Annotated in this window: 50 protein-coding genes, 4 tRNA genes, 1 rRNA gene and 1 pseudogene; 15 read left to right on the top strand and 41 right to left on the bottom strand. The window is 42.9% G+C overall.

The features are described 5' to 3' along the window. Window positions 1-63: 63 nt before the first annotated feature. Window positions 64-1281: a glycosyltransferase family 9 protein gene (locus COU90_03180; GenBank protein ID PJE64424.1), complete on the bottom strand. Its 1218-nt coding sequence runs from the start codon at window positions 1279-1281 to the stop codon at window positions 64-66. Between the two features lie 18 nt (window positions 1282-1299). On the opposite strand from COU90_03180, the gene COU90_03175 reads away from it, so the two are divergent. Together COU90_03175 and COU90_03170 are read left to right on the top strand one after the other, a co-directional pair. Continuing rightward, window positions 1300-3030: a hypothetical protein gene (locus COU90_03175; GenBank protein ID PJE64423.1), complete on the top strand. Its 1731-nt coding sequence runs from the start codon at window positions 1300-1302 to the stop codon at window positions 3028-3030. Window positions 3031-3194: 164 nt separating this feature from the next. Beyond that, on the top strand, window positions 3195-3416 hold the full coding sequence (locus COU90_03170) for a hypothetical protein (protein PJE64422.1): 222 nt from the start codon (window positions 3195-3197) through the stop codon (window positions 3414-3416). A 33-nt stretch (window positions 3417-3449) separates the two neighbouring features. On the opposite strand, the gene COU90_03165 is transcribed toward COU90_03170, so the two are convergent. The 7 genes from COU90_03165 to rpsB form a co-directional block, all read right to left on the bottom strand. Next, window positions 3450-4247 (bottom strand): UDP-diphosphatase, encoded by a 798-nt coding sequence (locus tag COU90_03165; protein ID PJE64421.1) that lies wholly within the window; start codon window positions 4245-4247, stop codon window positions 3450-3452. Window positions 4248-4275: 28 nt separating this feature from the next. Further along, window positions 4276-4749 (bottom strand): YbhB/YbcL family Raf kinase inhibitor-like protein, encoded by a 474-nt coding sequence (locus tag COU90_03160; protein ID PJE64420.1) that lies wholly within the window; start codon window positions 4747-4749, stop codon window positions 4276-4278. Between the two features lie 40 nt (window positions 4750-4789). Continuing rightward, on the bottom strand, window positions 4790-6193 hold the full coding sequence (locus COU90_03155) for a leucyl aminopeptidase (protein ID PJE64419.1): 1404 nt from the start codon (window positions 6191-6193) through the stop codon (window positions 4790-4792). Between the two features lie 293 nt (window positions 6194-6486). After that, window positions 6487-6561 (bottom strand) — tRNA-Thr (locus tag COU90_03150). Continuing rightward, window positions 6562-7026 carry a hypothetical protein gene (locus tag COU90_03145; GenBank protein PJE64418.1) on the bottom strand — a complete coding sequence of 155 codons (465 nt, stop codon included), beginning with the start codon at window positions 7024-7026 and terminating at the stop codon, window positions 6562-6564. It abuts the tRNA gene before it with no gap. Between the two features lie 63 nt (window positions 7027-7089). Beyond that, window positions 7090-7539, bottom strand: a complete 450-nt coding sequence (gene tsf, locus COU90_03140; protein ID PJE64417.1) for a translation elongation factor Ts — start codon at window positions 7537-7539, stop codon at window positions 7090-7092. A 37-nt stretch (window positions 7540-7576) separates the two neighbouring features. Then, window positions 7577-8452 carry a 30S ribosomal protein S2 gene (rpsB, locus tag COU90_03135; GenBank protein PJE64416.1) on the bottom strand — a complete coding sequence of 292 codons (876 nt, stop codon included), beginning with the start codon at window positions 8450-8452 and terminating at the stop codon, window positions 7577-7579. A 41-nt stretch (window positions 8453-8493) separates the two neighbouring features. Between rpsB and COU90_03130 the strand changes: the two genes are divergently transcribed. Next, the gene (locus COU90_03130; GenBank protein PJE64415.1) at window positions 8494-8742 is read left to right on the top strand and encodes a 50S ribosomal protein L31; all 249 of its coding nucleotides are present in this window, start codon (window positions 8494-8496) and stop codon (window positions 8740-8742) included. Between the two features lie 50 nt (window positions 8743-8792). Continuing rightward, entirely contained in the window at window positions 8793-9530 is a 738-nt protein-coding gene (locus tag COU90_03125; protein PJE64414.1) for a peptide chain release factor 1, read from the top strand. Window positions 9531-9759: 229 nt separating this feature from the next. Here the strand turns inward: COU90_03125 and COU90_03120 are convergent, their stop codons facing one another. Together COU90_03120 and COU90_03115 are read right to left on the bottom strand one after the other, a co-directional pair. After that, on the bottom strand, window positions 9760-10095 hold the full coding sequence (locus COU90_03120; GenBank protein PJE64413.1) for a hypothetical protein: 336 nt from the start codon (window positions 10093-10095) through the stop codon (window positions 9760-9762). Next, window positions 10071-10391: a hypothetical protein gene (locus COU90_03115; GenBank protein ID PJE64412.1), complete on the bottom strand. Its 321-nt coding sequence runs from the start codon at window positions 10389-10391 to the stop codon at window positions 10071-10073. The genes COU90_03120 and COU90_03115 overlap by 25 nt, the downstream gene beginning before the upstream one ends. Window positions 10392-10743: 352 nt before the next feature. Between COU90_03115 and COU90_03110 the strand changes: the two genes are divergently transcribed. Genes COU90_03110 through COU90_03100 form a run of 3 tightly spaced genes read left to right on the top strand, consistent with a single transcriptional unit; the run spans window position 10744 to window position 16667 of the window. Then, window positions 10744-13920 carry a DNA polymerase III subunit alpha gene (locus tag COU90_03110; GenBank protein ID PJE64411.1) on the top strand — a complete coding sequence of 1059 codons (3177 nt, stop codon included), beginning with the start codon at window positions 10744-10746 and terminating at the stop codon, window positions 13918-13920. A gap of 56 nt (window positions 13921-13976) precedes the next feature. Next, the gene (locus COU90_03105) at window positions 13977-15722 is read left to right on the top strand and encodes a threonine--tRNA ligase (protein PJE64410.1); all 1746 of its coding nucleotides are present in this window, start codon (window positions 13977-13979) and stop codon (window positions 15720-15722) included. A gap of 6 nt (window positions 15723-15728) precedes the next feature. Further along, a complete protein-coding gene (locus COU90_03100) occupies window positions 15729-16667 on the top strand; it encodes a tRNA (adenosine(37)-N6)-dimethylallyltransferase MiaA (protein ID PJE64409.1) in 939 nt (312 codons plus the stop codon). A 179-nt stretch (window positions 16668-16846) separates the two neighbouring features. Here COU90_03100 and COU90_03095 read toward each other — a convergent pair whose 3' ends face one another. Continuing rightward, window positions 16847-18322: an Asp-tRNA(Asn)/Glu-tRNA(Gln) amidotransferase subunit GatB gene (locus tag COU90_03095; GenBank protein ID PJE64408.1), complete on the bottom strand. Its 1476-nt coding sequence runs from the start codon at window positions 18320-18322 to the stop codon at window positions 16847-16849. A gap of 116 nt (window positions 18323-18438) precedes the next feature. Between COU90_03095 and COU90_03090 the strand changes: the two genes are divergently transcribed. After that, window positions 18439-19002, top strand: coding sequence for an elongation factor P (locus tag COU90_03090; protein ID PJE64407.1), 564 nt, complete (start codon window positions 18439-18441; stop codon window positions 19000-19002). 16 nt (window positions 19003-19018) lie between these two features. Here COU90_03090 and COU90_03085 read toward each other — a convergent pair whose 3' ends face one another. From COU90_03085 to COU90_02985, 21 genes are all read right to left on the bottom strand, one after another. Next, entirely contained in the window at window positions 19019-20782 is a 1764-nt protein-coding gene (locus COU90_03085) for a hypothetical protein (GenBank protein ID PJE64406.1), read from the bottom strand. A gap of 31 nt (window positions 20783-20813) precedes the next feature. Continuing rightward, the gene (locus tag COU90_03080; protein ID PJE64405.1) at window positions 20814-21329 is read right to left on the bottom strand and encodes a hypothetical protein; all 516 of its coding nucleotides are present in this window, start codon (window positions 21327-21329) and stop codon (window positions 20814-20816) included. A 9-nt stretch (window positions 21330-21338) separates the two neighbouring features. Beyond that, window positions 21339-22619 (bottom strand): hypothetical protein, encoded by a 1281-nt coding sequence (locus COU90_03075; protein ID PJE64404.1) that lies wholly within the window; start codon window positions 22617-22619, stop codon window positions 21339-21341. A gap of 97 nt (window positions 22620-22716) precedes the next feature. Beyond that, on the bottom strand, window positions 22717-23742 hold the full coding sequence (locus COU90_03070) for a hypothetical protein (protein ID PJE64403.1): 1026 nt from the start codon (window positions 23740-23742) through the stop codon (window positions 22717-22719). A gap of 63 nt (window positions 23743-23805) precedes the next feature. After that, window positions 23806-26679 carry an excinuclease ABC subunit UvrA gene (locus COU90_03065; GenBank protein PJE64402.1) on the bottom strand — a complete coding sequence of 958 codons (2874 nt, stop codon included), beginning with the start codon at window positions 26677-26679 and terminating at the stop codon, window positions 23806-23808. Between the two features lie 47 nt (window positions 26680-26726). Next, a complete protein-coding gene (locus COU90_03060; protein PJE64401.1) occupies window positions 26727-27743 on the bottom strand; it encodes a patatin in 1017 nt (338 codons plus the stop codon). A gap of 110 nt (window positions 27744-27853) precedes the next feature. Next, entirely contained in the window at window positions 27854-28540 is a 687-nt protein-coding gene (locus tag COU90_03055; protein ID PJE64400.1) for a hypothetical protein, read from the bottom strand. Between the two features lie 170 nt (window positions 28541-28710). Beyond that, the gene (locus tag COU90_03050) at window positions 28711-29235 is read right to left on the bottom strand and encodes an inositol monophosphatase (protein ID PJE64399.1); all 525 of its coding nucleotides are present in this window, start codon (window positions 29233-29235) and stop codon (window positions 28711-28713) included. A 351-nt stretch (window positions 29236-29586) separates the two neighbouring features. Continuing rightward, on the bottom strand, window positions 29587-30750 hold the full coding sequence (locus COU90_03045) for a cell filamentation protein Fic (protein PJE64398.1): 1164 nt from the start codon (window positions 30748-30750) through the stop codon (window positions 29587-29589). A 301-nt stretch (window positions 30751-31051) separates the two neighbouring features. After that, window positions 31052-31252, bottom strand: a complete 201-nt coding sequence (locus COU90_03040; protein ID PJE64397.1) for a hypothetical protein — start codon at window positions 31250-31252, stop codon at window positions 31052-31054. A 98-nt stretch (window positions 31253-31350) separates the two neighbouring features. Next, window positions 31351-31695: a rhodanese-like domain-containing protein gene (locus tag COU90_03035; GenBank protein ID PJE64396.1), complete on the bottom strand. Its 345-nt coding sequence runs from the start codon at window positions 31693-31695 to the stop codon at window positions 31351-31353. A gap of 128 nt (window positions 31696-31823) precedes the next feature. After that, the gene (locus tag COU90_03030) at window positions 31824-35018 is read right to left on the bottom strand and encodes a P-loop ATPase (protein PJE64395.1); all 3195 of its coding nucleotides are present in this window, start codon (window positions 35016-35018) and stop codon (window positions 31824-31826) included. After that, entirely contained in the window at window positions 34942-36045 is a 1104-nt protein-coding gene (locus COU90_03025) for an HNH endonuclease (GenBank protein ID PJE64394.1), read from the bottom strand. The genes COU90_03030 and COU90_03025 overlap by 77 nt, the downstream gene beginning before the upstream one ends. Window positions 36046-36047: 2 nt before the next feature. Then, window positions 36048-37166, bottom strand: a complete 1119-nt coding sequence (locus tag COU90_03020; GenBank protein ID PJE64393.1) for a modification methylase — start codon at window positions 37164-37166, stop codon at window positions 36048-36050. Between the two features lie 2 nt (window positions 37167-37168). Beyond that, the gene (locus COU90_03015) at window positions 37169-37366 is read right to left on the bottom strand and encodes an XRE family transcriptional regulator (GenBank protein ID PJE64392.1); all 198 of its coding nucleotides are present in this window, start codon (window positions 37364-37366) and stop codon (window positions 37169-37171) included. A gap of 187 nt (window positions 37367-37553) precedes the next feature. Further along, a tRNA-Ala gene (locus COU90_03010) sits at window positions 37554-37626 on the bottom strand. Between the two features lie 75 nt (window positions 37627-37701). After that, entirely contained in the window at window positions 37702-38445 is a 744-nt protein-coding gene (locus COU90_03005; protein ID PJE64391.1) for a hypothetical protein, read from the bottom strand. Between the two features lie 28 nt (window positions 38446-38473). After that, the gene (locus tag COU90_03000) at window positions 38474-39481 is read right to left on the bottom strand and encodes a D-alanine--D-alanine ligase (GenBank protein ID PJE64390.1); all 1008 of its coding nucleotides are present in this window, start codon (window positions 39479-39481) and stop codon (window positions 38474-38476) included. Window positions 39482-39619: 138 nt separating this feature from the next. Next, window positions 39620-39693, bottom strand: a tRNA-Ile gene (locus tag COU90_02995). 348 nt (window positions 39694-40041) lie between these two features. Next, window positions 40042-41490, bottom strand: a 16S ribosomal RNA gene (locus tag COU90_02990). 187 nt (window positions 41491-41677) lie between these two features. Further along, window positions 41678-42388 carry a tRNA (guanosine(37)-N1)-methyltransferase TrmD gene (locus COU90_02985; protein PJE64389.1) on the bottom strand — a complete coding sequence of 237 codons (711 nt, stop codon included), beginning with the start codon at window positions 42386-42388 and terminating at the stop codon, window positions 41678-41680. A gap of 110 nt (window positions 42389-42498) precedes the next feature. Here COU90_02985 and COU90_02980 point away from each other — a divergent pair, with 110 nt between their 5' ends. Then, window positions 42499-42732, top strand: coding sequence for a hypothetical protein (locus COU90_02980; GenBank protein PJE64388.1), 234 nt, complete (start codon window positions 42499-42501; stop codon window positions 42730-42732). An 89-nt stretch (window positions 42733-42821) separates the two neighbouring features. On the opposite strand, the gene COU90_02975 is transcribed toward COU90_02980, so the two are convergent. The 7 genes and pseudogenes from COU90_02975 to COU90_02945 form a co-directional block, all read right to left on the bottom strand. After that, on the bottom strand, window positions 42822-43136 hold the full coding sequence (locus tag COU90_02975; protein ID PJE64387.1) for an RNA-binding protein: 315 nt from the start codon (window positions 43134-43136) through the stop codon (window positions 42822-42824). A 152-nt stretch (window positions 43137-43288) separates the two neighbouring features. Next, on the bottom strand, window positions 43289-43714 hold the full coding sequence (locus COU90_02970) for a 30S ribosomal protein S16 (protein PJE64386.1): 426 nt from the start codon (window positions 43712-43714) through the stop codon (window positions 43289-43291). A gap of 69 nt (window positions 43715-43783) precedes the next feature. Continuing rightward, on the bottom strand, window positions 43784-46054 hold the full coding sequence (locus tag COU90_02965; protein ID PJE64385.1) for a hypothetical protein: 2271 nt from the start codon (window positions 46052-46054) through the stop codon (window positions 43784-43786). 3 nt (window positions 46055-46057) lie between these two features. Then, on the bottom strand, window positions 46058-46747 hold the full coding sequence (gene rnc / locus COU90_02960) for a ribonuclease III (GenBank protein PJE64384.1): 690 nt from the start codon (window positions 46745-46747) through the stop codon (window positions 46058-46060). A 530-nt stretch (window positions 46748-47277) separates the two neighbouring features. Continuing rightward, window positions 47278-47724 (bottom strand): annotated as a pseudogene (nusB, locus tag COU90_02955) (transcription antitermination factor NusB). Window positions 47725-47793: 69 nt separating this feature from the next. Further along, window positions 47794-48075: a 50S ribosomal protein L32 gene (locus COU90_02950; protein ID PJE64383.1), complete on the bottom strand. Its 282-nt coding sequence runs from the start codon at window positions 48073-48075 to the stop codon at window positions 47794-47796. Window positions 48076-48151: 76 nt separating this feature from the next. Beyond that, complete coding sequence (locus COU90_02945; protein PJE64382.1) at window positions 48152-48757, bottom strand: ribonuclease HII; 606 nt, start codon at window positions 48755-48757, stop codon at window positions 48152-48154. Between the two features lie 183 nt (window positions 48758-48940). Between COU90_02945 and secG the strand changes: the two genes are divergently transcribed. The 5 genes from secG (at window position 48941) to trpS (ending at window position 54245) form a co-directional block, all read left to right on the top strand. Beyond that, entirely contained in the window at window positions 48941-49294 is a 354-nt protein-coding gene (gene secG, locus COU90_02940; GenBank protein PJE64381.1) for a preprotein translocase subunit SecG, read from the top strand. 102 nt (window positions 49295-49396) lie between these two features. After that, on the top strand, window positions 49397-51139 hold the full coding sequence (locus COU90_02935; protein PJE64380.1) for a hypothetical protein: 1743 nt from the start codon (window positions 49397-49399) through the stop codon (window positions 51137-51139). A 43-nt stretch (window positions 51140-51182) separates the two neighbouring features. Beyond that, window positions 51183-51264 (top strand) — tRNA-Leu (locus tag COU90_02930). A gap of 148 nt (window positions 51265-51412) precedes the next feature. Next, window positions 51413-53227 (top strand): ribonuclease J, encoded by a 1815-nt coding sequence (locus COU90_02925; GenBank protein ID PJE64379.1) that lies wholly within the window; start codon window positions 51413-51415, stop codon window positions 53225-53227. Window positions 53228-53264: 37 nt separating this feature from the next. Then, window positions 53265-54245, top strand: coding sequence for a tryptophan--tRNA ligase (trpS, locus tag COU90_02920; GenBank protein ID PJE64378.1), 981 nt, complete (start codon window positions 53265-53267; stop codon window positions 54243-54245). A gap of 19 nt (window positions 54246-54264) precedes the next feature. On the opposite strand, the gene manB is transcribed toward trpS, so the two are convergent. Further along, window positions 54265-55632, bottom strand: coding sequence for a phosphomannomutase/phosphoglucomutase (gene manB, locus COU90_02915; protein ID PJE64377.1), 1368 nt, complete (start codon window positions 55630-55632; stop codon window positions 54265-54267). Between the two features lie 236 nt (window positions 55633-55868). Here manB and COU90_02910 point away from each other — a divergent pair, with 236 nt between their 5' ends. Continuing rightward, window positions 55869-56327, top strand: a complete 459-nt coding sequence (locus tag COU90_02910) for an NTP pyrophosphohydrolase (protein ID PJE64376.1) — start codon at window positions 55869-55871, stop codon at window positions 56325-56327. A gap of 211 nt (window positions 56328-56538) precedes the next feature. On the opposite strand, the gene COU90_02905 is transcribed toward COU90_02910, so the two are convergent. Next, window positions 56539-57564, bottom strand: a complete 1026-nt coding sequence (locus COU90_02905; GenBank protein ID PJE64375.1) for a cell filamentation protein Fic — start codon at window positions 57562-57564, stop codon at window positions 56539-56541. Between the last annotated feature and the right edge of the window lie 107 nt (window positions 57565-57671).

Genomic DNA, 57671 nt, shown 5'->3' with positions numbered 1-57671 from the left:
GAGCGCCTTATACATATTCAGAAAGTAGTCATTTTACCCCTATAAAATAACGGTTTTTTGGCTCTATATTCCCTCCAATACTTTCCGAAATACCCCCTCTACTTCAATACTTTGAAGACATGCATTAAGTGTGCACGGTGTCCGACGCTGATTTTGCACCGATACGCAGGGACTACAAGCAAACCGTGAATATAGCACGGTACAGTTTTGAGAAAGTGGCCTATAGAGAGCAGGCGTTTCCGGACCAAAAAAGACAAATAAAGGAGTGTCGGTAAGAGATGCAAAATGCGCCGGACCGGAGTCATTTGTAATAAGTGCGTGTGATAGCGAAAAAAGATCGATGAGTTCGGTGAGAGATGTTTTACCGGCAACATTTATGGCGCGCTCCACCCCCACAGCTTTTGCAATATATTCCGCTTCTTCCCGTTCTTCCTCCACGCCGGTTATAACAATAAACACACCATTTTCCGCCGATAATTTTTTTGCCAATGCCGCATAATTCTCAAGCGGCCACTTTCTCATTTTCACCAACTTACTTGCATTTGGATTGATGACAATAAGTCGGTCAGTTTTACTAACACGCGGATTAATCCCCATTAAAATTTCCCATACGCGATCCTTTGCTTTTGTATCGGGGTGTCGTACCGGTAAAGAAATATCATCCTCCGCTATGGAAAATTTACTTAAAGGAATATCGCTCGACGATTCTGTAAGTGCACGTACAAGCGCTATGTACGAATGTGCTGTATGAATGTGATTATTATACGGCACTTTATGTGTTAAAAAATTCCCGATATACATCCCTTCATTAAAATACCGGAAAAATCCAACTCGCTTCCGCGCCCCCGAAAAATATGAAAGAAGGGTACTGTAGCGGACAAACATTTCAAGATTAATAACCGTGTCGATCTTCCGTTTACGGCAAATAATAAGAATACGAAGCGTGTCGCGTATAAAAGAAATTATATCGGAAGCATCTATTATGAGCGTATGTTCCGCGTCTACCACATCCAGTACCTGCATCGTAGCTTTATTCTGCTTAAATAGAAGAAAATAAAATGTTGCATCGGGGTACAACTCCTGCGCCTTTCGCATTGCCGGATATGCGATAATCGTACTTCCCATTTCCGCTAATTCTATGAACAGTATGCGCTTAGGATTATTGTCATACTGCGGATTTTTTAACCCCAAAAACCGAAGGACACGATACCATATCGTTACCAGAAAACAGAGCGGGATCCCCACCCAATAATCAATGCGGCGCATGGTATCAGGTGTCATGTGATTACTTTACCATACATGTTATCGTTGACCATATATATCATGCTAAAAAAATATCACACCCTTATTCTTATAAGTATTCTTCTTTTGGCGGCATTTTTACGCCTTACCGCCATAAGTTCCGGAGACCCTCTTACGGATGAAGTCGGATACGCATTCCGGTCAGTGGGGCTTCTGGATTTTGACGAAGCGGGCGACCAAACAACGCCGCTTGAATGGTTTGATCCGGATATACCTTCCTGGACAAAGCTTTCTTTCCATGATCATCCGCCGCTCGTATTTTGGGTACAGCATGCATTTATAACCGTGTTTGGCGAGCGTAATTTTGCGTTTCGGTTTCCGTCTGCTCTTCTGGGCATAGCATCGGTATACATTCTGTATCTTATCGGGCGACGCCTATACGATGATGATGCAGGTCTTCTTGCGGCCGGCATATTTGCCGTTACGGTAAATCCCGTTACCATATCCCGTCTTGGCTTACAGGAAGCATACGTTATGTTTTTTCTTCTGCTTTCGTACTATGTCTTTATTCGTGCGCGCGAAAATAAATCATATCTTACCGTCTTAGGAGCGATTCTTGGATTAGCTTTTCTTACAAAATATACGCTTTTTGTGCTAATACCTATATTTGGAAGTTATCTCCTTTTGTTTCATCGGGATTATTTATGGTCGCGGCAATTATGGATCGGTGCCGGAATCGGAACTATAATTTTTAGTCCCGTACTTTTATACAATTACCATTTATGGAAGACCGTCGGTCATTTTGACTTTCAGCTCTCATATATATTTGGACAACATCCGGCTGTATGGCAGATCGCACCGGGCAAAGAACAATTTCCAACCATAAATGCGCGCCTTGCGTCATTTGTTCCTAATACTATCGGTTTTAATTCCTGGATTTTTCTCTCTATGTTTGCGGTAAGTATTATGGGATTTCTTTTTACATGTAAAAAGAATTGTGTAGAAATTCTCCGTAAACATACCCTTTTACTTCTTTCATTTGGATGGATTCTCCTTTTAATTATTGGGCTTATCGGCCCCTCCCTTCGCTTCATATCATTTCTTACGCCATTCATGGCGCTTGGCATAGCTTACTTTCTTTCGACAGCAATACGAAAGTCTAACTTCCGCATAGGAATGCGTGTGGGAATTATTAGTGTGTTTTTATTGATTGAATTTCTATATTCAGTAAATACTCAATTAATATCATATCCCTACGGTGCTAAATTATGGACATTCTCGCAAAGCAGATTCGATAACTATGCCTGGGGATACAATGAACTTAATGCGTATATCACAAAAGAACTGGACGGGCGCATGCCGGCATTCGCCTTTGAATCACAGTATGCATTCATCAGCGAAATTCATAAAAAATCTCTTACTGAAGCGGAACGCGCAGGGAAAGAACCTTATCCGCTTCTTATATTATACGACCGAAACATCCAAAGTATGGGACAGTTATGGATACTAGATAGATTGCAGATTTATCATGCATGGCCTGTAATTCCCATTGACCAGTATCTTAGTTTTCTTAGTGAGCAGGGTCCTGATTTATTTGACCGTGTTGGTGTTACAAAAACAATTATTATCATACCGGCAGAAGGCATACCCCTTAAAACGCAAAAATTCCTCACGCCTGTCGGCAGAAATTTTGAGAATCAATTGCATGCGTCCGGCATTATGCCGACGCGCATCATCGCTAACAAACGCGGAAATGAAGCATTTCGCATATATGAATTGACAAATTAAATTAATGATGTATTATAAAAAAAGAAATCCTTGGGAGGTGTAGAATGCCATGCCAAAAAGAGTCCATCTTTACCAACTCCCCCACAGCGATGGAACCCCTCACTTCATTTCCATTTTTCCCATGTTTTGAAAGTCTCTTATCTGACAAAAAATTATCGGGATTCATGACCAATGAGTTGGTGTTTAAATGGTTGGTGTTTACCGACGGAATAGAGAATTTTGTTCTTCCGAATGGTGAGACTGATTTTTGGGAAGAAGAGCGGTGGATACTCTCGAAAGAACGTGAGTGGCCTTTTGCGTTCGAGAGTCTCTGTGAGACATTCGGGCTTCAAACTGAATCATTGCGCAAAACACTTATACACGCCCGCGAAAAAAGAATGTCGTAATATCGTCTTGTTTACACCTCTCCGGAGGTGTTTTTATATAAATGCCGCCAGTAACGCAAGTACGCCAAATCCAAGCGCAAAATAACCGAAGTTTATTTTTTGAGCAAGCTTAAGAAGGCCGTTAATAGTGAGGAATCCAAAGAAAAACGAAACAAAAAAACCTGCCATAAGAGGCGGTGTAATGGCAAATTCTTTACTATTTAAAAGAATATTTCCTCCCAATACTATCGGTAAACTCATTAAAAAACTTACGCGCAAGGCGGATGCTGTGGCGTATGATCGAAATAAAAGCGCCGCTACTGTAATACCGGAACGGGAAAGACCGGGCAGAACAGCGCATCCCTGCACAACACCCAACACTAAAGCATCCTTCATGGTCAAGTCCCTTGTTTCTCGTATGTTACTATGTTCCTTTTTTTGAGTAAGCTGAAGTACGCCCGTTATAATAAGAAACATACCAATAAGTCCCGTAATACCACTCCCGCCCACCTGTAACCAGTCACTTGCTATTTTAATGCCGGAAAATAATATCAATCCCACGCTACCCGAAACACCCGTTGCGATAATAAGAAATCGGACAAGGTGATGTATTTCCTCCGTTTTCTCCCGCCAGAAAAGAGCCAGTATAATGTCTCGCACATCTTTCCAAAAATATACCAAGGCGGCCAAAAAAGTGCCGCCATGTAAAAACAAAGAAAGGCGAATAATTTCCTCAAGAGGTACGGTATTTTTCGTAAGAGCCGTGTACACAAGTGTTGTAATGCCCTCCGAACTAATTGGAAGCCATTCCGTTACGCCTTGTATGGTTCCTAGTATAATGGCTTCAAACATACATGTTTGTTAATGGGTAAGATTGTTCTTACTTGGAATAAGTACCCATAAGAGAAGCATCTCCCAATACGTGCCCCCTCATTGCCTCCTCTATTTGAAAAACACGCGACGTAAGAGGAATATTAAGAGGAATATCGAGTGCATACAGGCGGAATATATACCGGTGAGTCCCGCTCGGCGGACACGGACCGCCGTATCCTTTTGTATTAAAACTTGTCGTCCCCTCAACGGCATGACGCGCTATATTGGACGTGCCGGGAATTGAAGCATTTTTTGGAGAAATACCCGCCGCTATTTCGGATGTATCCGGCGGAATATTCCACATTGTCCAGTGAATCCATATTTCTCCCGGAGCATCGGGGTCACTCATGATAAGTGTAAAACTCTTTGTTCCCGGCGGTGCGGTTTGGATAGAGAGCGGCGGATTTATATTGTTCCCGTCGCATGTATATTCCGGCGGAATAGGTGTTGTGTCTTCAAATGCACTACTGACTAATTTCATAGTACCGACTTGGTTTATTATATTCGACTATACTTCAATACTAATACGTTTCGAGTAATTTAACCAATAACCGCACCGGCGCACCGGCGGCTCCCTTAGCCAGGTAATCCCCTTCAATGGATGTCATGCGGGGAGCTATATCAATATGAGCCCACGGAGAATCGACATCTTTTGCAAATGCATGTAAAAACTTAGCAGCCGTTATAGCGCCTCCATACTTATTTTTTCCGGTATTCGCAATATCCCCGAACGTGCCGGCAATATCTTCATCATACTCATCCCATAACGGAAGCGGCCACACATAATCTCCCGACTCTTCTCCCGCTTTGCGGATCATGTTTTCAGTTTGCGCATCTGTCGTAAATAAAGCACTGCACCGCATACCAAGCGCCACCATAGAAGCTCCGGTAAGCGTGGCTACATCTACCATAAGAGAAGGGTTATATTTTTTTGCATATGTTATGGCGTCCGCCAAAATAATACGCCCTTCGGCATCCGTATTGAGAACCTCAATAGTGCGGCCTGAAAGTGATATAAGTACGTCTCCCGGACGATACCCTGACCCGGACGGCATATTTTCCACCGCAGGAATAAGGGCGATAACATGGCGCTTTAATTTCAGTTTTGCCGCCGCTACGACGGCATGCATAACAGCCGCCCCTCCCGACATATCCATATGCATCTCATACATGCCATCGGCGGGTTTTAAATTAAGTCCTCCCGTATCAAATGTAACGCCCTTACCGATATACACAATAGGATTTCCTTTTGCGTTGGGTGGCGCATACTCCATGATGATAAACCGCGGTACTTCACCCGAACCGCGGGAAACCCCTATTATGCCTCCCATCTTTTTTTGCGCTATCTCTTTTTCATCAAAAACGGTTACGCGTATTGGTGTACCCTTTGCGGCTTTTTTTGCTTCCTCCGCAAGACGTTTCGGTGTCATTTCTCCACCGGGAATATTCGCGAGGTGCCGGCACGCATTAACTTCTTCTCCTATAATACTTCCTTTAACAAACGCCGCCCGGACACTTTTAGAAATATCACCCATAACCACCACACTCAAAACCCACGGCCATCCGTTTTTCGGTTTCGTTTTATAATCCACAAAATCAAAATTTGCCATCTCCATATTAACAGCAATAAGTTCCGCAATCTCTTCTTTTGATATAGTCACCTGCGGAAATAAAAAATCTGAAAAGGAAATGGCGATACGAGAAATAGCCTGAGATTTTGCAAATATAATAATTCTCCGTGCCGCAAGAACAAGGCGTCGCCTCGTTATAACACCTTCCTTCCCTATGCCGATTTCAAGAACGTCATGCGTATCCGGGGATCGTACTAATATATTTTCTTTCTTTTCGGTAATGCGCACACAAACAACCCCCTTTGGTAAAGGGGCATCTTTCCTTGCATAGGCAAATTTAAGAGAAGACATCATGAATGCGGTCGATTTACATTTTTTGCCTTTTTCAGCTTACCATATTCCACCGTTTTTTTATATCGAAAAACGGATGGTGTCCGGTATGCCGTTTTCCCTTTATGTGTTTGTTTCTTAGCGTAATTTTTCATGAGCGTCGTTTCTTTATGACTTTACTCAAACTTACTTTATTAAAAATTCGTAATGATGACCATAGCGCATGCGAAGCGCGTGGAGCGTACACGACAGTTTCAAGCCATCACGCGCTTCGCGCGTCCAACGCCTTGGAATCTTCCTTATCTTTTTCTATAAAATAGAGCCACCTCTCGGATTCGAACCGAGGACCTTCACTTTACAAAAGTGTTGCTCTGCCACTGAGCTAAGGTGGCTTATTTACGGCTTATTTCAACCGGAGCAAAATCATCCGGCGTATATTCACGCACCTCAATTCGTTTTTCACTCATAACATTCTTTTTTCTTTTACTCCATCGCGCCGCTTTATGCCACCCATGCAAATCGCGCCAATAAACCGAAGGCTTTCGCCTAATACTACGTTCCCGTATTGTATGGCCCATACGAAAAAGATTATGTTCAATATGCAAGACAAAAATCCGCACGCGCGAAATTTGCCTCATAATAAATGCAAATAATATATCGCGACAATAACGATACCAGAATATCTGAATACCATGCCGCACCATATATACCATTTGCAAAAAAAGAGGCGGTTCTTTTAAGAGAAGGTACCGCAATTGGGTATCGCTCATATATGACGCACTTCGTATACGCCGCACCAAAAGAGCAATGATACCCACTAAACTTACGCCAAAAATAATAGAAGCCGGAATAATCATATGAAGATCATATCTCTAGAGCGGATTATGATATCAAACATACTCTAAAGCGAGGGTAACGCATTAGGCGTCAAACCGGGTAAATCGCGTGACCTGTATATTTTCTCCAAAACGGGCAATGGTTTCTTTTATCACATCGCCAACCGTTTTCGATTCATCCTTTACAAAGGGTTGCTCGTTCATTTCCTCCGTCGTTGCGGGATTTGCAGCGGCAATATGCATAGCAATATCATGCGCCACCTGCTTGAATGCCGGGTTACGTGCGACGAAATCCGTTTCACTGCGGATTTCAAGAAGAACGCCAATACGTCCGGCACCGTGTATATATGCTTCCACAATACCCGTACCCGTTTCGCGGGTGGATTTTTTGGCAGCCACCTTTACGCCTTCTTCGCTTAAGAGGATAATCGCTTTTTGAATATCTCCCTCTGCTTTTTCAAGCGCTTCTTTGCACCGGTTAATCGGCGCATCGGTGCGATCACGTAGTTCTTTAAGTACTGCTACGTCTACCATAATACCATAATCTTAAAAGGTCTCTTAATAATTTTTATTATGCCGCCGTGTCAATTTTAGGCTTAACATCTTTTCCGCCATTTTTTTCCGCGGAAATAGGAGCCGGAACAACTTCAGGAAGCGGAATCTGTTTCGTAAGTCCGTCCTGATAGGCCTTTTTAAGTGCTTCGCATACAAACTCTATACTGCTTTTAGCATTATCATTCGCCGGAATAACATGAGCAATATGCGTAGGATCCGTATCGCTATTTGAGAGGGCTAAAATGGGGATGCCTTTTTTCTCGGCTTCCCGAACTGCAAGCTCCTCTTCTTTTATATCGATCACAACCATAGCATGCGGAAGACGAGACATTGTTTCAAGCCCGCCAAACATGTATCGAAACTTTTCAATTTGTTGAGAGAGCTTAAGCGCTTCATGTTTTGTATACTTTTTAAATTCTCCTTCCGCCTGTTGGCGCTCCAAATCCTGCCAATACTGCACGCGTTCGAGAATAATTTTAAAGTTGGTAAGCGTTCCTCCCAGCCACCTCTCCACCACATACGGCATACCAAGCTCCATCGCCATTTTGCGAATACAATCTTTTGCCGAAGCTTTAGTTGCTACAAAAAGAATCGTTTTTCGCTCCATAGCAAGCGTACGCATAACATTTTTTGCCTCTTCAAATTTGGGAAGAACTTTTTGCAGATCAAAAACCTCAACATTATTTTTTGTGCCATAAATAAACGGCCGCATTTTTGGATGACGACGTGTTTTTGCATATCCAATATGCATACCTGCCTTGAACATGGCGGAAATCTCAGGACTTACGGCTATTTTCTCTTCCTCGCTTATAGGAGATATCATAAGAAACACATTACCATAGAGCATTGCCACGCGCAAGAGTTTTGTGCTCTGCATAGGCAAATAGACCATTATACTTGCATGAATGAGCCATATGGTGTATTATAGCACTCATGAAAAAGGATATTCATCCACCATATTTTGCCGGTGCAAAAATTTCCTGCGTATGCGGAAATGTTATTTCCGTTGGCTCCACGAAAGAATCCACAAGCGTTGAAATCTGCAGTAATTGTCATCCCTTTTACACCGGAAAAGAAAAATTGGTAGACACGGCGGGCCGCGTTGAAAAATTCCGCACTAAAGTGGAAAAAGCCGCAAAACAAAAAGAAAAGAAAACGACTGCGCGCAAAGTACGCAAATAATTTCTCACTCGACATTAATCCGCCTCTACTCATCTAACCCCTGTCCCCTCATGACACGCAACTCTATTATTATGGAAATTCGTGCCGGCGCCGGCGGAAACGAGGCCGCTCTTTTTGCATACGAATTAGCGCAGATGTACATGCGTCATGCCGAAAAAAAAGGATGGAAACTTACTAAAATTGATGAATCCGGCAATGACCTTGGCGGATACAAAGAAGTGGTGTTCGCTATTCGAGGCGAGAATGTATACGAAGATTTTAAACATGAATCGGGCGTGCACCGAGTACAACGCGTTCCCAAAACGGAAAAATCGGGACGCGTACATACCTCAACCATATCGGTGGCCGTACTCCCCGAAGTGGAACAGGCGGAAATGGATATTAAGCCCGAAGATATTGAGGTCACTTTTTCACGTGCCGGAGGAGCGGGCGGCCAGAATGTAAATAAGGTGGAAACAGCGGTACGTATTTTACATAAACCTACCGGCATTATAGTTCGTTCTCAAGCGGAGCGGTCACAGACCCAAAATCGTGAACGTGCTATGGGCATATTGCGCGCAAAGGTATACGAGGAGGAACAGCGTAAAAATGTTGGTGACGTGGCGCAAAGCCGCAAAGACCAAATAGGTACGGGAGACCGTTCTGAAAAAATCCGCACCTATAACTTTATGCAGGATCGTATAACCGATCACCGCATCAAGAAAAATTGGCACGACATCGAAAATGTCATCGCCGGCGATTTCGAGAAAATTGTAAAAGCGTTCCGAAAGAAACAGGAAGATAAATAATATAAACATGTCTTCTCACATAAACCACCCATAATGCATCTTTTGAGCAGTGAGAGCAAAGACAGGTGTGGATATTGTTGAAAAAAAGAGCCGTATTGCACGGCTCTTTTTTCAGTGTTTTGGGCGATTAGAAATTACACCACTCATTTTGTCGGCAAATTTTAAAAGTTGGTTAAGAAGAAAGTTAGAGATATGATGTCATATTTCATATACAAAAGTATGAGGTTTATTATAGCCCGTATGAATCTTCTGATTTAACAGAACTCCGATTCTTCAAATCTTTCTCTCGCTCCCGGAAATATACATTGGAATAGAAAGGGAATCGGAGAATAAGAATAGTGCTCGCAATTGCATCGAAAACACTTTTGTTCCAAGTTTTTCTTATATCCCTATAATATAGAGATCCAACCACCAACCCTCTAGCCGCCAGAACAAAGATCCCTAAAAAGAATGGGGTCCTCGAAAATTCTTCATTATAAGTAGCGAAAAGCCAAACGACAGATGCAGATACTAGAAGGATCGTTATAATATCAAATATTTTTACAAATATAATCCAAGTGGGCATATATTTATTTTACTTGCATGTTTAATACTCTTATGTTCGGCTTTCATCTGATTGAAACCGTAAGTTCGTTCTAGAATGGCTTCCATATCATGCGTGGTTGGCATAACTGCGACACGTTCGCGTAGGTCTTCAACGGTACTGGTAAGGTGTCCGAGATCGGCGCGTACTTCCGCGATATCAGTTTTCATGGTTTGGCAGTCTGTTGATGCTTCCGTAAAGCCGGTTTGTACCATCTCGGCGGTAGGAAAAACCTCTTTCATCGCGCCTATAAGCTTTTGAATGTCTTGTTCATTCATATGCCTATACTATACGCCCATAGATACCATAGTCAATAAAAATTACCGTATACGATTGTTTATAATAGAAAGATGAAATTCTTTCAAATTTAACTTACAATAAATATATTCGAGTAATCTTATTTTCATTATTGTAAGGATTCGCATGTTTGGATGAAACTCAACCTACCTACCGGATAGACAAGGGCGCGAAGGTAAAATAATCAGAGACCTTAACTAAACTAAGAGATTTCTAGATTTGGATGCGATACAAGGCGCAAGCGAAGCGGCGAGAAAGCCGTATCGGGTATACGGTGTCGAGCCCCTGGAGCTTGCAACGCAGTAGCGCGCCAAATATAGGAATCGAAAAATTATGTCATTTGTACATCTGCATACCCACTCCCACTACAGTCTCCTCGACGGTCTCTCTAAGATCGATGAACTTGTCGCACACGCAAAAGAAAAGAACATGCCGGCACTTGCCCTTACGGATCATGGCAATTTGTACGGCGCCATTGAATTTTATCAGAAAGCAACCAAGGCAGGTATTAAACCCATTATCGGTGTGGAGGCATATATAACGGCGGGCGACATGACGAGTAAGATTGCCGGCATTGATGATAAGCGCTTTCATCTTATCTTGTTGGCAAAAAATCAAACCGGGTACAAAAACCTTCTTAAACTTGTAACGGCATCTAATCTGGAGGGCTATTACTACAAACCCCGCATGGACAAGAATCTTCTTAAGAAACATGCCGACGGCCTTATCGCCCTTTCGGGATGTTTGTCGGGCGAGATTCCGCAAGCCCTTTTAATAAACGATCAAGAAAGAGCTAAAGAGCTTGCCGACGAATATAGAAGTATTTTCGGTGCGGATAATTTTTATATTGAAATCGGCAATCATCCCAATGTACCGAATTACCCAAAAGTAGTGGATGATCTTATCGTATTCGCGCGCGCAAACGCCATACCCCTCGTTGCAACGCAGGATGCGCATTATCTCCATACCGAAGATGCCGCCGCTCATGACGTGCTTCTCGCCATACAAACAAACTCCCACGTGGGTGATCCAAATCGTATGTCTATGAAATCGGATGATTATTCCGTGCGGGCACCGGAAGAAATGAAGGAATTATTTCCTCATATACCGGAGGCTGTTGAAAATACTCTGCGTGTTGCAGAAAAATGCAATCTCAAACTTGAGCTCGGCACCATACAACTTCCCCATTACCCTATCCCCGATGGAAAAACAGATGCCGAATATCTTAAAGAAATGTGTGAAAGTCGTATTAAAAACCGATACCCCGAACCTGCAAAGGAAATTTATGACCGCATGCACTATGAGCTTTCCGTATTTGAGAAAACCGGATTTACCACCTATTTTCTGATGGTGCAGGATTTCGTAAATTGGGCGAAAGATCAAGGTATTGTAGTGGGTCCCGGACGCGGTTCCGCCGCCGGATCCATAGTGGCGTATATTCTCGGCATCACGAACGTTGACCCTATTTATTATAATCTTCTCTTTGAGCGGTTTATGAATCCGGACCGCATCAGTCCACCCGATATTGACCTGGATTTTGCCGATACACGCCGTGATGAAGTTATTGAATATGTTTCCCGAAAATACGGGCGCGACCATGTGGCGCAAATTATCACCTTTGGCACCATGGCGGCACGAGCCGCTATACGGGACACCGGACGCGCTATGGGGCTTCCATATGGATTCTGTGACCGCATTGCAAAACTCATCCCGTTTGGATACGGTCTTGAAAAAGCTCTCGCCGAAGTTGCCGAATTGGAAGAATTATACAAAAAAGATCCGCAAACAAAAGAACTTCTGGATGCCGCTAAAAAACTGGAAGGCGTTGTGCGGCACGCCTCCACGCATGCGTGCGGTGTTGTTATTACCAAAGATTCCCTGACGGACGTTATGCCGCTTCAGTATGCCACCAGCGGCGGCGGAGAAGAATCGGCAAAATCGCTTGTTACGCAGTACGAAATGCATGCCGTGGAAGATTTGGGACTTTTGAAAGTGGATTTTCTCGGTCTTGCCAACTTAAGCATTATTGAAGATGCTCTTTTGCGCATTAAAGAACGCCATGGCGTTACCCTTGTAATTGACGATATCCCTCTGGATGATGAGCGTGTATTTGAACCTTTTAAAAGCGGAGAAACGACGGGATTCTTTCAGTTTGAATCGGCAGGTATGCGCAGATACTTAAAAGAACTTCGTCCGAGTGAATTTGAAGATCTTATTGCCATGGTTTCCTTATATCGTCCCGGCCCGATGGAACTTATTCCATCATACATTAAGCGAAAACACGGAGAGGAAAAAATTACCCATCTGCACCCCAAACTGGAACCCATACTTCGCAGTACCTATGGCATTGGTATCTATCAGGAACAAATGATGCGTATAGCGCGCGACCTTGCCGGCTTCACACTTGCCGAAGCCGATACGCTCCGAAAGGCAATCGGTAAAAAAATTGTGGATCTCCTTGCCGAACAGCAAGAAAAACTTATATCGGGCATGGTGAAAAATGATATTCCGAAAGAAACCGCCGAAGCCATATGGGAATTATTTCCGCCATTCGCCCGATATGGTTTTAACCGCAGTCATGCGGCGTGTTATGCACTTATTGCATACCAAACCGCATATCTTAAAGTACACTATCCGGCAGAATTTATGGCCGCCATTATGAATGCCGATGCTAAAAATGTTGAGCGTATGGCTTTTTTGGTAGGCGAATGCAAAAACATTAATATAACAGTATCCCCACCGAGCATAAATGCCAGCAATAGAGATTTTACCATCGTATCCGAACATGAAATACGCTTCGGATTTGCCGCCATTAAAAATTTAGGCAGTAATACTACGGATGCCATTATAGAAGAACGCAAAGCCGGCGGCGTATTCACTTCGTTTGAAGACTTTCTTAACCGGATGAATGCGGGCACCATCAATAAAAAATCCCTTGAGGCACTCGTAAAATCGGGTACGTTTGATGATCTGGAGGAACGTAATCGCATACTTCTTAATATGGATGCCATTTTGGATTATGTACGTGAAGCCGGCAGGGCAAAAATGCAAAATCAGTCTTCCCTGTTTACCCTTCTTCCCGCCGAACAAACAGCACCTCTTCTCCGCCTTCCGTCCGTAGAAGCCGCGTCTATGACCGAACGCCTTCGCTGGGAAAAGGAACTCTTGGGATTGTATGTATCCGGACATCCGCTTGATCCATTCAAAGAAAAAATTCCGCGATCGAATTCCAGCATAGCGACCGTAAAACAATTCCGCTCCGGTGCCGCCATTACAACGGCGGGGCTTATTTCAAACATGAAAAAAATTCTCACGAAAAAAGGAGACACCATGGCATTCCTTCGCATTGAGGATCTGTCCGATACCATCGAAGCTGTCGTATTCCCCAGTGCGCTTAAAAAATATGGCGAACACTTAAAAGAAGAAAATTGCATATCCATAAAAGGAAAAACAAACGAACGGGAGGGTGAAACTTCCATTATCTGCGACGAAATTATAGTTATGGTATAGCTAAGGATAAAAAATGCCGATATTCCCTTTCTCTCAATTTTTGCTACAATCCACCCATGACTCAAAACAAAAAATCGAACACCAATATAGAGCATATCCGCCACTCACTGGCGCATATTTTGGCCACCGCCGTTTTGGAAAAGTATCCCAAGGCGGAGCTGGGCATTGGACCCGCTATTGATACCGGTTTTTACTACGATATTAAATTTTCCAAACCAATAAGCGAAGATGAGCTTCCTGCCATTGAAAAACGCATGCGAGAAATTATCAATGAAAATCTTCCGTTCTCCAGCGAAAAAATTACTCCCCAAAAAGCGCGTTCTCTTTTTAAAAACCAACCGTTTAAACTTGATTTAATAAAAGAATTCACGAAAGATAAAAAAGATTTAACCGCATATACAACCGGTAATTTTGTGGATCTTTGCAAGGGCGGACATGTTAAAAACACAAAGGAAATCAATCCCGATGCGTTCAAGCTTTTGAAACTCGCAGGGGCATACTGGCGCGGTGATGAAAAAAATCCCCAACTTACCCGCATATACGGCGTGGCATTTTCAACAGTAAAAGAACTGGAAGACCACCTTATGCTTTTGGAAGAGGCCGTACGGCGCGATCATAGAAAACTCGGCCGCGAGCTTGGACTTTTTGTATTTTCGGACATAGTTGGTCCCGGTCTTCCTCTTTACACCCCCAAGGGCGCCGGTATATTGCGTCGCATTAAAAACTTCTCGCATGCGCTTCGTACCGAAATCGGGTATGAAGAAGTGCAAACACCCCAAATAAATAAAGACAAACTTTTCATGAATTCGGGACATTATGAAAAGTTCAAGGATGATATGTTTCATGTATCATCAAACTATTCAAAAGAAGCGTATTTTCTAAAGCCCATGAATTGTCCCCAGCATACGCAAATTTATGCTTCGGAAATACGGAGCTATAAGGATCTGCCCGTTCGTTATGCCGACTTCTCTCTTCTTTATCGGGATGAAAAACCGGGAGAGCTTTCCGGTCTTACTCGCCTTCGATCCTTTTCCCAGGATGACGGACACGCATTTCTACGGGAAGATCAAGTAGAACAAGAATTTAAAAATGTTCTTACCAGCATTAATACTGCCATGAAGCGCTACGGGCTTTCTTATTATATCCGCCTATCCCTTCGTGATGAAAAAAATAAAGAAGGATATCTTGGCACTGATGCCGTATGGAAAAAATCACAGGCAACACTCAAAAAACTTCTTAAAAATAATGCCATAGACTTTGTTACCGCAGAAGGCGAAGCGGCTTTTTACGGCCCTAAAATGGATCTTATTGTGAAAGACGCACTCGCACGGGAATGGCAAATTTCCACCATTCAAATAGATTTCAATCAGCCGGAACGCTTTAATCTCGAATATATCGATGAAAAAGGCAAAAAACGGCGCCCCGTTATGGTGCATAGCGCCATTACCGGATCTCCCGAGCGTTTTTTCGGACTCTTAATTGAGCATTACGCCGGTGCATTTCCATTCTGGCTCGCGCCGGTTCAGGTAAAAGTACTTTCAATAAACGACAAAGTACATGACTATGCCCATACCGTTATGCAAAAACTTGTAGAACATAATATTCGTGTGGAACTTGATACGCGCAATGAATCTATCGGTAAAAAAATCCGCGAGGGCGAAAAAGAAAAGATTCCTTATCTTCTTATTATCGGTGAAAAAGAAAAAGATGCCGAAACGGTGAGCGTACGCGAACATGGCAATAAAGACGGCGGCGTACAAAAAATTGACGCACTGCTTAAAAAATTTGAACATATTTTGTAGATAAAAATGCCGGCACGCTCCCTTATTGCAATCGTAGGACCAACCGCATCCGGAAAATCCGAGTTGGCGGTTTTTTTGGCTAAAAAATATGACGGTGAAATTATATCGGCTGACTCCCGGCAAGTGTATAGAGACCTTGCTATTGGTACGAATAAAATTTCCGGGCAATGGCAAAAAAGAGATGGAATGGAAAAAACGACATTCACCTATAAGAATATTCCCCATTATTGCATTGATTTTATAGATCCAAAAGAAACATATACAGTCGCTGAATTTAAAAACTGTGCCGACAAAGCAATAAAAGACATTCTCTCGCGCGACAAAACACCCTTCCTCGTTGGCGGTACCGGACTCTATATAGATGCCGTTGTATACGGCATCGTACCGCCGAAAGTACCTCCCAATAAAAAACTCCGTGAAGACTTATCCGAAAAAACAACGAAAGAACTTTTTGCACTCCTGCAAAAATGCGATCCGGCGCGTGCGGACGCTATTGATCCTGATAATCCACGGCGCCTTATACGCGCGATAGAAATTACAACGGCACTCGGATCGGTCCCTCTCATAAAAAAGGATCCGCAATATAACACGCTTATGCTCGGTATAAAACGAACCGAAGAAGAAACAAAAAAACGCATTACTCATATGGTGCATGACATGCTGGAAAACGGCCTCATTAATGAAGTGCAGAGTCTTATAAAAAACGGCATACCAAAAGAACGCATCCGCGAACTTGGCTTTGAATATTCTTATGCATTGGAGTATTTAAAAGCTCCCGAGAATGAGGTCTTCGGAAGCTTACAAGAGCTGGAGCATGTTCTCATACAAAAAAACTGGCAATACGCAAAACGCCAAATGACATGGTTTAAGAGAGATAAAAATATTCGATGGATTTCCAGCCAAGAAGAAGCGGAAGATCTTATACAGGTATTTCTTGCATATTAAAAGGCGTTACATACATGCAACACCCCTTCCAGCATACCCAGCAGAGCTTAAACTTATGCAATAAGTAATCTAGACGTAAATGAGGCATGGTTACGATAACCATGCCTCCGCTATAATGGTCGTTCCGCCTACTTTCCTCTTATGATGAGGAGGCGTCGAAGACTCATGCATGCATAATATTACTCCTGTAATAATTGCGTCAATACGTCTCGTACCACCTGCGGATTGGCGGCTCCCTTTGTTTTTGCCATTACTTTTCCGACTAGCGCCTGCAAAGCAGGTTCTTTCCCGTTCTTATAATCTTCCGCCATCTTTACGTTCTCCTCTACAACTTCTTTTGCAACCGTCTCGAGAGCGCCCGCGTCGCTCACCTGCGCAAGCCCTTCTTCGTGTACAATAACGGACGGATCGGACCCATCGGCAAACATGCGCATGAGCACATCTTTTGCTACTCGTGAGGATATTTCATTGGTGAAAATCATTTTTACAAGCTCGGCAAGATTCTCCGGTGTTATGAGAATTTGTGATATGTGTGCACTTTTTTCAATCATCAGAGCCTGAACGTCCGATGTAAGATAATTCGCCAAGAGCGTAATAGCCCTTTCTTCACCTTTCGATTCTTGTTTGCCGTTCAGCCATTCACGAAGTTCCGATGCCGCCTGCTCAAAATAATCCGCATATGCTTTATCGGCGATAAGTGTTTCGCGCTGTTTTTCATTTATAGGGTACTGTTTTGAAAAACGCTCTCGCTTTTCCGCGGGGAGTTCCGGTAATGTATTTCGAATAGCCTCAATGTCCCATCCTTCCTCTTTGGTAAGATGGAGAGGCGGTAAGTCCGGCTCCGGAAAGTAGCGATAATCGGACGACCCTTCCTTCTTACGTTGAGATACCGTTATCCCCTTTACGTCATTCCATCCGCGCGTTTCCTGTGTTATATTCTCTCCCGCATCCAATAATACAGCCTGTCGGTCCATTTCATATTCAATAGCTTTCTCTACCGCACGGAATGAATTAATATTTTTAACTTCCACCTTCGTGCCGAATACTTCTTCTCCTTTGGGACGCAAACTGATATTTGCTTCTATGCGCATTTGCCCCTTTTCCATATCGGCATCCGACGCACCGACATATCGAAGAAGCGCGCGAAGCTCTTCTGCAAAATGTTTTGCATCCGCGGCGGAACGAATATCCGGCTCCGTTACTAGTTCCATAAGAGGCACGCCGGCACGGTTATAGTCCACGAGCGTGTTGTCCGGCATGTGCTGAAGCCGTCCGGCATCTTCCTCCAAGTGAACACGCGTTATATGAACACCGTCTAACATGCCCCCCGTTACGATGGGATATTCAAACTGTGATATCTGATATCCTTTTGGCAAGTCAGGATAAAAGTAATTCTTACGGTCAAATTGTGAAAACGCATTAATTTCTCCTCTCAAAGCAAGTCCAACCCGAATAACCTTCATTACAGCTTCCCTGTTAATAACCGGCAATGTCCCGGGATGCCCCATACATACCGGACAAATATTCATATTGGGATGAGACTCATGCGGATCATTCCGGGATGAACAAAACATCTTCGTGCGCGTATTTAACTCCGCATGCACCTCAATACCAACAACGACTTCATATTCCGTTTTTGTACTTGATTCTGCCATAGGTTGAATTGTAGCTAAAAATGGCGTAAAATCAACCTGCACTCAAAATACACCGTATGCAACATGTAATATATCCCGTTATTTTTGAGATATTGTTATAAACTACACATAACATAATGCTGGACTATAACGAGCTAAAAAAAGGAACTCTTTTCGAATGGAACGGCGAACCCTACGAAGTGGTTGAGTATAATTTTATGCGCATGCAACAGCGCCGTCCCGTGGCACAAACAAAAATACGCAACCTTAAAACGGGATCCGTATCAAGCCAGACATTCAAGCAATCGGACACCTTTAAGGAGTTGTCCATAGAGAAAAAATCCGCTATCTTTGTATTTTGCAATAAAGATACCTGCACATTTTACCCCTCCGGTAAACCCGGCGAGCGCTTTGTTATAGCAATAGATGCGTTGGGAGACAAAATAAAATACTTGAAGCCGCAATCCGAAATACTCGCACGCTACATCAACGATAAGCTCCTGGATATCGTCCTTCCCATAAAAGTGGATATTGCCGTAAAAGAAGCACCACCGGCCGTAAAGGGAAATACAGCACAAGGAGGCGTTAAACAGGTTACTCTCGAAACAGGGGCTGTAATAAATACTCCCATGTTTATTGAGCCCGGAGATATCGTACGCATTAACACAGAAACGGGGGCGTACGTTGAGCGGGTTACATAACGCGTACCTAAGAGTATTACAGCTTTACACTTTGCCCGGGCTCAAGCCGTTCTCCGCGCACTTCTTGCTTTGTTTCTTTTGACGAAGATGTTTGCGTGTTTTCCCGCACAGGAGAATTCTTTTTTTGCAGTGCGCGATGAAGAGCTTCTCTTAAATCTGTCATACCTGCCGGCCTCTTTTTCCGTTCCGGCTTTTTTTCTTCCTTTCGTGATGTGTACTCTTTTCTTATATCAGTAGCGTCATTCTTTTCTTCTTTTTTGGGAAGAAGAGATGCCAGTGAAAGAACTTTTTTGGGCTCTACCGGTTTTGTTGGTTGCGGAACAGGAACATCTTCCTTCTCCTTTTTTACGTGCGATGAAGAATACGACTCATGCTGTTTGGGCGGTTCTCGCCGAGGCACGATAACAGGACGCGCAGGTGCGTGGTCCGACCTTACAGGCGATATCGGCTTATGCGACTTGGACTGGGGTATGGCATCAATTATCTTGCTTAGTGCACGTATTTCCGTTTCTACCTCATCTTTATTACGTGCATAGGTCTTTCGAGAATATTCTATTATTTTTTCCGCTGTACGCTCTTCGGTATCAATAGCTAATGGCGGCAGAGTTGTTGCTGAAAACGGCGCGCACCGCACATTGTTAATCATAAGTTTTAGAAAAATATTATGATTAGGAAGACCGACTAAATCCTGAATGGTTACTTCCGGCGCAAATTCTTTTTCCAAAAACTCCGCATCCGTAGCACCCACGCGAAACGTAACCATTGTGCCCACGTTTCCAAAAACAGCGTCCCGCACTTTGGTGCTTGTTTCGGTAACGAGTTGTCCGATGTATTGATGAGCAATGATAATATTCAGACGATATTTACGCGCCTCGGAAAGAATGGACGCAAATGAATCCGTTGCAAAATTTTGAAACTCATCAACATATAAGTAAAAATCCTTCCGATCATCTTCAGGAATTTGTACACGCTCCATGGCTGCCAACTGAATTTTGGTAATAATCATAGCTCCCAAAAGCTGGGAATTATCTTCCCCGATACGCCCCTTCGATACATTTACCAAAATAATCTTCTCTTGATTCATCGCATCATACAGATTAAGTGATGTTTTTGGCTGTCCTACGATATTACGAATAAGGGGAGAAGATAAAAATTGTCCCACTTTGTTTTGAATGGCCGCTATGGCTTCATTACGAAATCGCGGCTCCCATAAATCGTATTCCTGCGTCCAAAAAGCGCGCACTTGATCGTTTTTCACATGAGAGAGCACTTCTTTGCGGTATTCTTTATCGATAAGAATACGTTGAATACCCAAAAGCGTTGCGCCCGGCATTTCAAGAAGGGCAAGTACGGCGTTATTGAGAATATATTCCATTCGCGATGACCAGACATTCGCCCAAATTTTGGTAAAAATCCCCATAAGACCCGAGGCGGCAATGGTACGGTAATCCGTATTCGTTGTCTGTTCCGGCACTTCGAGGACATTAAAACCTACCGGATTATTACTATCGGCCGGGTTAAAATAAATAACGTCTCGAATGCGCTCCGATGGAATCATTTCGAGAACTTCTTCCACAAATTCTCCGTGCGGATCAACAATACAAATACCATGCCCCGATCGTATATCTTGAAGCGCAATATTTTTAAGAAACGTCGATTTCCCCGTACCGGTCTGTCCGATAACATACATGTGCTGGCGGCGGTCTTTTTTTTGTATACCAAACATCCGCTCTTTATTGCGGAAATTTGTTTTTGCAAAATAGGCTACGCTGTCATCCATTTTTAAAGATTAGTATACATAGTTTTTGTATTTATATTGCCCCCAATTCCCGCAGTATTTTTTCGTATGTTTTAAGAGCACTTTCTCCCCTCTTTGAGGTAATTTCGTACGTAGGATGGTGCGCAACAGTATTGCGCAGTTTATGTATTTGCCATAAATCATCCAGACTTGGCAGTTCATCCTTTTTTATGGATTTCATACGATCTCCCATGGTTTCACCCGAATAATTATACGCTTTTAGTACGGCATCAACCAATGCATCCGCTTCAATAATTGCCGATTTAAAATCTTTTTGTTCTGTTGCATCTATCTTGCCGGTGATACGCGTCCATCCTTCGCGGGCAATTTTTTGGGTACGAATATTATTCTGTAAATCGGGATCTTTTTTTGGTTCCGTATTCTTCGCCAGCATGTCTCCGGGACGAGCTTCCATAAATTCCCGCTTTTTCATAATAGCATAAACAATCATTACCCATGAAAATAACGTAATAAGAAGCGCAAGTGATTTTATGACAGCAAGTATGGTATATGACACCGATCCATCCATATCGTTTCTTTATTTATTCTTAAAACCCTGAATACTATCTCCCGTTTCCTGAAAAATAGGAAGTCCCGCGGGAGGACCCACCTTCTTCGACTCCACGCGCTTCATTGACGGCGCGGTAAGAACAATATCTGTTGGATAATGATACAACGTTGCCAGTTCTTCTGTGTTAAAAATGGGAATATCCGCCGACAGTGTTTGTCCGGTGAATAATTGCTTAAAGAATGGCGCTTCCGGAAATGAACGCTTTATAAATGAATCGTAAATAGACTTTCGTCTTTGTAAAAGCCGCCAGGTGGGGAAAAAATAAGGATGCTTATGCCATATTGTTTGCGTGCGTACACTAAAATCATGCCGAAAGGCATTTAGTGTTTGTGCTTGATACTGATTAAACGCGCTTGGGATACCGGTTCGTGCAAGATCCTTATTGTAGATACTTTTAGGTGCTATATAAACATAGCGAATAACGGTATAATATCCCGGCTTTGAAATATTACGCTCTATTGCTTTTATAATATCTGTTTGTCCGGGTGTTCTATCCACCATGGATACCGTACTCTCTCCTCCTATTATAGTTGTTTTGCTTGACTGAGTACGCAACCCTTCAACCACTTTTTGCCCTTTTGCGCGCCATTCCATACCCGCCGGAACAATAATAAACTGTATCCAAAGCTCCTCTTCCACCTGCAACTTACTCAACATTTCAACGAGCGTGGCAATGGGATCCAACTGAGCATATTCATCCATGGATTCAAACTCCACATATGTACGAATGGGATAAACATCGTCCGTCATCAAGACAAGCTCCGATCCCCACAACTCATAATTATTTTCGGCAAGGTCGGCATACGTACTCGGCATACGCTCGGTGTAATCGGGAACCACGGCAATTTCCAGATCGGCATAACATCCAAACAAATTTGCTTCGAGAATATTTTTAAATTTCTTAGGCGTCTTAATAAAAAAATGTACTTCTCCGCCAATGGAAACAATTTCAAACGACATAGTAAGCGCTATCTCTCCATATAAAAGACCGTCAATAATATGGCTCGGAACCGTAGAGTTAAGAATACTGTAAATAGAGGTAAATAACTGCTCCATTGCCTTGGGTCCGCGCCTAATTTCACGAGGCACGCGTACCTCCAAAAAAACGTACTCAACATCGGCAATAAATATCGTGCGCTTATAATCAAGCCATGTAACCACAAGAACAAGGAACGACAAAACAGGCAACCAAATGAACCATGTAGTTACCGCCGCCTTAAAAAGAGAAATTGTCAATTGAGTTTCCACAATACACGCACATCGTTATCTTATGAGTTTCCCTCCCTGCATGATAAGTATATCATGAAAGGCGCCCGCCAAACCAATAAGATATCGACATTGTTCTTTATGCCACCGCCGTATACCGGCCGTCAGAAAGCTTTTTAAAAAACTTTTTATTTTGCAAATTAATAAGAATGGTATTAGCTTTTACCTGCCGTTTATCAAGCACCTTATCCACAATTTCTTCCTTGGTAAGCGAATCTTTTCGGAGCATGCGCATAATAATATCCCGTACCGTACCCGGTTCGTACCCCCACTCCCGAAGACCATACATACCGCGCCCCACCAACACAAAACGGCTATCTTTAATAAGCTCATTATGCACTGTTTGCGCATGAACACTGCGTTCCGCTACAAGATCACGGATAAGATTTGCCACACTCAAAAAATGAAGAGGCTTCCCTTCCCGCTGAAATACCAAATAAGCCATATCGCGCACGCCGCGCGGACGCACAAGACTCGAACTTGCGTGTCCCCACTGACCAAAGCAATTCTCTCCGATGCATTTTGAAATACCAATGTACCGATCAAGCTCATCGGAGTCTGCCGATACATTATGCGCCTCCATATGGTTTTGCACCTTGCTTACCAATTCATCACGCGAAAGAAGACTTGTGCTTTGCTCGATGTCGGCATGTACGGCATTAAGAGCGTTTTCTACGGCAGTCATTTTTTCAGTATTGGTTATCCACCGACTTGCAAGTTCATCGTTCTCCGGCTTGTGATCTATTGCCGGTGCTAATGTGAGCAAAAAAACGATATGATTTTGCGACTTTCCGTCCGTATCAAACTGGCGTACCAGCTGATCTTCCGCAACAATACCTCCCTTCTGTGTTATATATTCCTCAAATACAAAAAACACCGGCATAACATCCTTATATGCCGCACTCTTTTTAATACGTATTATGCTATCGCGCTCAATCTGGCGTACACGTTCCCGTGTTATGCCATACCCTTTTCCAATAGCTTCAAGCGTTTGACGCTTGCCGGTTTTACCCAAACCAAAACGCTTCTCGAGAACAGCTCCCGATCGTTTAGGTAATTCCGCCGTAAGTATTTCTACCGCCTTTTGTGGATGCATTGATACCATGTGCGCATAATAACATAATCCATAAAAAAGGTCAACTTCCCCCCTTAAAGCACTAAAAGCTCTTTATATAAGCCATTTTTGAGTAGGGGATTTCTTTGTACTTGCGATATCTTTCGGTGTTCCTTCGGCAACAATTATCCCTCCCGCGGATCCTCCTTCGGGACCTAATTCAATAATCCAATCGGCATTTTTAAGAACATCCGTATTATGTTCAATTACAAGAACACTATTTCCCTTTTCCACAAGGGCGCGCAGTACCTCTAAAAGTCGCCTGATATCCTCAAAATGAAGCCCCGTGGTTGGCTCGTCCAAAATATACAACGTTTTTCCCGTTGCCTTTTTTGCAAGCTCCGTTGCCAATTTTACACGCTGTGCCTCCCCGCCGGAAAGAGTGGTTGCCGGCTGTCCCAGGTGCATATACCCCAAACCAACATGAACAAGCGTTTCAAGGCGTGAGGCAATTGCCGGAATATCTTTAAAAAATATATACGCTTCTTCAATGGGCATTTCAAGTACATCCGCTATCGTGCGTTCATTATATAAAATGGAAAGCGCTTCTTGGTTATACCGCTTACCGCGACATTCTTCGCACTCGATATAAATATCGGGGAGAAAATACATTTCTATCTTTCGCACTCCCTGCCCCTCACATACTTCACATCGCCCTCCTTTTACATTAAAGCTGAATCGTCCCGCTTTATATCCCCGCGAGCGTGCCTCTCTTGTACGCGCAAACGCTTCCCTTATGAAAGAAAAAGCTCCCGTGTATGTTGCCGGATTTGATCGCGGCGTACGCCCAATAGGAGACTGATCCACAATAACAACCTTATCGATATGCTCAAGTCCCTCTATACTTTTATGGGGCGACGGTTCCGCCTTTGAACGATAGAAATACTGCATAAGCGCTCTTCCCAGCGTATCATTTACAAGCGTACTTTTACCGGATCCGGAAACGCCCGCAATACACACAAATTCACCCAATGGAATTTTTGTTGTAATGTTTTTTAAATTATTCCCCGAAGCTCCCTTTATGGTGAGATATGTTTTCTTGCTTTTCGGTGGCGTGCTTACCGGTATCGCTATATGTTTTCTATGAGAAAGATAATGCCCGGTAAGCGTTGATGCCTTCAAAAGCTCCTCTGCCGTACCCTCAAAAATTATCATACCCCCATGCTTTCCGGCACCCGGACCCAGATCAATAATCCAATCGGCTTCCTGCATTGTCTCACGATCATGCTCAACCACCAGAATAGTATTTCCTAAATCTCGTAATTTTTTGAGTGTTTCGATAAGACGTCCGTGGTCCCGCGGATGAAGTCCGATAGAGGGCTCATCCAATACATAAGTAACTCCCGTAAGACGGGATCCTATCTGCGTGGCAAGACGCACGCGTTGCGCTTCTCCGCCCGAAAGAGTTGTGGATTCCCTATCAAGGGTAACGTATTCAAGACCAACATCAATAAGAAACGTAAGACGACCCACAATTTCTTTAACAAGAGGACGTGTAATCTTTTTCTGCTCGAAAGATGACTGCTCAAGAATATCTTCAAAAAACGGTGCCGCGGATTGCACGTCCATGCGGCCAATATCTGCAATATTTTTCTTATTAATTTTAACTCCCAACGATTCCGGCTTAAGGCGTGCTCCATTACATGCCGGACATACCTGCGAACGCATATATTTTTCAATTTCGGCACGCGTCCATTCCGAATCTGTTTCTTTCCACCTCCGCTTTAAGTTCGAAATCACACCCTCAAACCCCTGTTTTCCTTCTTTCGAATCGGTGTCGTCGCCATTTAAAATAACATTCACCGCCGACTTTGGGAGATCTTTTATAGGAGTATGCAAAGAAAATTTATGCCGCTCGCTTACATCTTCCAGCATCCACCAATACCATGACTGGCGCCCCACCCTATGCGATGCTTTCGCCCACGGCTGTATTGCACCTTCCGCAAGCGTGAGTGTCTTATTGGGAAATACTAAATCGGCATCAATTTCAAGCGTATGTCCAATGCCGGTACATGCCGGACAAGCACCATACGGACTGTTAAACGAAAAAAGCCGCGGCTCCAATTCCGGCAACGAAACACCGCAATCGGGACATGCAAAATGTTCCGAGAACATAAGTTCCTCTTTTCCGGTATCCACCGCCGCAATACCTTTTCCTATTTTAAGGGCAGTCTCCAATGAATCAGCAAGACGCGGACGATCCAGTCCATCGTCCACCACAATACGATCCACCACAACCTCAATACTATGTTTTCTTTTCGGATCAAGCGCTTTATCCACCGCTTCCTCCGTTCGTATCACGACACCATCAATCCGCACGCGGGCAAATCCTTTCTTTTGTATTTCTTCAAGCACCCCCTTATGCTCTCCTTTGCGGCCGCGCACAATGGGAGCTAATAATATCGCCTGTGTACGGACCGGCATGGAAAGAATACGGGCGATAATTTCATCCACGCTTTGCCGGCGAACGGGTTTTCCGCACTCCGGACAATGCGGAATACCAATACGCGCATATAAGATACGCAGATAATCATAAATCTCCGTGATGGTGCCTACGGTAGAACGCGGATTACGCGAAACACTTTTTTGATCAATGGCAATAGCGGGTGAAAGGCCTTCTATGGAATCCACATCCGGCTTTTCTTTTACACCCAAGAACTGACGCGCATACGCAGAAAGAGATTCAACAAACCGTCGTTCGGCTTCGGCATAAACGGTGTCGAAAGCAAGCGATGATTTCCCTGATCCGGAAAGTCCCGTAATAACAACAAATTTATCACGCGGAATATCAACAGAGACATTTTTCAAATTGTGCGCACGTGCGCCACGCACCTGTATAGCATGGGCATTGCCGAGGGGGGGTAGTTCTGCCTTCGACAATACGCTCTTTTTGCGTGACGTACTCTTTTTTGATGCTTTTTTTGCCATACTGTGGGTACAGTATATACAAAAAGCAGAGATAAATCAATTAATAATCATCCCGCCTCTTCTTTCGATTTCCAAACTTGCTGTCTGCGGCTTTCTCCTTTTCCACGCTTTTGATTGTATTCTTCAAAGTTCCACTTTTGGAAAAATTCCTCTGCGGCCTTTTTTCCGCTTTCATAAAGCTCCTGTTTTTTCTCTATGGTCGTATCAAAATCGGTGGTTTGGACACCCAGCGTTTCTATGGGTATCGTACGCTGGAAATTCGTATCCTTAATATATCTTGCATCATGCGCCTCCATCATGGTCGAAAACAGTGCCGCTAAAAGGCTTACCGGACCGTTGATATTGTGTGGCTTATATTCATCCGGTTCCACCAGTTTATAGCCGAATGTTGGCCAGAGAGGACTCGTATTTCCCACGGGATCAAAAATTCCAACGGGATAATTACTTAAAATTCCTCCGTCTACAATGAATGAAGCGTCCCCTTTTGCATTTTTCATGATAACCGGCTTATAGAAAAAAGGAATGCTCATACTCATTCTAACAGCTCTTGCAACATCAAAATCATTGGGTACAAAACCATATTCGCTCACGTCATGCGGAAGTGTAATAAGTCTTCCGCGCGAAACATCCGACGCTATGACCTGAAGCTTGTATCTGTACGTCGAGTCTTTGATGTTTTCATCAATCAAAAGATCCTTGAAAGTTCTGATATTCTTTTGTAAGAGCAAATCTCTTAACCAGTTTTCAAAATAATCTCCTTCATAAATACCTTTTGTAATAAGCAAACTCGCAAGAGGTCCTACAAGCGGTATACTGTCTCCCAGTCCCTTATCTTTAAACTTCCTATAATCCAATGCAAACATAATTTCTTTCATTTCGCTTGCCGTATAACCGGCCGCTATAAGAGCGGCTATAATAGCACCCGCCGAAGTACCCGCGACACGGTCAAATATATATCCGTGATCCTCCGTTACCTGCACGGCCCCTACAAGTCCCGTCCCTTTTACGCCGCCCCCTTCAAAGACGGCGTGTATATTTTTATCGGTATTTTTTACAGATTCCATATATACGCCATTATAAATTATCAATTTTTCCATAACAACAATAAACCGCCAATAAGGCGGTTTATTCTGCAGTACTTACTCATTCCAAGAAACATGCTTATTTTATTTGTTTAATATTCGATATAATATTTGATGTCCGCACTTGCCGTTACATCAGATACCCATTGCCCTGCTTCCTGCTGAAATTTCTGATTTTTTAACTGCTCTTTAATCTGTCCGACAAACACCTCCATTGTCATTCCCTCCGGAAGAGTAATGGCGTTATCCGTGATATACGCATTTACCTCCTCATCTGAAACAACAATTTTATCTGCTAATATTTTTTCCAATCGTTTCTGGATACTAATCTGTTCACGAAGTTCCGTTTCTGTAACGCCTTGCGCGGCGAGAATCTGACTTAGTTCTCCGCCCTGGCTTGCAATTTGTTCTTCAATTTTTTTAATTTCCGCATCTATCTCTTCCTCCGCCACGCTTACACCCTGATTATCAAGTTCGGCCTTAATAAGCTTTTGATCTATTATGGCTCCAAGCACCTGCGCACCACTTTGTTTTTCAAGCTCGCTAATAACGGAAAAACGACTTATCGGACTACCGTTTACCGTTGCCGCTACAAAAAGACTTTTAGCGAAGAACAGTCCGACAAGAATAAGAACGATCACGCCTGCGATTATAATATAAACCAGCTTGGATTTCTTCATTGTTATATTTACCTGGCTCGACATATCTTTAGCCGAAGATGATATGTTTTCCTCCATACTTTCTTGTGTGTTTGCATCGTCCATATGTGTATTATCCATTATAATATAGCTACTAAATCTAATATTCCCTTATACATAATTACATGTATTACTGCCCATAGTACCAGACTGTGTGTAAAATGTATACCATTCCGCCAAAGCTGACTCGTTGCGCTTTAAAAACATATATTCTTTATAAATAAGCTCAAGAATTCCCGTATCGATAGAATTTAATATAACTCTTTATTCTTAAAAGGAATAAGGGCAAGTATGGCGGCGGCCGTATAATACTTCGTTCTGTCTATGCTGTCCGCCGTTAGAATACCCACCGAGCCGTTTTCTTGTTTCGAATTTGTTCTCTTAAATACAATATCATCTGCTTCTCCCAATTCTTTCCCTTGCCGAATAAGCTCCGCTACTCTCGGGGGCAAAATATATACACCCGTCCGGCCTTTCCCTATTTTATTATCTTTTGCCTTCACTACCACCCACGCAAATGCTTCCATTTCGGTGCCCTTATCTTCTATTCCGCCCTCTAAACCAACCCAAAAATCCGCATCCGTCATTTTTACAACGTGTGCCACTCTATTATACGCGCCCTCCAATGTTTCTTTATCACTGCACGGCTGATCACGTACACCGGACACAGCAGGAGTGCCGGCTATTTCAAACACTTCTTCCGGAAACATGCTTTCAAAAGCGCGTTTTACGGATTCTACTTTAACCGGATTTTGAGAAGCTACAACTATTTTCATATCTTAAATGTACCAGAATATCGTATATGAAGAAATACGCCCGTGCGACAGAATACGGAACCAGAGGCAAAAATAGAAGGATGGCCGGCTTTCCTTTTAGTTTTTCTGTGTGCCCAATAAAAACAGCCCCGTGGATTCCACGGGACTGTTTTAAGTTTTTGGAGAAATTGACTCTCCTCACCTGACTGTCAATCGTTTAGATAATATAACATAAAGTTGATTTTATCAAAACAGGGTGGACCTGACGGGAATTAAATTCAATAGTGGCTGACACTAAATCCTAATCCCACAAATCCAAATCTGTAGTAGCTTTCCTGTTTAGTTGTTGTGGCGATTTCCTTTTTCATAGCTTTATCTCTTAAAAAGTTCCAGATACTCGTGCAGGACAAAAATCCGGTTACGGGAAAAACCGGTAATTTCCTTAAGAATACCAACGCGCTCCATTTCGCCGACAAGGGTGTTGGTCGCCGTGTTTGAAGCGTTAAGATACTTTGATGCATCAGAAACTTTAAAAGCAGGCATGGAAAATGACTGTAATAAAAGTTTATGAGCCAGTTTTGCCCGGCGTCCGAGCTCCATAGTTTGTTTCTCGTAGCGAGCACGCAGATCGATAATTTTCTCGAACGTATCTTTGCCTTTTTTGGCCGTCTCAATAACTGCCGAGAGGAAAAAGACTATCCATTGATCCAGATCATTCCTCTCTCGCACAAAAGTAAGCGCGTCATAATACGCACCTTTATTTCTTTCAAAGAAGTCCGAAAGATACAGGGTTGGTTTTCGCAAAATTCCAAGCTCGATGAGATGAAGCCCGATGAGCATACGGCCAATTCTCCCGTTGCCGTCATTGAACGGGTGAATCGTCTCAAACTGATAATGCGAAATAGCCATCTTGATTAAGTGGGGCATATTCAATCCTTTGTTATGCCAAAAAAATTCAAGGTCCTTTAAGGCCTCTCCCATATCTTCCGGATGGGGTGGAATAAAAGCGGCGGTCTGAATACTTGTGCCGCCAATCCAATTTTGTGCGGTGCGAACTTCTCCCGGTTGTTTGTGTTCACCACGAACGCCGGACAATAAAATCTTATGAGCTTCTTGTAAAAGCCTCATCGAGATCGGGAGCTCATTCAATCGGGCAATACTCTTATTCATTGCGGCAATATAATTTTGTACCTCAGTCCAGTCATCTCTTTTTTCCGGAGAGATTTCTTCTTCCGGCAAAACAGCTTCATCCATACCAGTGCGAGTGCCTTCAATGCGACTGGATTTTACCGCTTCATTGCGCACATGCATTTGAATGAAAAAATCTACATCCGGCACAAGGATGGAATAAGCATTTAATTCTCCGACAAGTCTAATTGCCTCTTCAAGGAGAACAGGAATTCTTTTATCTTGCCACTCGTAGGGATGATTTACCGGAGACGGCAAAAAACTCTGGTATTCATAATCCTTACCCCAGAAGTGCTTTTTGTGAGTACCTGCCATAAATTTGTCATTTTGCTGTGCTTTGTTCTCCATAGTTTTACTTGTTTTGTCTAAGTTGAAACACGTATTCCCATATTACCAGATATCCACAAAAAGTGCAATAAGGATATTTGTATTACGACTTGGTGCAAAAAGCCGACATAATCAGCCCTAAAAAACTGGCCTAGTATCCACTGATAAATCAAGCATTTTTACTATATCAATCTAGTGATATAGAGGATCAAAAGAGGCATGACATGATTTAAAATAAGGACTTTTCCGGGTATTTACTAAATGGAGCTCGGTGTTTGCTTCGTGTTCGCTCTGTGGCTTCGGCGATGTTTGTGCGGCAAAACTACGCGGCTTCGAATCTTGCCTTGTTCTCGTCCATCCACTTCTGCATTTCCGTCTTTTGTTGTTCGGGAGTTAGATCTGCCTTTCCCTTCATAACTTCAGCATGCGCCTCGGTATAATGTGGCTTGAGATTATTCATCCACTCCCCAAACGTTTCGCCCTGTGCTTCATGGTCGCACATATCACATTTTAGAGTTTTCATAGTTTTTATGGTTAGTTATTAATCGACCCTTGTAGTTTACCATATTGTGCTTGCCACACTCGCCCAGTGTGCGCATAATTTTACTCCCTTAATCCAAACTATTTCGTCGCTTCTCCTTCAAATTTATGGCCTGCGTTTTGCCAACCTGCGAGACCGTCAACATAATGACCAACATTCGTATAGCCGGCTTCTTCAAGAGCATTGGCGGCCAACGCTGATAGCTGACATCCATTTGAGGCGCAATAAGTTATGATCTCTGCGTCTTTCTGGGCGTTAATTACTTGCTCAAATTGTTTTATAAAATCAGTTCCATACGGCATGCTTTTTGCTCCGGGGATGTGGCGCGCCTCAAAGCTGTTGGCCGCCAATGTATCAATGAGATAAAAGTTCTCGTTTTTATCCAATTTACTCTTTACTTCTTCAGTTGAAATTTTTTTAGCCATAGTTATAAAAGGTTAGTTGATTTATATGAGAGCGGGTCGACATGTCCGCTTTTTGTGAATTATAACAAAGTAGGCAAAAAATGTCTTTGCGTTTGCCCCACCCTCCCAGTGCGCGCGCAAACCGCCCGCTATGCGGGCGACTCCCCTTTGCCAGTAGGGTTATCGATATAATCATCGAGTGCCTTATATACACGTGGCAAGTCGTTTTGATAGGACGCAAAAATATCCTCAGAATCTGAATTTACATATCGTGTTCCCATAAATATTTTTTTACCTGAATTCTCAAAGTTTAGTTTCTTGATTTTTTCTCTATGTTCCTTCCAAAATTCAGAGAGAGTTTGTATATCAAGAACACCAACAATCGTTTTTAACTTAAAGTCAGGAATTTTACCAAAATGATCTTCCCTGAGAGCATCAAATGGAATATTCCTCAAAAGCAAACTTAAAAGATTCTCATAATTATTCTCACTGGTTGTCGGATTAAAGCACCTCTCAAATAGATACTTATTCATCAAGTTTTTGATCATTCCTTTGTCAGCATTTCCGAGAGGATCATAAAGACCACAACCAACCCCGTGATTTATCTGGTCATCACCTAGCTGGTAAACAATAAAACCTAAAGCATTAAATTTTGTATATTCAACATCTGCCTGTAACTTATCTTCAGATATAACACCGCCTTTCACTTGATTTCGCACATAAGTGGAATATTCTCCCGTTATATTATCCAAAGACAACTTTTGAACTTCCGAAAAAATGTTAATCTTTTTGTCAATGTATCGTGATTTAAACACACCAAAAATTTTCTGTGAAATTTCACGCATTTCTTCTTTTACAATGATTCTCGTGTCCCCCGCAGTAGGAGCTTCTTTATTACCGTGTTTTGCTATTGCTCTAGATACGTTGAAAATATCGCCACCTCTATCGGAACAGCAGATCAATCTCAAACTAAGTGAATCATATAGACCAAGAATACCTCGCTCATCTTCTAACAAGGCGTCTAGTATTCCTTCATCTTTGTGGGTGTCTTCACCGAAAATCCAATCAGCGATTTCTTTGATGTTTTCCTCCGTATTATTACCATTCATGCTACCTTTATATCCAGCATCATTAAGCAGTCGTACCAAAAAATAAGGAAGATCATGATGACGTAGTCCTACGCCAAGAACCTCGTTTTCAAACAGGGAATATTTAGATATATTTTGTGTCAGATACCTTATTAAATTACCAGCAACATTTTGATTCAGTTTCCTTGTGTTGTTTACAATGAGACGCCAAAGTTTTTGTCGCTTTTGCTCGCCAAGTTCAACAGAAAATTCTGGTTGATTAAAAAGTTGTTCTATAGTTATATCTTCGCTAATGATCTTGTCTCGCCAGTTTTTGAAAGGTGCAAATTGCTTTTCTTCTTCTGGCGGCGCTAGATGAGCAATTAAACGCAAATAATCTTCTAGATTGCGACCAGAACCAGTAAATTTGTCACCATTGAAACATGCCAGGGAAGTTTTTATGTCTTCCGATACACTGTCTATCTTTCGATATGAATCTTCATTATTGATGTAGTGGTTTGCACTATCATTATTTTTTGCTCGCTTAAGTCGCCTAGTGACATTAAATATCTGCTCAATGAGAAACTTTTGATTATCTGTTAAGTCCTCTAGATATTCGTTGTATACATCAGAATTTTCATATGTGTCGCTCCTTTCTCCATTGTTTCTCTTCTTATCTTTTGGATAAAACTCACTGTCATAGGGACCAACTGCAGAGAAAAAACCATAACCACCTGCAGTTTCGGTGTTATAAATTTTTCTGAAAATACTTGGATAATTAATATAAATCAGTAGTAAATGAGCTAAATCAAACTTATCAATATCTGCTTTATCGAAGTTTACTTTATACAACTCTAAAAGAACCACCGTATTCACAAGTCGCTTCAATTTTCTAATGTCTCCGACAAAGGACGTATAACGATGAAATTCAGGTGATTGAAATATGTCGCGTAGTCCGCTTAATACGACAGCAACAAGTTCTGGATCTGTTGTTTTGTCCTCAATTACCTTTTTCAATTCTTTTGAAACGAAATTCTCTAGGTTTTTCTTATCGAGGAAAATACTTATCTTAATATTGACGAATTTCTCCAGGAATTCATTCACCGTCTCAATCTCTGGCGTATCTGCCTCCAATGCATTTATATTCTCTGTGTCGTAACATAAGACATACGAAATATTGGGGAATTTAAAACTTTCACGTATTGCAAACAATACGTTCTTAATCTCTTTTAATTCTATGCGGTCTAGGTCGTCTACAATAACGATTATTCTCCTATTGATTCCATTTAGTGCACACTCTAAATCATTATGTACATCGTTAATGGTGCGCCTACTAGCAAATTCTGGAATTTTTACCCCAAAAATACTAAATCCATTTACTATCTTGATGAGCTTAGAATATTGAGAAAAAAGTGGGCGTATCTCAGGAATAAAAACATTCTTTTGTATTTCTTTTATTAGACCATCCACAAATCTCTCAAGTAAATTAGCATCTGTTGAATAGTGTAAGGGACTAAATTCGTACACAATTAACTCGTTTTTATGTTTGATTTCCCAATACCTCTTACAGAGATTTAAAAATGATGACTTACCAGATCCCCAAGGGGCATCTACACCAAACACTAAACCCTTACCCTGTGAAGCATGAAAGATATTCTCTGCGAACGAATTTGCTTTTGTACTAAAATCCAGGAGATCGCCTTCGGAATCCCTAATTGGGTTATCATTTGCAAATTTTGAGTCCACTTTCTTTCTGCGGTTAAACATTTGCAGTATCACATACAGTACGCATGATAGCGACAAAATAAATACAATAATAAAGAAAAGTAATACGCTGTCGCTGTTTAGTTCCATTACATGCTCCTGTATGTATGTAGAAAGTATATTTTTATTGCTAAAGACCACCAATGCACTTAATCCTGCCGCAATAAAAATATCAAATCTCGAACTCTTTATGACCTTCCATACTACTTGTAGAAAATCTCGAAAGTAAAGATAAGAGAATAAAAGAGCGAATACAAAAATATAAAATGCCTCGCCCTTACGAGTAATCAACCATGAATAGTCTGGGAGAATATTCAACGAAAACCATGATCCAATAGCGGATCCAAGAATAAAGGTAAACGAAACAGCAGATCCCCAAAAAATTGCCTCTAACAGTGTTCGTATTGTTTGGGGAGGTAGCCTCATGGTGTTAGTGTTACTTTCCAGATTTCCTTCGGTTATCGTCTTTGCACAACAACTGGCAATTTTTTGCGTTAGTTTTGCCGCCCTCATGCCAAGGGGTAATGTGATCAGCTTCCATATCAGAAATATCAAACTTTTCTTTGCAGAATGCACAAATACCTTTCTGCCTCTCGTACGCCTCTCGCTTCATATTGTCAGTAAATGAACGGATATTTAAATGCCGCTCATTTCGCGTCAAAACATACGGATAGATACCAGATTTTTTTGTTACATCTTCGTCTTTCATAAATTCTGCAACTTCTGTTTCAAGTTTCTTGGCGTTTAGCTTTTTATCCTTGAATTGGTTGTACAACTCGCCCCAATTTACGTGCGCCATTTCTTTGCGATAGTTCGGAAATGTCTGACGCACCCACGCAATAACATTTTGGAAATACTTCCACAGCTCATCGGCATTCTTGTCGTGCTGATGCTTTGCCATATATTCGGCAATTTCGCCGCTATTGATCCACGAGAGTGCAGTTTCTAGGTACTCTTGTCTAATTGGTGAACCTGTAAGCAATGCGCCGCCATCATTTGCCAAAAGATATGCCGCGCAGCCAGATTTACTAAACTTAAGTTTTGCGTCCGAAAGCCATGTGCCAGTGTAAACAGCATTTCGCAATTCTTGATCGGTAAGACGTTCGCCTGCGATGTTGATAATCTTGAACCAATCTAACTTTTCCTTATCTGTTCCTTCACAGAAGTACACCATCAATTCGTAATCGAGGATTTGCCCCTGTTCTTCTTTAGTAAGGTTGTGGAACATAGCAGTGCGACCATTAAAGTCCACCGAAAAATCTCCATTCGCAAATTGCCCGATACTGATTGTTCTTTGCTGTCCGTCTAACACCTCAAAGCTATCGTCGTCGCTTTTTACCCAATACATCACATTGAGCGGAAAATTTTTCTTTACGGTATCAATGACCGCATCGCGCTGTTTATCTTTATAGACAAATTCACGTTGATATTTAGGTCGAATATCGAGCTTGCCACCATAAGCAACCACACCTTCTTCATGATTGTCTGCGTAGCCATTGACTACCTCACGTATTTTGATTCTGTGTAGTTCAATTTTCATAATTATTTTTTATTTCTTATTAAAAGTCGCGCGTACACAGCTTTGTAAGTATTGCCAGTTTTTATCACGCTACGAGCATTTAAGTCGTTGTATTTAGGATTGTCCGCTTCTGTATATTTTTTCGTTCGGAGACCAGACGTGTTTTGTCTATCAGTAATGCCTAATATTTCAAACTGCTCTGGATTGTATTTATCGATGAAAGTAATAGGGACACCCATTATTCCATCGTAGTCCATTGGAATATCAGAGACTTTATCAACGTTTATTGCAGGATAGTTGTCGTATTTAGGATATTCTTGTGCGGTGTATGTTTTATACAAAGTCAGTCTCTCGTGACGTTTTGTGGTCTCAAGATTTGTAAACCACATAATTCTTCCCATACTGAAATACTTCACGCCGTTTACGATTTTCTTTCTTGATTCAGTTGGAATGTCGTAATCCATCGGGACTTGAAACCATTTCGTGCCTCCATTATCGTAACCGAGCCATATTTTATCGTCGCTAATTAACTTAAAAATCTCCTTGTATGTTATGGCGTTTTGGTCCCCAAGTATTAAAAATTTCTTATCGTATTCAACAAGTTGGGCTACATACTCACGAAAGAGTGAAAATGGCGGATTTGTCACTACAATGTCAGCTTGTTTAAGCAACTCTATACTTTCTGGACTTCTAAAATCTCCCTCGCTATCTAACGGTGCCCATTCGTTGTTTTTGTTTGCTTTGAGCTGTTCAGCGACATCACGTAAATCAAAAGCACCGTCGCCATCAAAATCATCAACTTCGTTGATGATAAATTTATTGGCAGTCACTTTTGGACGGCCTTTGGATTTTGTCAGCACTTCTTCGTCACCAAATAGTCCAAGCTGTGTATTTGCAATAGGTGACGGCTTGTAGCTCGTCGCAATTAGTTTTTTCAATCCCAGTGCATTAAAATTACCAGCGAAATATTTAAAAAAGTTACTCTCAAACGGATCGTCGCAGTTGCAATAAACAACCTTGCCTCGAAATTGATTTTTGTAATGCTTCAACTCTTTTTCAATATCAACGAGCTGAGTATAAAACTCATCTTTCTTTGCTTGACCAGCCTTGTTAAGGCCCATGTTTAAGGTTTGGGTGTTCATAACTACTTCTGTATTAAATCATCAACATCAACCTCAAGCGCCTTGGCGATTTTGGAAAGAGTATCGATAGTAGGATTCTTATTGACCCCGCTTTCTATCTTTACAACCGTATTGAGCGACAAATCAGCTAACCGCGCCACTTTTTCGAGAGAGTAGCTCTTTTCCGCTCTTATTTTTTTGAGGTTATCTGCAATTTTCATAACTTTCTGTTATATAAATTGGTATATAGATTATAATATAAAGTATGGAATATCTATATTTAAATCATATCGGATTTAAGGGGTTTTGTAAACAAGAAAGCGGCTAAGCAAACCAAAAACTCCCTCTTTCCGCCTTGCCGGCACGCGGACAGCGGGAGGTTAAAAACGGTTATTGAGATTTACGATGTGGACCCGACAGGACTCGAACCTGCCACCTCCGCAGTGCAAGTGCGGCGCTCTACCAGATGAGCTACGGGCCCATATTATTTACGTCTCTAAACCTATTATTAAAGTCTTTTACCCTCCTAGGACTCGAACCGTGGAAAGTAACCCCGTTACTTTCCACCCTCCGCAGTGCAAGTTTGATATGCTGGGGGCATATCAAACCGCTCTACCAGATGAGCTACCGAAATTCGCCCTCGTAAATTTCGAAATATTTTAATTTGAAATCTACAAAAAACCATACCATGGTTCTTCCTTTTTTTCAAGAAAAAAGCCACCTCTGCGGATGGCTTTGGCATACGGTCTTTAAATTCTTTCCCTACAATATTTTTTATGAGAAGCATAAGTGCGGGAGGAACCGGCTTTTCTTCGTTTTCAGAATAATGACGCCCATACGCCTTATCATGAAAATATATCTCTCCAAAAGAAAATGGGGTTTTGTAGCGCGGAATAAAGTGATAATGCATTACCGGCATAGGAATCGGCGAACGATAAGCATTATTCATAAGACGCATAAAGTTGGTGTAGGTGGCGCCATATCTAAGTACCAAAGTATGTAGTACGAGTTCTATCTCATCCCGTTCTCGCCTTTCAGCAGACGTTAGGCATACGGGAGATTCGCATACCCGTTTTAAACGCACGATGCTCCGCAAGAAATGCGGATTCTGCTTTTCGTGTAGTACAACACGCCAGTATTCCCCTTCGTATACAACCAGGCGCGTTTCTACAAAATAAGACTGTATATAAAAGCGTGCGGGCGTTACCATACTCGCATATTCAGATGAACCAAATCCCTTAACTAAAATATATAAAAGAGAAAATCCCAAAGCCCAACTCTGCCATCGCATGCGTCTCATAAAACACTTCCTCCTTGTAAAAGATCTGTTATGCCGTTGCCAAACGCACCAAATGTTCCAGTAACTGCGGAAATTCCATTTTAGCTAATCGCGCCTGTTTCGGGAAAAGCGATTCGCTTGTGAGTCCCGGTAGGGTATTCGTTTCCAAAACGTATATTTTCGTTCCCTTAATAATCATATCCGTACGGGAATAATGCCGACATCCGAGCGCATTATGAGCCGCAACGGCCTGTGCCTTAATATTTTTAAGCATTTCGCCGAAGAACGGTGCTGGAACTTCTTTTGTAGAACCATCATACTTTACTTCATAATCAAAGAACTTTCCGTCCGGCGGAATAATCTCCAGCGGGTGAAGCGCGTGCACATCCTCTCCGGCAAAATCCTGAAGTACTCCACAGGTAATCTCCCGTCCTTTTATAAATTCTTCCACTACAACATGATTATCATACCCGAATGCGGTTTCCAAACCGTCGGCTAACCCCGGAAGTGTGCGTGCTATGGTAACACCCACGGAAGAACCGCGACTTGCGGGCTTCACTACCCAGGGAGGTGCCGTCATGAGATGCACGCGAGAAAGAGCCTCCTTCATATCAAAATTATTCCGCTCGAACGCTACGGCTCTTGGCGTAAGGATTCCCGCCTTATTAAAAATATCTTTGCTGATTATTTTGTTCATCGCAAGTGCCGCCGCCGTTGTGCGAGATCCCGTATACCGCACATTGCATCTGTCAAAAATTTGCTGTACCTGCCCATCCTCACCATATTCCCCGTGCATAGCATTGAACATAACATCATGACGTGCGCATATCTCTACCGGATCGAAAGCGGAAGCACTGTTGTTATAGAGCCAATTGCCCGATTTGGTAACATATACCTGTGTTACCGTATGCCCTAATCCGCGAAGAGTATCTATAACATTCCTACCCGTCATTAATGAAATATCATGCTCGCTCGACGGTCCGCCCATTACAACACCAATTTTTAATTTATTCTGCTTCATAGATATAGTATACAAAAAAATACGCAAGAAGCGCATTTATTACTGTGTGTATCTTTATGTCCACTTGGATTACGTTACTCCGAACCTCCGACCTCTAGAAAATATCACAGGTATTTTCTAGTTATCAGGAGAAGAGTAATTCCTATTACTCTTCTCCGCTCTAAATCCATTCTGTGGGCGTGGGAGGACTCGAACCTCCGACCTCGTCATTATCAGTGACGCGCTCTAACCAGCTGAGCTACACGCCCATTAATTATAAGGCACTTGTTCAGAACGGATTAAACCGGCTTGAGCTGAACACCCGTATCTATAGAACATAGCCTACACTGTTTTACTCTATTTTTCAATATGATAACCGCCCATAAACGATTATTGCCATTTCCTGCATTCCATTTACTTACTCCCACCAACACAAAAAACCGCCGTTTGACGGCGGCTTTTTGTGTTGAACGCCTATTCTATTGTTCCGGAGTCGTTTTCTGATTGGTGACGACCAAACCGTTTCAAATACTTGCCATATATCCGCAAATATTCGAACGACCATACTCATGCCGTTAGCATGAGATGTATATCCTTAAAAGGATGAATTCCACGAACAGCTTCCGCTACCCGTGCCTTGTTACGACTTACTCCCTGTTACCGAACTTACCTTAGTTCCGCATGAAGCGAACCTTCGGGTACTCCCGGCTCCCTTGAGTTGACGGGCGGTGAGTACAAGACTTGAGAACGTATTCACCGCGGTATAGCTGACCCGCGATTACTAGCGATTCCGACTTCATGGAGTCGAATTGCAGACTCCAATCCGAACTGAGGGATGTTTTAAGGGATTTGCTCCACCTCGCGGTTTCGCGGCCCGTTGTACATCCCATTGTAGCACGTGTGTAGCCCAGGGCATCAAAGGGTCATGCTGATTTGGCGTCATCCCCTCCTTCCTCCCGGCTGAGCCGGGCAGTCTCGTCTGACACGTATAACAGACAACAAGGGTTGCGTTCGTTGACCCAATTAAGGGGACAGTTCACACCACGAACTGACGACAACCATGCAACACCTGCCACGCCGTCCTTGTGAGAAAGCGCTCCTTTCGGAGAGCCGTCGACGTGGTGTCAAGCCCTGGTAAGGTTCTTCGGTTAGCGACGAATTAAACCACATGCTCCACCGCTTGTGCAAGTCCCCGTCTATTCCTTTGAGTTTTAGCCTTGCGGCCGTACTTCCCTGGCGGATGACTTAACGCGTTAGCTTCGCCACCGGAAGGGTCGATACTTCCAATAGCTAGTCATCATCGTTTACAGCGTGGACTACAAGGGTATCTAATCCTTTTTGATCCCCACGCTTTCGTGTCTCAGGGTCAGGTATGCGCCAGTACATTGCCTTCGCTTTTGGTGTTCCCCATGATATCAACGGATTTCACCCCTACACCATGAGTTCCATGTACCTCTCGCATCCTCCAGTTATGCCGTTTCCTACCCGGCCGCGAGGTTGGGCCTCGCGATTTAAAGCAGGACTAACATTACCCCCTACACACCCTTTACGCCCAGTTAATCCGGACAACACTTGGACCTCTCGTATTACCGCGGCTGCTGGCACGAGATTAGCAGGTCCTTATTCATAGGGTACAGTCATTTACATTCCTCCCCTATAAAAGCAGTTTACGCCCCGAAGAGCTTCTTCCTGCATGCGGCGTCGCTCCATCAAGCTTTCGCTCATTGTGGAAGATTCTCGACTGCAGCCACCCGTAGGTGTTTGGGCCGTGTCGCAGTCCCAATGGTGGGGGTCAGGCTCTCACCTCCCCTAGCCGTCATCGCCTTGGTAAGCCGTTACCTTACCAACAAGCTGATAGCTCGCAGGCCTTTCCCAGAGCGGATTACTCCTTTACCCTTACGGGACTATCGGGAATTAGCTAATCTTTCGACTAGTTATGCCCGACTCTGGGGTAAGTACCCACGTGTTACTACCCCGTTTGCCACTGTCCAATAAATTGGACCGTTTGACTTGCATGCCTTATCCACGCCGCCAGCGTTCGTCCTGAGCTAGGATCAAACTCTCAAAATAAATCCAAATACCATAGTGATATTACTCATTATAATATTCAGAATATGAACACAGCACACAAAAAGTGCGCACCGTGTTCGACCGGAACAATAGAATAGATTTTCAACGATCTTGCAAAATATGAGTGTGCGTCCATTATATACATATCCTGCCCGGCGGTCAACCCCACGAAGAAGGGAGTGCTTATGTTCTGTGTTCACTGCGCCACTTCTCTATATCTTTATGATTCCCCGATAATAACACCTTGGGAACGCGATACTTTTTTCCGTTATATTCAAGCACTTCCGGACGCGTATAGTGCGGATATTCCAATGTACCGCTCGAAGGCATATGATCTCCTTTCTTTTCCTTGGATAATACGCGCGCCCAATGCGATTCCTCTTTCAGTGATTCAAATGTAATAACACCGGGAATAAGGCGCGTTACAGCAGACACCGCCACCATAACCGCCACATCCCCATCGGTAAGAACGTATGGTCCTATAGAAACCTCCTCCGCCTTCAACACTTTTTTCACACGCTCATCAATTCCTTCATATCGTCCGGTGATAAAAATAAGCCGGTCATATTTTTTTGCCCAGTCTTGCGCCATTTTTTGCGTAAACAGCTTTCCTTTTGCCGAAAAGATAACCACTTTTTCCTTCTCCTGCTCCGATCTTTTCTTTTTCTTAAGATTGACACATGCTTTTAAAATCGGTTCCGCCATCAGAACCATACCGGCACCGCCCCCATACGGCTTATCATCAACCTGATGATGCTTATTTTCTGCATAATCGCGCAGATTGTGCACATGAAAAGATACTTTTTTTGTTTCCTGTGCACGCTTAATAATTGACTCTCCAAAATAGGAATCAAATATACGCGGAAAGATTGTTATTATGTCGAATCGCATAATGATAGTATATACTAGCGAATGCCATATAGAAAATAATCTATATCCTTTTCTATTTTAAAATATAATGTATTATAGAGAGTAGATGTATATTGTATCTATAGGGGAGGTCTATGAAGGTATATATCTTTCTCTCTTTGGTTGCGGCGAACATAGCCACTCTTGGGATTATGGCTTGCTCTTTATCACACGGTGTTTACTGTTTAGGATCTGAAATATGCGCCGTTATTATAGGCGTATGCACTATCGGCATGCCGATAGCGACAAGAATTATCGCACCGGCGGATTCGCCGGCGGAGCTTCATTTTTCGCCAAGACATAATGATATTATAGTGGTACACAAATAAGGCATTTCGCCTTTTTTATTTTTCGCATACAACATACAAAGAAAAATCACCGCGGCAATTGTCGCGGTGATTTTTATTAAAGATACGTATTAGAGCTTTAGATCGTCAACAACGTCGTCAACGCCTCTGCTGCTTTCCCGTATTCGTTCTTCGCGGCCTTCCGGTTCCTCTATCTTGAGGTTTACGCGTGCATTATTTTTAATGCCCACAACACGGAGAAGACTGCGAATGGCTTTTGCTGTAGCACCGTTACGGCCGATGATCTGCCCCATGTTTGAAGGAGCTACTTTGAGAGTAAGAAGAACTCCCATCTCATCAACCTTGCGGTCAACCGAAACTTCTTCGGGGTTGTCTACAAGAGCCTTTACAACGAATTCAAGGAAATCCTGATCAGAATATGCCATTGATTCATTCGCTAGAGAACACATCCGAAAATCTGTTTTTCTGCCACTAACCGAGATTTACTTGGATATGCTCCGATTCCGATAATCTGTAAATCGACCTTCCTGTATGAATAACAAAAATTATAGCATATATTATTAAAAAGTCAACTATTTTATTTTTCTTCCGATACTTCCTGTTCCGCCGGAGGATTCTCATCTTTTTTCTCATCTGCCGTCTTAGATTCAGACGGTTTATCTTCCACGCTTTCTTCTTTTTCCTTTACTGCTTCCTTTTCTTCGCTTTCCGCTTTTGGTTTTGCGGGCGGTACAACATTCCTTTTTGGCTTATCAATTACTTTTGCACTGACAAGCAAATTATGCACCGTATCCGATGCCTGTGCGCCGGATGCAATCCAATGCGAAACACGATCTTCCTTCACGCGGAAAGACCCTTTTTGTTTGGGATTGTAAGATCCTAGAATCTCGATAAACCCACCACTTTTTGGTCCGCGACGGGTATCCGTCAAAACAACCCGATAACTCGGATCGTTCCGTTTTCCCACGCGTTGGAGTCGTATAGTTACCATGGTGCCTATCATACAGGATATCCGCTAAAAATCAAGTCCCCCCACATACACAGTACTCCCGAAAAGACATGATACATAACATTATGGCGTTTTTTCTTCATTAAATTTAACCGATAATATCTTCGAGATACCGTCCGATCCCATTGTAACCCCGTAAAGAATACCCGCTTCTTTCATTGTTTGACGATTATGCGTTATGACAATAAGCTGTGTTTCTTTGGAAAGTTGCTGAAGCATGGCACCGTACCGCTGTGAATTTGCTTCATCGAGCGCCGCATCCGTTTCATCAAGCACCAAAAACGGCGGCGGATTGACAATAGACATCGCAAATAAAAGAGCAATTGAGGTAAGAGCGCGCTCTCCGCCGGAAAGCATATCAAGATTTTTAATACGTTTCCGCGGAAGATCTACAGCTATCTCTATACCGGCTTCCCCATCATCCTCAACGCCATTTTCTTCCTGCTCATATTCTTCCTCGCGGTTTTGTTTTCGTTTTTTTTCTTTAACGGTAATAAGAGAAGCGTTGCCTCCCCCAAACATTGTCTGAAACAAATGAGCAAACTCGATATTAATCTGCGTAATACCCTTTTGAAAATCATGTTCGAGGTGTGTTTGTAATTCTTCCATCAGCGCGCGAAGAGATTCGTCCGATTCCCGCAAATCGGAAAGTTCTTTTTCTAAAAATTGATCGCGCTCGGCGACTTCGTTATATTCCTCCAAAACAGCAGTATCAATACCGCCCACTTCTTCCAGTTTTATCTTAAGCCGTTGGATAGACCGGCGAAGTTGCTCACGTTCCTCCCGGGAAAACGCCTCTGTATAACGTCCCATGTCCGCTTGTTCCACTATATGCTTCATTTCTTCATGCTCGCGCGTCCATTCATCTTCCCGAAGCCGAACACGCTCTTTCATAAACGCATACTTCTGAAGCGTCTCCTTTACCGTATATAATTCCGCTTCCCGATCGTGCATGCGCCGCTCCGCGTCCGCGTGCGCCCGACGCGAAGATATAAAGTCCTCATTCTCTTTTTGCATCACCAGGCTCATTTCATCCCGTTTCTCCGCCAGCTTCCGCATAGCATCATTCATAAACTCCTTCTCTTTCGTGAGAGTATGTATTTCCTCCGCGGGCTGACTGTCAATATCCTCTTTTGGTTTCTTTACGGAAAGACGCTCCAAAAATGACTCCGCGTGCGTGCGTATGCGTGTAATAATTTCCTGCACATCCCTTACGGAACTACTGTTCTCCATATCGGCAAGCATTGAAAGCATTTCCTCTAAAATGTCCTTAACCTCCCCGACCGCAATATGGCGTTCATCGTGTGATGAGACAATAGGTGCGGAAGATTTTGCCAGAACAGCAAGTTGTCCTTCCAAACGGCCGAATTCACGCTCTAATCCACGATACTGCTCCTCTATTTCATTCATCTCATGCCGGTACGTCTCTTGTTTTTTTTGGTGAGCCGTATCTATTTTCTCATCTCCTTTCGGAAAAGACGAACGTATGAGATGCAAATCTTTTTCAAGTTCTTCATATGCTTTTTTATACGGCGCCTCCTCCGCCTCCACACGAGCATATTCTTTATCAATGGCATGCTTTTCCCGTGCAATATATTCCGCAACGTTTTGCCTAAGCTCTTCCCGTAACTTACTTGATGCTTCCACTTTTTTCGCCTGCGTGCGTAAAAATGTCAGATGCGGCGCCACTTCGCGACGAAGAGCCTCCACTTGGACCATGTTTGTTTCCGTATGCTCAAGCTTGCGCTCCGTTTCCGCTTTCTTTATCTGATAAATTTTAAGCCCCAGCGCATCCTCCAGCATGGCGCGCTTTTCTTTGGGTGATGCATGTAAAATCCTATCCGCCTCCCCCTGGCTTATAATATGATGCCCCGATCCGCCTACGCCCACATTACTCATAAGTTCCACAACATCCTTTAGGCGCACGGAAGATCCGTTTAATTTATATTCATTCGCTCCGTCCCGATATACCTCACGCGAAACAATCACCTCATCAAAATCAAGAGGAAGCACCTTACTACTATTATCGAACGTAATGGAAACCTTTGCTTTGCCGAGCTGAGACACCGAACCCGAACCGTTGAAAATAAGATCTTCCCCGCGCTTTCCACGCAAAGACTTCATGGATTGTTCGCCCAGTACCCATTTGATAGCCTCTGATACATTTGATTTTCCCGAACCGTTCGGGCCGACAACACCGGTAATGGGCGCGTCAAACTCTATCGTTACCGGCTTGGCAAACGATTTAAATCCGGTAATTTCCAGTTGTTTAAGGATGCTCACAAAATTAGTATACCGTAGAAAATCGGAAGTGGTAAGGAAAAAAGGATAGATACATCACTCCCACTCCTTTATCTTAATACCATTTTCTGCGGCATGCTGTTGCGCAATTTGTTTTGACGACCCTTCTCCTTCGGCAACAAGATTATCTCCGATATATACTCCCACAATAAAGTTTTTGGCATGATCAGGTCCCCATTCTTTTATAACATGATACGTAGGCGTAATACCTTCAACTTCCTGTGCTTTTTCTTGAAAATAACTTTTTGCATCCCGATATAATTTCTTTTCCAGAACCTCATCCATATAAGGAATAAGGACACGCATAATGAAGGCCTCCGCAACATCATACCCCCCGTCCAGATAGATTGCACCTATAACGGCTTCCACCGTATTTGCCAAAATATACATGCGCGCCTTGCCTTCATCCTTGGCTTCACCGCGAGAAAGAAGTAAAAAATCGTTAAGATTCAGATCGGCCGCCAAACGCGTAAGCATGATAGAATTTACCAATGCCGCACGATAACTCGTAAGCTCGCCTTCCGGATTCTCAAAATTAAGATACAAATAACGCGTTACCGCCAGTTCCAAAACAGCGTCACCTAAAAACTCAAGACGCTCATTTTGCGGAAGCGGCCATGACGGATTTTCATTTAAATACGATCGATGCGTCAGGGCTGATTTTAAAAGATCTTTGTCGTTAAAAGTTACCCCAAGAATTTCTTCAAGTTTAGTTACGTCTTTCATAAGAGAAATATTAGGTTTTAGGTGCCAAGCTTTAGAGTTTCCCCTCTAACCTGACACCTACAACCTACAAACTAATTTATAATTTCAAGCGCTTTCGCAAAAAATCCACGAACATCATCGTACATTTTCAGATCGGAAAGTTCTTTTTCCGCAAACCACCGTACATCATCAAGACCGCCCGTTTCCTTAAGTGTGAGTTTTGTGTCCGCTGTTTCCAGTAAAAAATAGGTAACACGTCGACGCACACGCCCTTTTTCGGGATCATGCGCCACGTATTCATTCTCGCCCAATTTCTCCACTACATGGGAATGCCCCAGCCCGGCTTCATCCAAAACTTTCCGGATTGCGGTGTCTTCCAATTTTTCGTGCTCTTCAGGGCTTCCTTTCGCGAGCGTCCAATATCCAAAAACATCATGTACAAGCGCGAAATGATTGGTATTTTTTTCTTTCCGAAATACAACCGCCCCTACTTTATTTTCCACAGGAAGCTCGGCACGCTCTTCGGGAGACAAGTCTCTGCGTACTTTATCCTCTTTGCCCGGTTCACCAATTTCCCGATATACCGTTCCCAGCACACCGTTAATAAACTTGCCGGAATTTGGCCCGCCAAATGTTTTCGCAAGCTCAATAGATTCATTAATGGCAACCTTGGGCGGCACTTCTCCATATTTTCCAAACAGAAGCTCAAAAAGACCGATGCGAAGAACATTGCGGTCTACAATTGCCACTTGTTTAATGGGCCACTCGGGTGCGGCCTTCTCAATAATGGCATCAATATCACTTGCATGATCAAGCACACCGTCTACTAAATTTTTAGCAAACGCTTTTTCCTCAAGTCCGGGACCAAACTCGTCAATATCCCGCTTTAATATGGAGGACACATCTTCACGCGAAACCAAAATACCGATGGTTTCTTTAAAGTCCCATTCGTAAAGCGTCTGCATGGCAATAGATCGCGCAAGATGTCGTGAAGCCATTTTAAGGAACTAGTTTAGATAGTAGATTTAGCTTACATTGAGAAAATAAACCCGTCTTTCTTTGTTTAATTAACTTTTGGACATTTCTTCCATACTAGGTTCGCCTTGCGGCTGGTTACTCGGTTCGGTGGCGGCAAGTTCTTTCTCTTTCTGTTTTCGTTCTTTTTTCGTGAGCTTTGCAAGTACGTCAATTTCTTCCCGCCCACGATACGTACCGCAATTTGCGCATACATTATGCGGCATTATTATTGATTTACATTTCGGACATGTACCCGCCTGAAGAGGCTTAAGCCCGTGATGAGCCCGCCGTTCGTTTCTATGAGCCTTTGTGTGCCTCATGCGTATAGACATACGAACACTCTACAACATAAAAAAATAAAGAGCAAGGGGGTATAAAGTTGGGGTAACTTTGTAGTATATAGTTCGCTTATTTTATAAAATTCCGGCAAAAAGACTTGCGATGGTGACGCGAGAGACCATGTTTAATAATATTATCCATATGCAATCGCGTGCCGTACCCCTTATGCTTATCAAAACCATATACGGGATATTTTTCATGAAGCCGGCACATATAGGCATCTCGGCATACCTTGGCTACAATGGACGCGGCGGATATAAGCGCATTAGTTTCGTCCCCTTTTATAATAGTTTCCTGGTGGGTAAATAAGTCAGGCGCATGCAATCCTCCATCCAACTGAACAACACACTCTGAATGAAAAATTGATGGGTTTTCCGTTAACAGTTTTTCCAAAACATCCGCTACCGCTTTTCTAAGCGCACGACTTATGCCACCGCTATCAATTTCGCCAGCATGTATTGATGAAACCGCATAAGGAAGCTGTTTTGTTATTTTCATCGCCCATTCAACCCTTCTTTTATGACTTAGTTTTTTTGAATCTTTTATGCCACCTAAACCGAAATCATTCGAAAGCTCTTCCCCTTCTCCGAAAAAGGCAACGGCACCAAGGGTAAGGGGCCCTGCCAACGGTCCGCGTCCTACTTCATCTATACCAATAATATATTTGCGTTTCATGCTATACTTTGAGTATACCGCAGTAGATAGGAAACCATAAACACCGTTATTTAAAGTAAGTGATTGTCATTTATTTCATCAAAGAAAAGTATTCATATTCTTATCCTTGGTTGCGCTATTCTTGGTGTATATTATTGTAATAAACCATTTGACTTATCAAGCAACCTGTAGTACGCTACGGGAATGAATCTTGGACAAATCTTGATCTATGCGGAAGTCGGCATATCCATCACACTTGGCGCTGTTATCCTCTTACAACAAAAAGGGACGGGTCTTTCTTCAACATTTGGCGGAGGCGGATTTTATCAGAGCAAACGAGGTGTTGAAAAAGGACTCCTAATTGCTACTATTATACTAAGTGCGCTCTTTTTGCTTGTTGGCCTTCTTACCATTGTGGTAAGCAAGACAATTCAGCCGGCGACAACCGAGTCGATCAATATAGAAACCGTCCCCCTAACGGATGAATCCGGCGCACCAACTATTCCTTCCATCAACACAATACCGAACGCCGTACCTACAGGGGAATCAAACGAATAATATTTTGGAGCATGGAATTTGGGATTATTACCATAATAATCTTGTGTTCGATACTCTAAACCGATCTCTGTTTCCTTATTTTTGTCACTTCTTTAATTTATCGTGCAAGAAGATTCCGATAATCATTTACAAAAACCTTCGCGTATACTACGCTTTCGCGCCGCAACTCGCCTCTTAACACGAAGTGAGAAAGGTATATATGCGCTTTTTGTTGTTTTATTGATAGCTTCCGGTATCTACCTTGGTGGTTCGATTAGTCGCGCTTACTCCGTACCCGTACCTGCAAACGGAGGTACGTTGCGTGAAGGCATCATCGGCATCCCCCGATTTATCAACCCTCTTCTTGCCGTATCAAACACCGACAGAGATATGACGGCCCTTACCTATGCGGGCCTTATGCGACTGGATTCCACAGGAACGGTGATACCGAATCTTGCAGAAGATTACACCATTTCCGAAGATGGCATTGTGTACACCTTTCATATTCGCAAAGACGCACGTTTTAGCGATGGAACACCCGTAACGGCGGATGATGTGATATTTACCATATCTCTTGCCACCAATCCGTCATATCGCAGTCCTTTACGGGCAAATTGGGAAGGTGTTGCCACAGAAAAAATTGATGATTATACCGTACAATTTACACTTGCAAAACCGTACGCGCCATTCCTTGAAAATACAACCGTAGGCATTCTCCCCCGTCATATATGGAGCGCCGTATCTGCGGAAGAATTTACCTTAACACCGCTTAATATAGAGCCGATAGGCGCCGGACCGTTTCGTGTTGTTTCGCTCGAAAAAAACAGCACGGGAGGCATTACTACGTACATTCTTGAAGCAAACACTCACTACGTGCTGGGAACACCATTAATTAATACCCTGGAACTCCACTTTTTTCCCTCACCCGAAGAACTTCTCCTTGCCCTTGAAAATAGACGCATTGATTCAGCGAGTGCCGTTCCTCCTTCCGCCGCCGCACATATCCATGAATCATTCCCCATCCTTCGTCTACCTCTGTCTCGCGTGTTTGGCCTCTTTCTTAACCAGAACACATCGAAAACATTAACCGATGATGTGGTGCGGGACGCTCTCGAGTTAAGTATCGATAAAAACATGCTTGTTGCAAATGTACTTGAAGGAGAAGGTACGCCCGCTTATGGTCCTATCCCACCGGAAACATTTGGTGCATTGGATCAGGATTTTTACAGTGATCGCGCATTTGATCTTGAACGCGCAAAACAGCTATTGACCGATAATGACTGGATTGATATAGATGAGGACGGCATACGTGATAAAAAAATATCCAAAGATGAAACTATCCATCTTTCCTTTACCATCAGCACATCCGACACGCCCGACCTCGTGGAAACGGCGCGCCTCTTACAGACCATGTGGAATGAACTTGGCGCAAAAGTGGAAATTTCCGTATTTGAAATTGGAGATTTTGAACAAAATGTCTTGCGTCCGCGCCGCTACGATGCCGTACTATTTGGCCAGGCTATGGCGCATGATCCCGATCCATTTGCATTCTGGCACTCCTCCCAAAGAAACGATCCCGGACTGAATATAGCCATGTATACAAACCCGCGCGTAGATACCCTGCTTACAGATGCTCATGCACTACCCTCTCCGGAAGAGCGCGAAGAAAAATATCGTACATTCGGAGAATATATCGCTACTGATATGCCGGCACTGTTTCTGTATAGTCCATATTACTTATATGTTCCCGCTTCCTCGGTACACAATATCTCCATTAAAAATGTCGTTCTTCCTTCAGATAGATTCACTGATATACATACATGGTATATAAAAACGAAGAATGTCTGGCAAACAAGCGGAATGTAGTAAGCGGTGAAATCTATAAAAGCTCTGCTAAAAATTATTTATTGCCGGAGTGGCGGAATTGGTAGACGCGTACGCTTCAGGTGCGTATGTTGAAAGACGTGGAGGTTCGAGTCCTCTCTCCGGCACACATTAAAGTATCCGGAAGATACGTTAACTTTTAATTCTTTATCCTTAGAAACCGTATGCAAAAACTATTTGAAAATAAAAAAACTTAATAAAAACTAATCGTATAACACTTATTACCAACTACTCACATTACTGTTAATTAAATTTATGACACCATCACACAAAAAAACGACAAGCGCAAAAACACATACGCGCACTATCACCGCACCAGCAAGGCGTCCCACAAAGGCACGTTCTCACGCAAAGAAGTCATCTTCCCCCTCTGCGGAGAAACAATCGATCCGTCCAGGAAAAGCAAAACTGCGCATTATCCCCGTAGGAGGATGCGAAGAAGTCGGTCGCAATATGACCGTACTTGAATATGGCAATGACATCATTATTATCGATATGGGACTACAATTCCCGGAAGAGAATATGCCGGGCATTGACTACATTATCCCGAACATTTCTTATCTTCTTCCCAAAAAGAAAAACATTCGAGGCGTTATCATAACGCATTCACACTATGATCATATAGGCGGCATACCGCATATCATGAAAGAACTCGGAGGCGGCATCCCCATGTACGGTACCGATATTACGCTTGCTATTTTTATGAAGCGCCAAACCGATTATAAAGATACATCGGTGGAACTTAATACTCATGAAATAACCAGCGATTCTAAAATAAAACTGGGCGTATTTGAATGCTCTTTCTTTGGTGTGTCACATAACATTCCCGGATCTATCGGTGTCGTCATTAAAACGCCGGAGGGCATCGTGGTACACACCGGAGATTTTAAAATTGATGTTAAATCGGACATTGCCGGCAAAACGGAAATCGATAAAATAAAAGCTCTCGGCAAGCAAAATGTTCTTGCTCTCATGTCAGACAGTACCAATGCCCGCGAACCCGGACACCAGTTCAGCGAAAAAGAAATTAAGGTGGAGCTCGAACAAATTATTGCCGGTGCAAAAGGGCGTCTTATTATCGGTACGTTCGCTTCCCTCTTAGGACGCCTCCAACAAATTATTCAGCTGGCGGAAGGACACAAGAAAAAAGTGGTTGTGGAAGGCAGAAGCATGAAAACGAATGTTGAAATTGCTCGCCAGCTCGGTTATATGAAATTTAAAAGTGATACCATTATTCCCGTGCAGGATATTAAAAACTATCCACCGCATAAAGTTATCATTCTGGCAACCGGCGCACAGGGGGAATCAAATGCGGTTCTTATGCGTATCGTTAATAAGGAACATCGATTTTTACGTATTCAGCCCGCCGATACGGTTGTGTTTTCATCTTCGGTTATTCCCGGCAACGAACGTTCCGTTCAATATCTTACCGACAAGCTTTATCGTGACGGCGCCGATGTCATTAATTATAAAATGCTTGATATTCATGCGGGAGGACATGCTAAACAGGAAGATTTGAAGCTCATGATAAATCTGGTAAAACCGAAATACTTAATCCCCATTGAAGGTAATCATTCTTTTCTTAAAATTCACGGGCGCATTGCCATAGAAGCGGGATTTGACCCTAAACGGATTTTCTATCCTGACAACGGTCAGGTCATCGAAATATCCGGCGGCGTTGCGGAATCCACGGGAGAAAAAATTCCCGCCAGTTACGTATTCGTAGACGGTCTTGGTGTTGGCAACGTGGAAGAAGTTGTTTTGCGCGACAGGCAAATGCTTGCCGAAGATGGAATGTTTGTTATTATCGCCGTCGTAGATGCCGAAACCGGAAAAGTAAAAGGATCTCCCGATATTATCTCGCGCGGATTCGTATATTTGCGGGAATCAAAAGAACTTCTCTACGAAACACGCACGCGTATTCGTCGCACCATTGAAGAAGGAACTCAAAAAATGCATCCGCTCAATTTGGCATATGTAAAGGATAAGGTACGAGAAAACATCGGACAATTTTTGTTCACCAAAACACAAAAAAGACCGATGGTCTTGCCTGTTATTATCGAAGTCTAGCAGACGGGTAAATATATTTGGCACATAAATTTAGAATATGAAAAAGACATTCTTAAGCGGCATCAAGCCATCCGGGGAAATCCATATTGGAAACTATTTCGGCGCCACAAAACAATGGGTGAATATGCAAAGAGATTATGATGCGTATATTATGGTTGCCGACCTCCATGCCATCACGGAACCGCAAGACCCGGAAACACTGCGCCGTCATACACTCGAAACCGTAGCGAGTCTTATCGCTATGGGTATTGATCCGGATACTTCTACCTTATTTGTACAGTCTCATGTACCGGAACATGCGGAACTTATGTGGATATTTTCCACCATAACCGCGATGGGCGACCTAGAACGCATGGTTGTATATAAAGAAAAACGTGAAGAAGGAAAAGAAGCCACTGCAGGTCTTTTTATGTATCCTGTTTTACAATCTGCTGATATTCTTATTTACAAAGCGGATACAGTACCCGTTGGAAAAGACCAGATACAGCACGTTGAACTGACACGAGAAACGGCTCGGCGCTTCAACACCCGTTTTGGAGAGCTGTTCCCGCTTACCGAACCGCATGTACTCACGGATAGGAGTAAAATTCTCTCCCTTCAGGATCCTTCTAAAAAAATGTCAAAGTCGCATGGCTCTAATACCTACATTGGCCTATTTGATGAACCGGACAATATCCGGAAGAAAATACAATCCGCCGTTACTGATTCCGGTAGTGATATAGTATCTAATCCCCAAATGCGCCCCGGACTCGCAAACTTAATTGCTATCTATAGTTTATGTACGGGAAAAGATACCGCCACCATAGAAGCAGAATTTTCCGGCAAAGGATATAAAGAATTCAAAGAAGCGCTTGGGGATACTCTTGTTTCGTACCTTGCTCCCCTGCGGGAAAAACAAACGGAACTCCTTTCCGACCCCACCACCCTACATTCCATACTTGAAAAAGGAACGGAAAAGGCCCGAACGGTTGCCGGAAAAACTTTACGCGAAGTATATGATAAAGTCGGTCTTATATAAATTATATCAACCGGCAAAATTACCCGACTTTCAACACGCTTTTAATATCCTTCAGTACCTGCTGGAGGATTTTTTTATCCTTAGCTTCCAGATTAAGGCGAAGAACTCCCTCCGTGTTTGACACCCGCATATTAAACCAAAAATTGTCCGCCTCTACGGTAAGACCATCAAGATAATCCGTTTTTTCATTTTTATATAATACTGCCAAGTCATCAATGATACTATCGGCATTCGTAACAGAAAAATTTAACTCCCCTGTCGTTGCATAACGATCCAAAGGACGCACCACACCGGAAAGAGATTGGTTTTTCTCCGAAAGTATTTGTACTAATAAAAAAAGAGCGTACATACTAGACTCGGCAAAAAACGTTTCCTGAAAATAATAATGTCCCGAAACCTCTCCGCCGACAACTGCCTTATATTTATGCATGGCACGTTTTATAAACGTATGTCCAACCCTGCTTCGTACCGACATGCCGCCCGCTTCGGTTATAACCTCGGAAACCGCCTTACTGGAACGAAGATCATATACCGTCGCCACGCCCGCTTCTCGAGAAAGTGCATGTAAACCAAAAAGCGCTGTCATATACTCGCCGCGTACACGATCACCTTCTGCCGTAATAAACGCAATACGGTCCCCGTCTCCATCAAACGCCACACCCATATCGGCATGCTCTTCTTTTACTGCGCGTTTTAAATCATCAAGCGTATGCTCATCCAACGGATTCGCCGTATGGTTAGGGTAAGTCATATCTATATCTTCGTACAATATAGAATAAGTAATCCCCGTCCCCGCGAGCATATCCCTCAAGATGAGACCGACCATACCGTTACCCGTATCAAAAACAATTTTCTGCGGCCGCCAATCCTTCGGTGAAAATTTACTCCTGACAAATGCTATATAGTCCTTTTTAAGATTAGATATGATCTGCACGCGTCCTTTTTTTTGGGGTAAGGGAAACACGCCGCGCACAACCATATTGCGAATTTCTTCCATACCCGTACCCCCTCCCACAGAAACTAATTCTCTGCGCGACAGCTTGCATCCGTTATACTCCGAGGGGTTATGAGATGCCGTTACCATAATACCGCCATCTACATCAAAATGATTAACGGCAAAATAATGCATAGGGGTTGTCGAGAGACCGGCGTCGAGAACATCACATCCTTCATCAGTAAGTCCGTTTATAATCTCTTTAGTGAGAGACGGTGAACTGGGACGTGCGTCTCCATTAACCAAAACACGAATATGATCTTTTCCCACGGAACCCGACTTAAGGAATGAGGCGAAGGAGCGTCCAATACGATATGCCGTTTGCTCGTTCAACTCTTCGGGATACCGGCCCCGAATATCGTATGCGCGAAATATGGATGAATTAATTTGCATGATCAAACAAACAGTACCTATCGTATTATTAGGACTAAAAGTAGGTATACTATACCATTCATTTAATATATCGTATACTATCAAATACGTATATATAACAATTTTCTCTTTATGAAAATCGGTATGGTTTAAACACAATACGACATACGGACGGCAAACTTATTCCCTTTTCATTTGAAATAGAGCTACCCCCCTCTTAAACAACGACCAATATAAATACTGACAGTATTAACTATATGGATTCCAAACAATCAATATCTGCCGGAGGAGTAATTGTAAAAATGATTGCCGATAAGCCCAATATCCTCCTTATACGGGATCGTGCCTATTCCGACTGGGTGTTACCCAAAGGTCATAGAGAAAACGGAGAAACCATTGAAGACGCCGCTTTGCGGGAGGTCCGAGAAGAAGCCGGATTACAACATATAAAGATTATTCGTCCGCTTGGAACATACACGCGCCATGTAGAAAAAACAGGTGAAGATAAGACAATTCATTACTTTCTCATGACACCAACTCGAGAAGAAAAACATCGTATTACTGAACACAATGAGAAAGATGAGATCGCATGGCATCCGCTTAACGCGCTCCCACCTTTCTACCTCGCGGAACAAAAGGATGTTATTGAAAAAAACATGGATATGATTGTACAGATTGCAAAAGAAAACTCCCATGCCAGCAAGACAAGGGAGTAATTTACTCATCTTATAACAAAGGTAGAATGCGATGATTCAAGGATACAATGGTAAGAAGTTGGTCGCCACAATCCCTAGCCACAACTTCTACACGGGTGCCAATAGATGCTATGCCCTTATAGAACCAGTGGTGCGTCCACACCGAAACCACCTGATTTTCGGATCAAGTATTACGTGCGGTGATTTTGGAAAATTTTTATGTAATGCCATGTTATTTTTTCTTCAATGGTGAGATGTTCTTTTTCGCATTATGCTCCACAGCTTTAATACTCTCCAAGTAATCTTTTTCCGCATTGCTCAATGTTTCCCTTTGATATTTTCTATACTCCGATTCGGCTTTTTTTATTGCCTTCTCATGGCTTACCTTGCCCTGATCACGCAAAACTCCCTCGCCATAATCATCCAATAAGCTATCAAGAGCTTTGATATGATCCGCCATACTCATTGTTTGTTGCTTTATAGCGCGCAATTCTGCTAATTCAAAATATGCTGAAACAAGTCTATTCAATTTTTCCAGTTCTTCGGCAGTCAAATAATTTTTCGCTATGCGCACTTCCTCCAACACAGGCAAATCACCCGTAAAAACCGTCAAACCCATAAATTTTTTCTTACTGTCGGCGCGATTGTAAATAACTTCCGCCGCTGTTTGTTTATGTGTCGCGTAATGCAATTTATTTTGCACAATTTTAAAAAACTTGATTGATTGCAGAGATTTAGGGTCGTAATCCACACTCGTGGCATAAAGGTCAAGAACTTGTCGATACAAGATTTTTTCACTGGAGCGAATATCACGAATACGTGCTAAAAGTTTTTTCCAATAGATTCCGCCACCATTATTTTTCAAAAATTCATCATTCATAGTGAATCCTTGAACAAGGTATTCACGGAGTCGCGTGGTCGCCCAAATACGAAATTGGGTGGCAATGTGCGATTTTACGCGGTAGCCAAGGGAAATAATCAGATCAAGATTATAATGCTCAATATCCCTGGAAACCTCCCTGTCACCCTCTTTTTGAACTGTTCGGAATTTCCGAACAGTTGATTCCGGGGTCAATTCTTTTTCTAGATAGATATTTTTAATATGCTCGCTGATATTGGCTTTACTGGATTGAAAAAGCTCAACCAATTGTGTCTGCGTTAGCCAAACAGTTTCGTCTTTAATCCGCACCTCAAGCTTTGGCTGACCCTTGTCGCCCTCGTAAATAATGATTTGGTTGTTGGCTTGTTTATTTTTCATACGCCGTAGATATATTTGTCTAATCTAAAAAATGATATATCTTATATACTAAGTAGTGGCTACCATAGCGGATTGTGTTTAGAAACCGTACCCGGTACCGATTTCCG

It is taken from the genome of Candidatus Ryanbacteria bacterium CG10_big_fil_rev_8_21_14_0_10_43_42 (assembly GCA_002793915.1).
In the GTDB taxonomy this organism is placed as follows: Bacteria; Patescibacteriota; Minisyncoccia; order Ryanbacterales; family 2-02-FULL-48-12; genus 1-14-0-10-43-42.
This window is presented reverse-complemented; position numbering and strand designations above follow the sequence as displayed.

Coding starts and splice junctions, on each gene's coding strand:
- COU90_03180 (PJE64424.1), bottom strand. CDS start 1,281: ATGACACCTGATACCATGCGCCGCATTGATTATTGGGTGGGGATCCCG.
- COU90_03175 (PJE64423.1), top strand. CDS start 1,300: ATGTTATCGTTGACCATATATATCATGCTAAAAAAATATCACACCCTT.
- COU90_03170 (PJE64422.1), top strand. CDS start 3,195: ATGACCAATGAGTTGGTGTTTAAATGGTTGGTGTTTACCGACGGAATA.
- COU90_03165 (PJE64421.1), bottom strand. CDS start 4,247: ATGTTTGAAGCCATTATACTAGGAACCATACAAGGCGTAACGGAATGG.
- COU90_03160 (PJE64420.1), bottom strand. CDS start 4,749: ATGAAATTAGTCAGTAGTGCATTTGAAGACACAACACCTATTCCGCCG.
- COU90_03155 (PJE64419.1), bottom strand. CDS start 6,193: ATGATGTCTTCTCTTAAATTTGCCTATGCAAGGAAAGATGCCCCTTTA.
- COU90_03145 (PJE64418.1), bottom strand. CDS start 7,026: ATGATTATTCCGGCTTCTATTATTTTTGGCGTAAGTTTAGTGGGTATC.
- tsf (PJE64417.1), bottom strand. CDS start 7,539: ATGGTAGACGTAGCAGTACTTAAAGAACTACGTGATCGCACCGATGCG.
- rpsB (PJE64416.1), bottom strand. CDS start 8,452: ATGGTCTATTTGCCTATGCAGAGCACAAAACTCTTGCGCGTGGCAATG.
- COU90_03130 (PJE64415.1), top strand. CDS start 8,494: ATGAAAAAGGATATTCATCCACCATATTTTGCCGGTGCAAAAATTTCC.
- COU90_03125 (PJE64414.1), top strand. CDS start 8,793: ATGACACGCAACTCTATTATTATGGAAATTCGTGCCGGCGCCGGCGGA.
- COU90_03120 (PJE64413.1), bottom strand. CDS start 10,095: ATGCCCACTTGGATTATATTTGTAAAAATATTTGATATTATAACGATC.
- COU90_03115 (PJE64412.1), bottom strand. CDS start 10,391: ATGAATGAACAAGACATTCAAAAGCTTATAGGCGCGATGAAAGAGGTT.
- COU90_03110 (PJE64411.1), top strand. CDS start 10,744: ATGTCATTTGTACATCTGCATACCCACTCCCACTACAGTCTCCTCGAC.
- COU90_03105 (PJE64410.1), top strand. CDS start 13,977: ATGACTCAAAACAAAAAATCGAACACCAATATAGAGCATATCCGCCAC.
- COU90_03100 (PJE64409.1), top strand. CDS start 15,729: ATGCCGGCACGCTCCCTTATTGCAATCGTAGGACCAACCGCATCCGGA.
- COU90_03095 (PJE64408.1), bottom strand. CDS start 18,322: ATGGCAGAATCAAGTACAAAAACGGAATATGAAGTCGTTGTTGGTATT.
- COU90_03090 (PJE64407.1), top strand. CDS start 18,439: ATGCTGGACTATAACGAGCTAAAAAAAGGAACTCTTTTCGAATGGAAC.
- COU90_03085 (PJE64406.1), bottom strand. CDS start 20,782: ATGGATGACAGCGTAGCCTATTTTGCAAAAACAAATTTCCGCAATAAA.
- COU90_03080 (PJE64405.1), bottom strand. CDS start 21,329: ATGGATGGATCGGTGTCATATACCATACTTGCTGTCATAAAATCACTT.
- COU90_03070 (PJE64403.1), bottom strand. CDS start 23,742: ATGGTATCAATGCATCCACAAAAGGCGGTAGAAATACTTACGGCGGAA.
- COU90_03065 (PJE64402.1), bottom strand. CDS start 26,679: ATGGCAAAAAAAGCATCAAAAAAGAGTACGTCACGCAAAAAGAGCGTA.
- COU90_03060 (PJE64401.1), bottom strand. CDS start 27,743: ATGGAATCTGTAAAAAATACCGATAAAAATATACACGCCGTCTTTGAA.
- COU90_03055 (PJE64400.1), bottom strand. CDS start 28,540: ATGGATAATACACATATGGACGATGCAAACACACAAGAAAGTATGGAG.
- COU90_03050 (PJE64399.1), bottom strand. CDS start 29,235: ATGAAAATAGTTGTAGCTTCTCAAAATCCGGTTAAAGTAGAATCCGTA.
- COU90_03045 (PJE64398.1), bottom strand. CDS start 30,750: ATGGAGAACAAAGCACAGCAAAATGACAAATTTATGGCAGGTACTCAC.
- COU90_03040 (PJE64397.1), bottom strand. CDS start 31,252: ATGAAAACTCTAAAATGTGATATGTGCGACCATGAAGCACAGGGCGAA.
- COU90_03035 (PJE64396.1), bottom strand. CDS start 31,695: ATGGCTAAAAAAATTTCAACTGAAGAAGTAAAGAGTAAATTGGATAAA.
- COU90_03030 (PJE64395.1), bottom strand. CDS start 35,018: ATGAGGGCGGCAAAACTAACGCAAAAAATTGCCAGTTGTTGTGCAAAG.
- COU90_03025 (PJE64394.1), bottom strand. CDS start 36,045: ATGAAAATTGAACTACACAGAATCAAAATACGTGAGGTAGTCAATGGC.
- COU90_03020 (PJE64393.1), bottom strand. CDS start 37,166: ATGAACACCCAAACCTTAAACATGGGCCTTAACAAGGCTGGTCAAGCA.
- COU90_03015 (PJE64392.1), bottom strand. CDS start 37,366: ATGAAAATTGCAGATAACCTCAAAAAAATAAGAGCGGAAAAGAGCTAC.
- COU90_03005 (PJE64391.1), bottom strand. CDS start 38,445: ATGAGACGCATGCGATGGCAGAGTTGGGCTTTGGGATTTTCTCTTTTA.
- COU90_03000 (PJE64390.1), bottom strand. CDS start 39,481: ATGCGCTTCTTGCGTATTTTTTTGTATACTATATCTATGAAGCAGAAT.
- COU90_02980 (PJE64388.1), top strand. CDS start 42,499: ATGAAGGTATATATCTTTCTCTCTTTGGTTGCGGCGAACATAGCCACT.
- COU90_02975 (PJE64387.1), bottom strand. CDS start 43,136: ATGGCATATTCTGATCAGGATTTCCTTGAATTCGTTGTAAAGGCTCTT.
- COU90_02970 (PJE64386.1), bottom strand. CDS start 43,714: ATGATAGGCACCATGGTAACTATACGACTCCAACGCGTGGGAAAACGG.
- rnc (PJE64384.1), bottom strand. CDS start 46,747: ATGAAAGACGTAACTAAACTTGAAGAAATTCTTGGGGTAACTTTTAAC.
- COU90_02950 (PJE64383.1), bottom strand. CDS start 48,075: ATGTCTATACGCATGAGGCACACAAAGGCTCATAGAAACGAACGGCGG.
- COU90_02945 (PJE64382.1), bottom strand. CDS start 48,757: ATGAAACGCAAATATATTATTGGTATAGATGAAGTAGGACGCGGACCG.
- secG (PJE64381.1), top strand. CDS start 48,941: ATGAATCTTGGACAAATCTTGATCTATGCGGAAGTCGGCATATCCATC.
- COU90_02925 (PJE64379.1), top strand. CDS start 51,413: ATGACACCATCACACAAAAAAACGACAAGCGCAAAAACACATACGCGC.
- trpS (PJE64378.1), top strand. CDS start 53,265: ATGAAAAAGACATTCTTAAGCGGCATCAAGCCATCCGGGGAAATCCAT.
- manB (PJE64377.1), bottom strand. CDS start 55,632: ATGCAAATTAATTCATCCATATTTCGCGCATACGATATTCGGGGCCGG.
- COU90_02910 (PJE64376.1), top strand. CDS start 55,869: ATGGATTCCAAACAATCAATATCTGCCGGAGGAGTAATTGTAAAAATG.
- COU90_02905 (PJE64375.1), bottom strand. CDS start 57,564: ATGAAAAATAAACAAGCCAACAACCAAATCATTATTTACGAGGGCGAC.